Source organism: Streptomyces sp. NPDC096193 (assembly GCF_040302905.1).
Classification (GTDB): domain Bacteria; phylum Actinomycetota; class Actinomycetes; order Streptomycetales; family Streptomycetaceae; genus Streptomyces.
In genome coordinates this window covers 1-56051 of sequence record NZ_JBEOSJ010000036.1, presented here as the reverse complement: position 1 = coordinate 56051, position 56051 = coordinate 1, and the positions used below count along the sequence as shown (strand labels likewise).

Here is a 56051-nt window from a genome sequence, read left to right as displayed (position 1 = left end):
GGCGCCCTGCTCGCCGTCGTCGACGAAGCGCCGGCGGAAGCCACCCAGGAGGTCACCGCGTCATGAACGTCGAAAGCCAGGAGCACAAGGACCAGGTCCGGTGCGGAACCCCTGCCCCGATCGCTGTGCCCTACCGACTTCCGCCGGGGCGGGATTCCGGGCGTCCGCCGTTCCAGAAGTCCCGCAGAGCGGCGACGAGTTCACCGGGCGCCTCCTCGGCGATGTGATGGCCGGACGCGATGGGGGCACCCTCCAGCCCGGCATCCGCCCAGTCGCGCCACACGGAGAGCACATCGCCGTACAGATCGACCATGTCGTCACCCGTGGCCCACAGCACCTGGAGCGGGCAGCTGATGCGCCGGCCCGCGCGCCGGTCCTCCTCGTCGTGACGCCGGTCCACGCCCAGGCCCGCGCGGTAGTCCTCGCACATGGCGTGCACCGTGGCCGGGTCGTGGATCGCACGCCGGTAGTCCTCGTAGGCCTCCGCCCCCATCGTCCGGGGATCGGCCCGGTACCAGGCCTCGGGGTCGGCGTTGATGATCCGTTCGGCCGGCTTGTCGGTCTGCCCGAGGAAGAACCAGTGCCACCAGCTCGCCGCGAACCGGGCGTCGCAGCGGTTCAGCGCCTCCCCGATCGGGACGGCGTCCAGCACCGTGAGCGAGCGGACCGCCTCGGGGTGGTCCAGCGCGAGGCGGGTGGCGACGTAGGCCCCGCGGTCGTGGCCCACGACGGCGAACCGGTCGTGACCGAGCGAGCGCATGAGGTGCAGACAGTCGCCCGCCATGGCCCGCTTGGAGTACGGCAGATGCTCGGCGTCCGTGACGGGCTTCGAGGACCCGCCGTAACCCCGTAGGTCCGGGCAGACGACGGTATGGCCCGCCTCTTTCAGCAGCGGGGCGACCCGGTGCCAGGTGGCGTGCGTCCTCGGATGGCCGTGCAGCAACAGAACGGCCGGGCCGTCGCCGCCGTGGCGCACGCGCAGACGGGCGCCCTCTCCCTCGCGGTCCGCCAGTGTGAACCCTGTGAACACGGTCTGAGCCCCCTCCGTCGCCGCCGGTGTCCCTGACCGTGTGTCCGGGGCGACGGAGGCCATGCCGACGGGCAGCTCGTTCGGCAGGCGGGCCGGCTCAGCGCCGCCCGACCACGCCCCGTACGAAAGCGGCCTGGCCTGCGTGCTGGAGGTCGTCGGCGATGACACTGATCAAGCGCACCCCCAGCGTGACCGGCGGACTCCAGGCCTCGTCCACCACGCGGTCGAGCGCCTCGTCGTCGAGCCCCTTGACGTAACGCAGCGTCTGATCGACGACGGCGTCGTGGTACCCGAGCAGCAGGTCGGGAGAGTCCACGCGGACCGCCGCGACCTGCTTGCTGCTGTGGCCGTACCCCGTCGCGCCCGGGCCGAGGGGGAGCTCGAACCGGTCCGCCCATCCCGCGTGCCACACCTGTTCCAGGTCGGCGGCGTCGGCGACATGGTCGTCCTGAACCCGTGTCAAGTGCCACACCAGCCAGGCGATGGAGTTCGCGTCCTGGTCGATCCGAGCGTTGAGCTGCTCGGCGGAGAGGCCCTCCACCGCTCCGTGCACCGTCTCCTGGACCCGTCCGAAAGCGTCCACCAGCACGTCGACACTGTCCATGTCCTGCTCCCTGGCCGCGTCCGCCCCGGCGGGTCCGCCGAGGACAGCACCAATGTACTTTTCGGGCCCGCTCGGCGCGAAAGGCTTCGGGCGGCGGCGCGAGAGGGGTTCGGGCGGCGGTGCGAAAAGCCCCGCCGGCGCCAGAGGGGCTCGGGCTGCGGCGCGAAAGGCCCGGTGCGAGCGCATCCGGCGGCCTTGCCGGCCCCGGACCGCGGGGCCGGGCCGGGCGTGACATGCGGCGGACGCCGAGCGATGTTGAGATGGATGAGTGGCTCCGCACGAGCGCGACCACCCGCCACGCGCGCGCAGTGCCCCTGACCCGGCAGCGAGGGATCCTGGTGCCTTCCGTCAGTCATGGACCCGAGATCGGACCTCCGCACAGCGAGGACGACCTGGACAAACTTCTGCTCAGGACCGCGCAGGGCGACGAGGACGCCTTCACAGGCGTGTACGACGCGGCCAGCGGCCCTGTCCTGGGACTGGTGCGCCGCATCCTGCGGGACTCGGCGCAGTCCGAGGAAGTGGCCCAGGACGTATTGGTCGAGGTGTGGGTCACGGCGGCACGCTTTCGGCCCGAGGAGGGCAGCGCAAAGACATGGATCATGACCCTCGCCCATCACCGCGCGGTGGACCGGATCCGGTCCGCCGAGGCCAGGAACGAGCGCGAGCAGAAGGCTGCGCTGCTGGAGCGGACCCGGCCGTTCGACGAGGTGACCGAGCGTGTCGAGACACAGCTGGAGTGGCAGCAGGTCCGCCGGTGCGTACACCGGCTCACGGACATGCAGCGGCAGGCGGTGACACTCGCCTACTACCAGGGCCTGACGTACAAGGAAGTGGCGGAAGTGCTGTCCGTCCCGCTGGGCACCGTCAAGACCCGCCTGCGCGACGGTCTGATCCGCCTCAGGGACTGCCTCGGGGTGTCGAGATGACCGGCGCCGATCTGCACATGGCTTCCGGTGCCTATGTCCTGCATGCGCTTTCCCCCGATGAACGCGCGGCTTTCGAGTCCCATGTGGCGGCATGCGAGGCGTGCCGGGAGGAAGTCGCCGAACTGAAGGCGACGGCCGCACGCCTCGGGGCGGCCCTGTCCGTCACCCCGCCGGCCGAGATGCGCGAGCGGGTCATGCGCCGGGTGGCGGGCACGCGGCAGGAGGGCCTGCTCCCGCCGCCGTTGCCTGTCAGACGGACCGTTCAGGTGTCCCGGGTCGTTCTCGCGGCATGTCTGACACTTGCCGCGGCAGGTGGCGGAGTCGCCCTGTGGCAGCACCAGGAGGCCGAGGACGCCCGGGCCTCGGTCCGGCAGATTGAGCAGCGTCAGGCGGGCGTGGCGGAAGTGCTGACCGCCCCCGACGTCCGGCTCCAGACACGGGAATGGGAGGACGGGTCCACGGGAACGGTCGCGTACGCCCCCAGCAAGGACGCCGCGGCTCTGATCGTGGCGGGTCTGGCCGAGTTGCCCGCGACCAAGGTGTACGAAGCGTGGTTCGCCGGCACGGAGGCGATGAGGTCGGCCGGGCTGATCGGTGGCGCCGAGGATCAGCAACTGGTGATGCTCGACGGACCGGTGGCCGGGGCGACGACTGTGGCGATCACCGTCGAACCGGCCGGCGGCTCCCCGCAGCCCACCTCCACTCCCCTCGGAGTCATCAAGGTGCCGACGGCCTGATGCGCGGCCCGGCACCGCATGGGACGACAGCCGTCCCGAGCCGCGTTGGCAGTGTCGTCCCGGGCTCGTGCTTCTGCGGCTGATTCCGCGCCTGTCGCCGCCCGTGGAGGAGCCGGCACCCGAACGGGTGCATCCACGAGCGCCTCCGCAGGGGAACCCCTCTCATGCGGTGCAGGCCGGATGCGGGGTGTCGCGTGGACTTCGGCGCCTCGGTTGCTCTGATGGTCCCGGTGGCCGGCACCGCCGGGCGGCGGGCATCAGGCGGTCAGGCGGTCGCCCGGGCGCTCGGGCGGGGCCGAGCCGCCGGTTGGTCGTGCAGGAGACATGAGCGAAGGAGCCGGCTTGAGGGTGCGGGAGACGGACGCCGACGTCGTGATCATCGGTGGTGGTGCCTCGGGCCTGTCGCTGGCGCATGCCCTCGCGACCTCAGAGGGTGCGGGCAGTTGCTCCTACGGCTCGGGCAAATTGTCCGTCGCGCTCGTGGAGGCGCCGGAGGGCCCGCTCCGCCCCGCCGAGCGCACGTGGTGCTTCTGGGAGGAGGCGGCCGGTGAGTTCGACGACGCGGTGACCGCGTCGTGGGGCCGGTTGCGCGTACACGGACCGGACGGACACGTGTCCGGCGGCGGCCTCGGCCGTCTGCGGTACAAGATGATCCGGTCCGCCGGCTTCGAACAACTCGTCCACGCCCGGCTCGCGGACCTGGAGCACGTCCGCCTCCTGCGGGCCACCGCCCACGAGGTACGTGCCACCGCGGACGCCGCCGAGGTCCGGTGCACCACCGCCGACGGACGGGCCGCGCACGTGCGCGGCCGCATCGTCTACGATTCCCGGCCTCTTCCCTCGCTGCCGCCGGCGCGCACCACCCTGCTCCAGCACTTCCGCGGCTGGTTCGTGCGGACCCGGCGGCCGGCGTTCGATCCCGAGGTCGCGGACCTGATGGACTTCCGCGTGCCCCAGCCACCCCACGGGCTCGCGTTCGGCTATGTGCTGCCACTCGGGCCGCGCGACGCCCTGGTGGAGTACACCCGGTTCTCGCGCGCCCCGCTGTCGCGGGAGTCCTACGACCGGGCTCTGCGGCACTACACCACCGACGTGCTGAGGCTCGGCGCATTGGAGATCAGGGACGCCGAACAGGGGGTGATCCCGATGACCGACGCCCGCTTCCCCCGGCATGCCGGGGCAGGCGTCTTTCGTATCGGAGCCGCCGGAGGCGCCACCCGCCCGGCAACCGGATACACCTTCTCCGCTTCGCGACGGCAGACAGGGGGCATCGCGGCCGCGCTGCGCGCGGGACGGTCGGGCGCCGTGCCCGCACCGTGGTCCCGCAGGGCGATGGCCATGGACGCGGTCATGCTCCGAGCCCTCGACACGGGCCGTGTCGACGGACCGCGGTTCTTCTCCACGCTCTTTCGGCGTACGCCACCGGAGCAACTGCTGCGCTTCCTCGACGGCCGTACCGGGCTCTTCGAGGATCTCCGCATCGGCTTCGCCGTACCCATGTGGCCCATGCTGCGCACCGCGCTGGAGCTGCCGTTCCTCCCCCGCCGGCCCGCAGGTGCCTCCCGGACAGCCATCGCCCAGGCACCCGTCACCGGCGCTTCTCCCCCATGACTCTCCTCCCCATGGCCTTCCTCCCCCGTGAAATGAGCAGCTGATGACCCTTCTGCGGGACCGCGACCTCACCCGGGCCTTCGACCATGCCGCGGCCGGCTACGACCGCCTCGTCTCAATGAACCCGGGCTACCACGCCGACCTGAGGCGCTCCGCGCGCCGCCTCCGCCTGCCCGACGGCGGCGAGGGCCTGCGCGTGCTGGACATCGGCTGCGGCACCGGCGCATCGACCGCGGCGCTCCTGCGGGTGGCACCGGGAGCTGAGATCACGGCCGTCGACGCCTCAGCGGGGATGCTGGAACGAGCGGCCGCGAAATCGTGGGCCGGGCACGTGCGATGGGTGCACACACCGGTGGAAGAGGTCGCGCGGGCGGGAGTCCAGGGACCGTTCGACGCCGTCTTCGCCGCCTATCTCTTCCGCAATGTGGCGCGCCCGGACGCCGTACTGGACCGGGTGCACGCACTGCTGAGGCCGGGCGGACGGCTGGCGGTGCACGAGTACAGCCTCAGCGGCTCGCCGGTGCATCACGCCCTGTGGTCGGCGGTGTGCCGCGGCGTGATCGTTCCCGCGGGCACCCTCATGGGCGACCGCGATCTCTACCGCTATCTGTGGCGGAGCGTGCTCGCCTTCGACCGGGCACCGGACTTCGTCGACCGGCTGGTCCGCGGGGGCTTCCACGAGGCGCGGGCCCTCCCGATGCCGGGCTGGCAGACCGGGATCCTCCAGACGTTCCTCGCCCGGCGGGGCGCACCGGGTGAGCGGCGGTCCACGTCATGAGCGCGGCGGACGTCCGTCCCGCCCGCCGTGGCAGGGACCGCAGGGCGCAGATCGTCATGCCCGCGCAGGGCCGGGAGCGCTGCGCGGGGGACGCGCCGCGCACAGCGGTCGTCGGAGGCGGCATCGCGGGCCTCGCGGCCGCGACAGCTCTCGCCGAGCGCGGAGTGCGGGTGACGCTCTTCGAGCGGGAGCCCGTGCTGGGCGGACGGCTCGCGGGTCGGCCCGTGGAACTGGCCGACGGGTCCACGGCGACCATGAGCCGCGGCTTCCATGCGTTCTTCCGTCAGTACTACAACCTGCGCGGACTGTTGCGCCGTGCGGACCCCGGTCTCTCGGGACTCACACCCCTGCCGGACTACCCGCTACGTCACCGCAGCGGGACCACCGACAGCTTCGCCCGGGTGCCACGCACCCCGCCGTGGAGCGCTCTGGGTTTCGTCGCCCTGAGTCCGACCTTCGGCTGGCGGGATCTGGCCGGCATGGACCCGGTCGCGGCCCTGCCCCTGCTGGATGTGCGGGTTCCGGACGTCTACGAACGCTACGACGAGGTCAGCGCAGCGGATTTCCTCGGCTCCATCCGGTTCCCCGAGGCCGCGCGCCACCTGGCGTTCGAGGTCTTCTCACGGAGCTTCTTCGCCGATCCGCGGGAACTCTCCGCGGCGGAGCTCCTGGTGATGTTCCACATCTACTTCCTCGGATCCGCGGAGGGGCTGCTCTTCGACGTCCCCCGGGAACCGTTTCCGCAGGCGCTGTGGGACCCTCTGGAGCGCTATCTGCGGGGTCTCGGGGTCGAGGTGCGGACGGGCACGGCCGTGCGGTCCCTGCGACCGGACGCCGGCGACGCCTTCGTCCTCGACACCGACGGACCGGTCGAGCGGTACGACGCCGTCGTCCTCGCGCTGGACGTGCGAGGTCTGCGGACGGTCGTCTCCGCCTCGCCACACCTGTGCGACGCCGCCTGGCGGGAGAACGTCGGACGACTGCGCAGCGCCCCGCCGTTCGTCGTCTCGCGCCTCTGGCTCGACCGGCCCGTCGCCGCCGACCGGGCGGGGTTCCTGGGCACCAGCGGCTTCGGCGGGCTCGACAATGTGAGTGTGCTCGACCGCTGGGAGGGCGAAGCGGCCCGCTGGGCCGGACGCACCGGTGGCAGTGTGGTGGAGTTGCACGGATACGCCGTCGACGAGGGGGCGGACCGGCTGCTGATGCAGGAGCGGTTGCTCCGTCAGCTGCACGAGGTCTACCCCGAGACACGCGAGGCCGAGGTGATCGACGCCCGCCACGAGTGGCGGGCGGACTGCCCGATGTTCCCGGTCGGCGGGTATCTCACGCGCCCGGCCGTCCGCACGCCCCATCCCTCCCTGGTGATGGCGGGAGACATCGTGCGTACGGGTCTGCCCGTGGCACTCATGGAACGGGCCGCCACCACGGGCTTCCTCGCGGCCAACGCCCTGCTCAGGCAGTGGGGGGTACGGGGGCACCCCCTGTGGACGGTGCCGCGCGAGGGCCGGTCCCGGACCTTGCGCACGCTGGCGTCGCTGAGCCGTACCTGACCCGTTCCCCGACGCCGGGACCCGCCCGGCGGCCGGGAGCCCGCGGTACGGTCGCTTCCCGGCTCGCCGTATCAGCCGGGGAAGCGACCGGCGCTGCGCAACTGCCGGCGCCGCTCCGCGTAGGCGAGATCGTCACGCCACAACCGACCGGCGGCCCAGCGCATCAGTGGCCGCAGAGCCGGAGCGACAGCCCGTGCGCCGACGAAGCCGGGACGGTCCGAGGTGGCGACGACGGCCTCGACCACGGCCGTCCGGGGCACATCGCGATCGTCGGTCCCCAGCGGGGTGGCATGCGTCTCGACGACGGAGCCGATCCCCTCGCCGCCGGTGATGTGCATGACCACGGTCCGGGGTTCGGGCGCGGTGAACGCGGCCCGCACCGGCACCACCAGGCGTCCGGCCACCTTGAAGGAGACATCGACGACGAAGGCATCGTCCGTGCCCGCCCTCTCGTCCCCCTCCGGCCCCTCCGGGACGCTCACCACCGTCAGATCCACGAACGAGTACGGGTGGAACCACGAGCCGTGCCAGGGGTCGAGCCTGTTGGCGACGATGTCCTCGGGCTCGCAGCGCCCCACCGTGGTGAAGACCGCGTCCACGGCGCCCCGTTCCGGCCGCCGCGGTACAACGGGCCGGTCGAGCGGCGGTTCCCCGCCGAGCGCGTCGAGGCGGACCCAGGCCAGCACACCGTCGTCGTACGCCGGAAACGGCTCCCACCCGGCGAACGGGCCGCCGTCCAGGGACAGACCGTGCCAGTGGCAGACCACCGTGCCGCACACGACCCGGCTGTCGCGCAGCGGAGCACCGAGATGCGGGCAGGCACCCGGTCCCGCCCTGAGTTCGCCGGCCTCGGTGCGCCACGCGACGACCTCCATGCCGCCCACGGTGCGTCCGAACGGCCGGGGGCCGGAGCCGATGTCGCGCGAGGCGCCGATGACGTACCAGTTGCCGGAAGGCCGCGCCGCGGCGCGTTTGAGCGCGCCCCCGATCAGCGCGGGGCGGGCCGCCTGCCAGGTCGGCTGCTGCTTCTCCCACGAGGCGCGGGGCCGCATCCTGAGCGGGAGGGACCGGCGCCGCCGGCCGATGGGGTCGCTCATCGAGGACGCTCCTCTCGTCCGGCGTCCATGCCGGGGCCCGAGACCGTGACAGGGGCGCCGGCCCGGGGCCGGACGCCCTTGGGCGTCCGGGTGACCCGGGAGCGCGCCCGGGCGCCGGCGATCCCGGCCAGTGCGGCCAGTGCCACGGCCGCCCGGCGCCTGCGGGGCACCACGGAGCGCCGGTGCAGCACGCGGTAGTCGTCTTCGGCGATCGCGTCGAGGATTCCGCCGTACAGCGTGAAGGCGGTGCGCATACACGGGCGTACCCGCCGGTCCAGCATGTCCAGTCCGGGTTCCGCTTCCCGGTAGACACCGCGGGTGAGCTGTGCGGCCTCCTCGAACGCCGCCCTGATCCGTGGATCGGTGGCCCCGGAGCCGCGGCTCCACTGGAGGAGTTCACGGTCCACGCCGTGCGCGGCGAGCAGATCCTCGGGGAGATACACCCGGCCGCGGTCGAGGTCCTCTCCCACGTCCCGCAGGAAGTTGGTGAGCTGGAAGGCCACACCGAGGGCGGCCGCGTGCGGCGCGGCCTGCTCGCGCGGTACGACGGTCCCGAGGACGGGCAGCATCTGCAGGCCGATCACGGCCGCCGAACCGTGCATATAGGTGCGGAGGTCGGCGTAGGTGGCATAGCCGGTGACATGGAGGTCGCTGCGCATGGACGCCATGAAGTCGTGGAAGAGCACGGGATCAATGGCGTAGCGTCGAGCGGTGTCCGCCACCGCCCGTACCACCGGCTCGTCACTGCGGCCGTCTCTCAGGCCTTCGTCCAGCTGCCGGTCGAGACGGGTGAGGGCCCGGTCCCGCTCCTCGGGCGTGAGCTCCGGCGCGAGGTCGTCGACGATGTCGTCGGCCCAGCGGGCGAAGCCGTACAGCGCGTGCACGGCACTGCGCCGGTCCACCGGGAGGAGTCGGGTGGCCAGGAAGTAGGTCTTGCCGTGCCGGGCGTTCAGGAGACGGCACCGGGTGTAGGCAAAGCGCAGGCCGGCGTCGGTGATGCCTGCCGCGTCGAGTTCACGTGCGGTCATCGGCTGTGCCTTTCACCGGCTGGGCAGGGACGTCGGACGGGTAGGGGGTGGTGCGGGCCTTTCGGCTCGGCGCGCGGCCCTGTCCGGTGATGCGGGCGGCTGCGAGCTTGCCCGAGATCAGGACGGTGGGGACGCCGACGCCCGGTGTGGTGCCACAGCCGGCGAGTACGGCGTTGTCGATGCCCCGGACGAGGTTCCGGGGCCGGAACGGGCCGGTCTGGGCGAAGGTGTGGGCTGCGGAGAAGGGGGTCCCGGCCGCGTGCCCCTGCTCGGTCCAGTCGACCGGGGTGACCAGGCGTTCGTGTTCGACCGACTCGCCGAAGCCGTGCAGTCCGCGCCGCTCCAGCTCGGCGACCAGGCTGTCGCGGTAGCGGGGTGCGAGGTCGTGCCATTCCCGGACGCCCGGTCCGGTCCGGGTGTTGGGGCAGGGAGCCAGCACGTAGTGCAGGTGCTTTCCCTCGGGGGCGAGCGACGGATCGTGTGCGGTCGGCCGGGTGATCAGCAGGGACGGGTCCGTCATCAGGCGGCCGGTGCGGGTGATCTCGTCGAAGGTGCGCTCCCACGCGCCGCCGAACGACAGGGTGTGGTGACCCAGGTGGGGCCAGGTGCGGTCGGTGCCGGCGTGCAGGATGACGGCGGAGGGCGAGTGACGCAGGGTCACGGCCCGCTGGGGCTCACGGCCGAGCAGCCGGTAGGTGACGGGCAGGTCGGGGGTGAGGACGGCGGCGTCGCAGGCGAGCCGTTCGCCCGTGGAGAGTTCCACCGTGCGGATCCGTCCGCCGGATTTGTGCAGGGCGGTCACCTCGGTGCTGTAGCGGAACTGCGCCCCCGCGTCGCGTGCGCTGTCGGCCATGGCGCGCGGCAGCGCGTGCATACCGCCTCGGGGGAAGTAGACCCCCGCCACGGTGTCCATGTAGGCGATCACGGCGTACGCGGCGAGAGCCCGGGCCGGTGGTACGCCCGCGTACAGGGCCTGGAAGGAGAACACCCGGCGCAGGCGCGGGTCGGAGAGGAAGCGGCCGATCTGGGCGTCCAGCCGTCCGAATCCGCGCAGCGCCCCGAGCCGGGCCAGGTCGGGGTGGAGCAGTTGCAGGGGCGAGTCGAAATTGGTGTCGATGAAGCGGCGCATCTGGGCCCGGTAGAGGGCCTGGAGCCAGTGCCGCAGCCGCCGGTAGCCCGCTGCCTCGACGGGCCCGGCGAAGCGGCGGACCTCCTCCTCCATCGCCTCGGCGCCGGTGTGCACGTCGAGCGCGGAGCCGTCGGCGAACTGCGCCCGGTAGGCGGGGTGCAGCTCGATCAGCTCGACCCGGCGGGCGAGCGAGTCCCCCACGGCGGCGAAGGCCTCGTCGGCGAGGTGCGGCATGGTGAGCACGGTCGGGCCGGTGTCGATCGCGTAGCCGCCCATGTCGGCCCTTCCCGCGCGGCCGCCCGGCTCGGGCGCCCGCTCGACCACGGTCACGCTGCGGCCCGCGCCGAGCAGATGCAGGGCCGCCGCCAGCCCCGCAAGGCCCGCTCCGACGACGACCACATGGTCCGTGGGCCCGGGTACGGTCTTCATGCCGGTTCTCCGGTCCGGTTCGGCTGTACGCCCGCGGCCCTGCCGACGAGGCGGGTGAGTTCGCCGACGATGTACGGCTCGCTGTCCAGGGAGGCGAGGTGGCGGACACTCAGCTCCACGAGGCGATCGATCTTCTCCTCGACGACGGCGGGGGCGCCGGTCGACTCGATGGCCTGCCGCAACCGGTCCACCTCGTCGTCGGTGAGTGAGCGCCCCTCGCCCCCGGGGTTCAGCCCGTCGGTGATGTCCGTGACACCGCCGGTGGCGGCCAGACGCACGGCCACGGCGCGGAGGTAGGTGGCCTTGCCCTCGCGCAGGTCGTCGCCCGAGGGTTTGCCGGTGCTCGCGGGGTCCCCGAAAGCGCCGACGAGGTCGTCCCGGAGTTGGAAGGCGATACCCGCGCAGCGGCCGGCGGACCGCAGCGCGTCGGTGGTGCGTTCGTCGGCCCCTGCCAGGGCGGCGCCGAGCGCCAGCGGACGCTCGACCGTGTAGAGCGCGCTCTTGAGCCCCGCGATGCGTACGGCTTCGACCACCGAGGTGGATCCGGTGGCCTGGGCATGCATGTCGAGGTACTGGCCGGCGACGAGTTCCGTGCGCATCGCCTGCCACTCCCGGTGGACACGCGAACCCTGAGGGGACGTCAGCGCGGTGGAGGTCATCAGATCGTCGGCCCAGGACAGCGCGAGGTCTCCGGCGAGGATCGCGGCGGCCGTCCCGAAGGCGGCGCTCGATCCGCGCATTCCCTGCGTGGTGTGCGCCTGGGCGAAGGCCGCGTGCACGGCGGGTGCTCCGCGGCGCACGGGTGACTCGTCCATGACGTCGTCGTGGACGAGGGCGCACCCCTGGATCAGTTCGATGGCGGCTCCGAGCCGCAGTGCCGCGTCCGCCTCCTCGCCGTCGGTGGTGCCTCCGGCGGCCCGCCAGCCCCACCACAGGAAGCCCGCCCGCAGGCGCTTGCCACCGCGTATGACGAACTGGGCGAGCTGCTCCGCGACATCGGCCGCGAACTGTGCGTCGACGCGGGAGGCATGGTGCACCCGCTCGCGCACGTACCGGCCGAGGACCTGCTCGACGGCGGCGGTGACGTCCCGGTCGACGTCCGGGCCTGCTGTCGGTGGGGTGCCGGTCTGCGGGCGGCCGGTGAGGATGCCCGTGCCGTTCTGCATCACCTGCGTACCGAGCATGCACGCCGCCTTTGTTCAACGGGGAGTTGTCACCGGACATCCACTCTTCGGTCGGGAGACCGGGTTCGGATGCGGTGATCTCTGCCCGTTCGGCGGAGAAATCGTTGGGCGTTCGCCCCTTTGGCCGCGTGGAAACACGTCTGCCGGAGCCCGGTGGGGCTCCGGCAGACGCAGGGCGGAAGGTCAGGTTTCCGCCCGTGCTCCCGCCGCCGTGAGCAGGGCGAGGGGGGTCGCCGCCGCCCAGGCCTGGGGGGAGCACGCATGGGGGTAGGGGACGGGACCCTCGTCCTCCTGCCGGGTGTGGCCGGCGATCACTTCCGGCAGCCGGTCGCCGTGGTGCGCCGCGGCCTCGACGAGCGCGGCGGTCACGGTCGCGGCTTCGGCGTGCAGACCGTGGCGGGCCAGACCGAGGGTGATCACGGCGTTGTCGTGCGGCCAGATGCTGCCGCGGTGGTACGACAGCGGGTGGTGCGGGTCCTGGCCCGCGGCGAGCGTACGGATACCCCAGCCGGTGAAGAAGTCGGGCTCCAGCAGCCGTCGGCCGACGGCCTGTGCGTGGACGTCGTCGAGGATGCCGGACCACAGCAGATGGCCGGCGTCCGAGGCGAGCGCGTCGACCTGGCGTCCCGCGCCGTCGAGGGCGAGGGCGTAGAAGTTCTGCTCCGGCATCCAGAAGTCGGCGTGGAAGCGCTCGCGCAGTATTGTGGCGTGGGCGTCGAGCTCGTCCGCCCATGAGGGGTCGTCCCAGACGGTGCGGGCCAGCTGTGCCGACCGGCGCAGGGCGTCGTAGGCGTAACCCTGCGCCTCGGCGACAGCGATACTGCCGGTCGCCTGGGTGCCGTCGGTGAAGCAGACCGCTCCCTCGGAGTCCTTCCAGTTCTGGTTCAGCAGGCCGTGGGTGTCCGCCTCGTAGGTGAGGTAGCCGCGCTCGTCGAGGCCGCCGTCAACGAACATCCAGCCGACCGCGGCGCGGGCGTGGGACTCCAGCCGCCGGGCGAGGGAGGGGTCTCCGGTCCGCTCGGCGTGGGCGTGGAGCAGGGTGAGGAACAGGGGGGTGCTGTCGACCGATCCGTAATAGCGGCCGTAGGGCACCTGTCGGAAGTGGGCCAGTTCGCCGTGGCGGATCTCGTGCACGATCTTCCCGGGCTGGGCGATGCGTGCCGCGTCGTGCTCGGTCGCCTGGGCGGCCGCGAGGGCTCGCAGGGTGGCCTCCGCGAGCCCCGGCCGGTAGGGCAGCGCGAAGTGGGAGGTCAGCAGTGAGTCACGGCCGAAGAGGGTGAGGAACCACGGCACGCCGGCGCCGGGTATCAGGAGGTCTTCGCCGTCCGGTCCGACGGCCGGTACGCGGAGTCGGGCGAGGTCGCGCAGGCCGCGCTCGCAGGCACGGACGAGGTCGTCGGAGACGTCCCGTACGGGCAGCGGGGGCTCGTCGGTGAAGTCGTCCCTCTCGCGCCGGATCAGAGCGAGGACCGAGCGGACGTCGGGTGGCCCGACGGGACTCGGGTCGGCACCACCGGCATGGGCGATGACCCTGACGGTGATCTCCGCGGTGCCGTGCGGAGAGAGCCGGACGCGCCAGGCAAGGGTCCGGAGCGTGCCCCGCGATGCCGGGGTGACCGCGGGCTGCGGGTCGGCGGTGACCGTGGTGTCCGCCTCCCACTCCTCGCGGTGGTAGGCGAACCGGGTGCCGTCCACCGAGTCCGAGAGGGTGACGTGAGCGCCGGCCTTGTCGTAGATCCGGCGGTCGCTGCGGAGCTCGAACTGATCGGCGAAGTCCGCGTCGGCATCGATGGCGACGATGACCACGATCTCGCGTGCGGTGTTGTTGCTGAGCCGCAGGTTCTCGGTCAACCGGCCGTGGAACAGGGCCTGTCGGCGGTGCAGCGTCCACGGTGACGGTTCGTCGCGGGTCGCGGCCGCGGTGAGCACGGCGGCGGCTCCCTCGTCTCCGTACGCCGGCACGAGGACGGTCGGCTCGGTGCCGTCCACCGTGAGGCGCCAGTGGCTGAGATGGCGGGCGTCGCGGACGAACAGTCCGTCGGGTGAGGCGCCGCGGGTGCCGGAGATGTCCCCGCCGCCGCTGAGTGCGGCGAACGTGCCGGCGTGGACGAGCAGCTGAGGTGCCGTCATCGTGTACGTCCCCCGCGGTTGACGTCGGCCAGCAGGTCGAGGACGACGGCGGCGGTCCAGCTGAAGTCGGTGGTCCCCCGGGCCCGGCCGGTGTACGGGTCGACGTACTCGGCGAAGCCGGACTCCGCGCCGGCCGTGAGGACGGCCTGCCGCAGGGTGTCGGCGCAGTCCGCGGTGCCGTAGTGGCGCAGCCCGCGTTCCAGCACCCAGTTGATGTTGAACCAGGCGGGCCCGCGCCAGTAGCGCGAGGGATCGAAGGCGTGGCCGCGCAGGTCGTAGCTGGGGGTGAGGGCGGTGGTCGAGCCGAGACCGAAGTGCTCACCGGCCGTGGTACGCAGCAGGGTCCGGGCGATGTTGCCGGGGAGGCCGGGAACGGCGAGCGGCAGCAGGCCGGTGACGCTCTTCTCCCCGATGGGCCGCCCGGCCCGTACGTCGTGGCAGAGGAAGAGGCCGGCCTCTTCGTCCCACAGCCGGTCCACCAGGGCGTCGGTGAGCCGGCGGGCCTGTGCCCGGTGGGCTTCGGCGTCGTGGCCCAGGGCCTGGGCGATGTCGGCGAGCGCGTACTCGGACAGGATCAGCAGGGCGTTGAACCCGGGGTCCTCGACGACGAAGGAGTGCTCGGTGCCGGCGTCGCGATAACCGTTGTCGCGGTAGTCGCCGGCCAGACGGACATAGCGTCCGTAGTCCAGATCGGTGGGGCGGTCGGCGGCGTCGCCGTGGGTGAGGTCGGCGCGGCGGAACGAGGCGGCGGGTGCGGGCTCGACGCGGGCGAGGGGCTCGTCCCAGCAGGGGCTGTTGTCCATGCCCGGCTCCCACGGGTGCAGGACGGCCGCCAGTCCCCGGCCGCCGAAGTCCCGGTGGTGGGTGAGGTAGCGGTGCCAGGCGACGAGTCGTGGGTAGAGCCGTTCGAGGAAGCCGCGGCGCCGGGAGGTCTCGGGGTCGCTCTCGTGGACGAGCGCGGCCGCGAGCGCGTGGACGGGCGGCTGGACGATGCCGGAGGTCTCGATGTCCGCCGGTGCGCCCGCGTCCCGGCCCGCGGAGGTCGACTGCCAGAAGTCGGGGCTCGGGAAGTAGGCGTCGAGCGGAACCGCGGGGTTGAAGACGATGTGGGGAATGCGTCCGTCGGCCCACTGGCCGCCGAGCAGGGTCTCCAGTTCGCGCTGTGCGCGGCGCGGTGAGAGGTGGCGCAGCCCGATGGCGATGAAGGCGGAGTCCCAGCTCCACTGGTGCGGGTAGAGGGTGTGGGACGGCACGGTCGACGCGCCGGTCCAGTTGGTCAGCAGCACCCGGGCGGCCTCACGCTCCACGCTGCGGTGGTCGCGGACGGCGCTCGGGGCGTCGGCGAAAGCGATCGTCATGCTCCCGACCTGCGCAGGAAGCCGGGAATGGAACGGACCGCGGCAATCGAGTCGCCGGTGAGGCGGCATTCGACGGCGAGGTACCCGCCGTAGCCGATGGTGTGCAGCGCGGAGAGCCAGGCCGGCCAGTCGAGATGTCCGGCGCCGGGCTGGAACCGGTTGGAGTCGCTGACCTGGGCGTGTCCGATGTACGGCGCGGCGGCGAGGATCGAGGCGGCGGGGTCGGCCTCCTCGATGTTCATGTGGTAGCTGTCGATGCCGATCTTCACCGAGTCCAGGCCGACGGCGCGGATCAGTTCCACGGCCTGTTCGATGCGGTTGACCATGTGGTCCTCGTACCGGTTGAGGGGTTCGAGGTAGAGGGTCACGCCTTCGCGCCGGGCGTGCTCGCCCAGTTCGGTGAGGCCTTCGAGCAGGACGGTGCGTTCCTCGTCCTCGCCGCGGGGCGGTTCGAAGGGGGGCAGCCGGCGGGAGAACATGCCGTACGAGGCGGGCGTCTGGGCACCCGTGCCGCCCAGTTCGCCGATGACGGACAGCTGGGACTTCATCTGGTCGATGGCGTCGCGGCGCAGGTCCGCGTCGAACGCCCCGAAGAAGTGCAGCATGTCGACGCAGACCGTGGGCATGACGACGCCGTCCTTGAGGGCGGCGCGCAGTTCGGGGAGCCGGCCCTCGAAGTGGCGGTCCCCCTTGCCGCGCAGCTCGATCGCGTCGTAGCCCGCGGCCTGGGCGAAGTCCCACTTCTCCTGGAGGGTGTCGCCGGGCAGCAGTTGTTCCTGGCAAGCGGTCTTGAGCATGGGTGGATGGCCTTTCAGAATGCCAGGACGATCTGGAGCGCTTCGGCGGGTCGCTCGTCGAGCAGGTGGTAGGCGTCGGCGGCTTCCTCGACGGGCACGACATGGCTGACGAGGGACCGGGCGTCGACCTGGCCGGAGGCGACCAGGGCGAGGAAGGTCTGCTGCAGGCGCTCGACGCTCCAGCGGGCGGACAACTGCGGTGGTACGCCGCCGATCTGGGAGCAGATCAGCTGGACGCGGTTGTGGTGGAACTCGTCGCCGAGCCTTAGTCCCACGCCGTCTCCCTGGTAGAAGCCGGAGGCGACGACACGGCCGTCGACGGCGACGGACCGCAGGGCTTCGTGGAGAGCCGGGTAGGCGCCGCTGATCTCGATCGCGGTGTCGGCGCCACGGCCGCCGGTGGCTTCGCGGATGCGCTCGGCGACGGCGTCGGTACGGGCGTTGAGCGTGTGGACCGCTCCGTACTCCTTGGCGGTGGCGAGCCGGCTGTCGAGGGCGTCGACCGCGGTGACCCGTGCGCCGTTCAGATGCGCGAGGCGGGTGGCGAGCAGTCCGATGACACCCTGGCCGAAGACGGCCACGTCCTCGCCGAGGTGGATGTCGGCGGAGAGGACCGCGTTGTACGCGATGGCACCGACGCGGGCGAACGCTCCGGCCAGCGGCTCCAGCCCGTCGGGCAGGGTGTGGCCGCGCATGCGCTCGGCGGGGACGATGCCTTCGCTGCGGTGGCCCCAGATGCCCCAGACCAGGTCGCCCACGACGGGCATGCCGGGGGTGCCGACGAGCTCGGGCGAGACCTCGGTGACCTCGCCGACCTCGGAGTAGCCCCAGCCCGCGACGGGGTATTCGATCCCGGCCGCGCCGTCGCGGAAGAGTCGCGCCTCGGGGTCCCAGGTGCGGGTGAGGTAGGGGTTCGTGCCCCGGTAGGCCGTGAGTTCGGTGCCGGCCGAGATGCCGGAGTAGCGGGTGCGGACCCGTAGGTGGCCGGGCGGCAGCGCGGCACTGGCGTGCTCGGCGACTTCGACCTGGCGGGGGCCGGCGAACTGGACAACACGTTCCACGAGGGGCTCCGAGGGGGTTGGACTCTCCACTTAGGTCGAAGATATCCCAGGCTTATGTCTTGTCAAGACGCAAAAGTGGTGCTGAGATGCTTTCGAACTCGACATAAGCACGGTGAGGACATCACATGCTCAAGTGGATCCGTCGGTCAAAGGCGACGGCGACGGGCCTGGCGGCGATCGTGGCCCTAGGCGGCCTCGCCGGCTGCGCCGATCCCGGCGACGCGGCCCGGCCGGACAACAGGATCACCGTGTGGTCCCAGGAGAACCTTCCTCCTCGGATGGCGGCGACCAACAAGATCATCGACCGGTTCGAGAAGCAGACCGGGATCAAGGTCGACCTCGTCGGCGTGGACGAGGGCCAGCTGCCCCAGCTGATCATGTCGGCGGCCGCCGCCGGCAAGCTGCCCGATGTCATCGGCGCGGTCCCCATGGGCCAGGTCTGGCAGATGTACAGCAACAAACTGCTGAACACGCAGGTCAGCCGCGAGATCGTCGACAGCCTCGGCACGAAGACGTTCAACGCGAACGCCCTGCGGCTCACCTCGGAGGGCAACACGCAACTGGCCGTCCCCTCCGACGCCTGGCTGCAGCTCCTCGTCTACCGCAAGGACCTGCTCGCCCAGGCCGGGCTGCCGGTCCCCGACACCTACGCCAAGCTGCTCCAGGCCGCCAAGGGCCTCGACACGAAGGGCCGTGACGGCATCTCGGTCGCCACCGACCCCGGCGACGTCTTCACCCAGCAGAGCTTCGAGAACCTCGCCCTCGCCAACGGCTGCCGTCTCGTCGACGAGCAGGGAGAGGTGCAGCTGGACTCCCCGGCCTGCACGACCTCCTTCGATCTGTACGACAAGCTCGGCCGCACCTACGGAGCCCCCGGCACCCAGTCCGTCGACTCCACCCGGGCCGCCTACTTCTCGGGCACCTCGTCGATGATCGTCTGGTCCTCCTTCCTCCTCGACGAACTGGCCGGGCTGCGCGACGACGCACTGCCCAGCTGCCCCGCGTGCAAGAAGGACAAGGAATTCCTCTCGGACAACAGCGGCGTCGTCACCGCGCTCAAGGGAACCGACGGCGCCGAGCCCGCCCAGTTCGGCGAGGTCACGTCCTGGGCGGTCACCAGGACCGCGGAGACCGCCGCGTCCAAGAAGTTCATCGAGTACATGATGAACAGCGGCTACGAGGACTGGATCGGCATGGCGCCCGAGGGCAAGATCCCCGTCCGCCCGGGCACCGCAGACGACCCGGAACGCTACGAGCGCGCCTGGCGTGCGAGCGAGGTCGGCGTGGACACCCGCAAGCCCATGAACGAGGTGTACTCCGCGGCGCTGCTGGACCAACTGACCCAGGGCGTCGGCAACATGAAGCGCTGGGGCATCACCGAGGGCCAGGGTGCCCTGGTCGGCGCCACCAACGGCGAACTGCCCGTTCCCAAGGCGCTCGGCGCCATGACGAGCGGCCAGCTCTCGCCGAGCGAGGCCGCCCGCGAGGCGGACGAGGAAGTCTCCGCCCTGCAGAAGTCCCTCCAGTAACCGCGGCCCCGCCGCCCCGTCGAGGATTGCCATGACCACTGCACCACCCGGCGCACCGAAGCGCCGCCCTCTCACCTCCGGACAACGCCAGAACCGAGTCGGACTCGCCTTCGTCACCCCGACCTTCCTGGTCGTCCTGGTCGTCGTCATCATCCCGATCCTGTGGACCGTCCTGCTGGCCTTCCAGAACGCCAGGCTGGTCGACATCCAGAGCATGAGCCTGTTCGGGAACTGGTCCCTGGACAACTTCGACAAGGTCTTCGGCTCCGCCGGATTCTGGTCCAGCCTCAGCACCACACTGATCTACACCGTGGGAGCCACCGCCGGATCCGTGCTGCTCGGCCTCGTCGCCGCGCTGGCCCTGCGCAAGCCCTTCCGGGGCCGAGGTGTGCTGCGCGGCTCGATGCTGCTGCCGTACGTCGCACCCGTCGTCGCCGTCGCCTTCGCCTGGGAAGTGGCGCTCAGCCCGCAGTACGGCATCGTCAACGAGTGGGGCTCGAAGCTACTCGGCTGGGACGACCCGATCGCGTTCCTGTCCACCCGCTCGTACGAGATGAACATCCTCGGCGCGCACATCGACATCCCTCTCGCGCTGCTGACGGTCATCACCTTCGAGATATGGCGGTACTTCCCCTTCGCCTTCCTGTTCCTGCTGGCCAGGCTGCAGGCGGTCCCGGTCAGCCTCGAAGAGGCCGCCCGGGTGGACGGCGCCACCCCCACGCAGAGGTTCCGCCACATACTGCTGCCGCAGCTGATGCCCGTCATGGCCCTGCTGTGCGTCCTGCGCTTCATCATGACGTTCAACAAGTTCGACGACGTCTATCTGCTCACCGGCGGCGGCTCGGGCACCGATGTCGTGGCCGTGCGTGTCTACGACTTCCTCACCGCCCGCTACGACGTCGGCGCGGCCGCCGCTCAGGCCCTGGTCCTGGCCGGCGTGCTGGTCGTCCTGCTCGGCATCTACTTCATGTTCTTCGCAAAGAGGGTCCAGGAGGAGGAGTCATGACCCGTACCCAGTTCGAGGAGAGACTGTTCGGAGTGCTGCGGTGGCTGACCATCGCCTTCCTGGCCGTCATCACCATCGTGCCCTTCTACTACATGCTCCTGCTGTCGGTGAAGCCGATCGACGCACTGCTGCTGGACCCCGGCTCCCTGTGGGTGTCGGCGACGGACTTCACGCTCGACACCTACCGCGCGGTGCTGCGGCCGACCTCCGAAGGCGGCCAGGGGTTCCTGCGCCTGCTGGGGAACTCCGCGGCGGTCTCCCTCGGGACCGTGCTGCTCACCCTCGCCGCCGCCGTGCCCGGTGCCTATGCGATCAGCCGGCTGAAGTTCTTCGGCAGCCGGCAGGTGGGCGCGATCTTCCTCGCCGTCTACCTCTTCCCATCGACCCTGCTGGCCGTCCCGCTCTTCGTGATGTTCGCCAAGGTCGGGCTGTCCGGGAGCCTGCTGGGCCTCGCCATCGTCTACATCGCCCAGACGGTGCCCGTGTCGATCTACATGATGAAGAACTACTTCGTGACCATCCCGTACAGCATCGAGGAGGCGGCGGCGCTCGACGGCTGCACCCGCTTCCAGGCACTGCGCAAGGTGATCCTTCCGCTGGCACTGCCGTCCCTGATGGCGACCGGGCTGTATGTCTTCATGATCGCGTGGAACGAGTTCCTCTTCGCGCTCCTCTTCCTGGCGGCGGACCCCGACGCCTGGACGGTTTCCCTCGGCCTGCAGCAGCTCGCCAACGGAATCGAGGTCCCGAAGACCGTCCTCATGGCAGGCTCCGTCGTGTTGACCATTCCCGTGGTGCTGTTGTTCTTCGCCGCGGAGCGTTTGCTGACCGAGGGTCTGACCAGCGGCGCGGACAAGAGCTAGGAGTCGAGAACCATGCCGGCGAACCAGGCGAGTGCAGGCCATCTGCTGCAACTGATCCGCAGCGGACAGGCCACCACACGGGGTGAGCTCCAACTCGCCACGGGGCTCTCCCGCTCCACCGTGGGGCACCGCCTCGACCAGCTCTTCGACGCGGGCTGGTTGTCCCACACCACGGGGACGTCGACCGGTGGGCGCCCCTCGGTGCGTCTGGAGTTCGACTCCACACACGCCGTGGTGCTCGCCGTCGACCTGGAGACCCGGCACGGGCGGGCCGCCGTCATCGACCTCTCGGGCCGCATCCTGGCCGAGCACACCGCGAACCTGCTCATCGCCGACGGTCCCGAGCTGGTCCTGGACACCGTCGCCTCCTGGTTCCCGGACCTGCTCGCCCGCGCTGCCGTCGACGCGGCCGCGGTGTGCGGGATCGGGCTGTCGGTGCCCGGTCCCGTCGACTGGGACACTGGGCGGGTCGTGCAGCCCCCGATCATGCCGGGATGGGACGAGTACCCGATCCGGTCGCGGATGCAGGAGGCGTACGCCCGGCAGGTGCGTTCGGCGGCGGACCCCGTACCGGTCCTCGTCGACAACGACGCCAACCTCATGGCGTACGCCGAACAGCGTTACCACTACCCGGACTGCTCGGCCTTCGTCCTCGTCAAGGTCTCCACCGGTATCGGTGCCGGAGTCGTCGTCGGCGGTGAGCCCTACCGGGGCATCGACGGCGGCGCCGGCGACATCGGCCATATCCGGCTGCACGACCGCTCGGACGCGCTGTGCATGTGCGGGTCCTACGGCTGCCTCGCCGCCGTGGCCAGCGGCCGGGCCATCGCCGGGCAACTGGCCGCGGCGGGTGTCCCCACCTCCTCCGGTTCCGACGTACGCACCCATCTCGCCGCCGGGCAGCCCGATGCCGTACGGCTGGCGCGTCAGGCGGGGCAACGGGTCGGTGAGGTGCTGGTGACGGTCGTGACCCTCCTCAACCCGGGCGTCCTCGTGCTCGCCGGTGACCTCGCGAGCACCCCCTTCCTCACCGGTGTCAGGGAACTCCTCTACCAGCGGGCCATGCCGCGCACCACCGCCCACCTCGACGTGGTCACCTCCCGGCTCGGCGAACACGCGGCCCTCACCGGAGCGGGCGCGATGGTGGTGGAACACCTCTACTCCCCCGAACTGGCCGACGCGCGCCTCCAGGCCACGACCGGCTCATCCTCCTGATCACCTCCCCCGCGCCGTTCGCGCCGTCCTCCCAGGAGCACCCGTGCACCACCCCTCACCTTCGGACGACTCACTCCCGGCTCCCGTGCGGGTCGGACTGGTCGGCGCCGGTCCCTGGGCCAGGGCGATGCACGCCCGGATGCTCGCCGCCGGCCCCGAGACGACATTGACAGCGGTCTGGGCACGGCGCCCCGAGGCGGCCCAGGAGACGGCCGCTCCCTACGGCGCGAAGGTCGCCGGGTCCTTCGACGAACTGCTGGACCAGTGCGAGGCGGTCGCCTTCGCCGTCCCCCCGGCGGTGCAGGCGGAACTCGCCGTGCGGGCCGCGAAAGCGGGGCGGCCGATGTTGCTGGAGAAGCCGCTCGGCCCCGACCTCGCGTCAGCCCGCAGGGTCGCCGACGCCGTCGCCGAGCACAAGGTCGTGACCCAGCTCGTCCTGACCAAGCGCTACCACCCCCGCACCCGGGACTTCCTCGCCCGCGCGGCAGGCCTGGCGGTGAGCGGAGCGCGGTCCTGCTACCTCCACGGGGCGTTCCTCGGCGGGGACTTCGCCACCACCTGGCGTCTCGAACAGGGCGCCCTGCTGGACCTCGGTCCGCATCTGCTCGACCTGCTCGACGTAGCCGTCGGCCCCATCACCTCGATACGCAGCACCGGTGACCCCCGCCGCTGGATCGAGCTGACCTGTGAGCATGCCGACGGAGCGGTCAGCCAGGCGTCGCTGTCCGGGTCGGTGAAACTGGAACGGGCCCGGACGCGGATCGAGTTGTTCGGGCCGGGCGACGAACTCGTCTATGACACAGCGGGCATGGACCACGACGAGTGCTGGCCGGTCCTGCGCCGCGAATTCGCGGCCGCGGTCCGTTCCGGTACCGATCACCCCCTGAACGCGGCGCGCGGCCTGCGGCTCCAGGAACTGCTGGCGATGGCCGAGGGCGCGTCGCCGCGGCAGTGACACCAGGGGGAGAGCAGGGCTCGCTCGCGGCGGCGGGTCCTGCTCCGGCTTTGCGCGCCGGCTGCGACCGCTGACGTGCGGTCACCCAGGTGTGACCGCACAGTCCGCTGCCATGACGGCCGAGAGTGGATTTCGGTGTGCTCCGCGCCACGTACACTCCCCCCATGGGTTGCACAGACGCGATGAGGGAGTGCCTGCGAAGGGCCCCGTCCGCGATGCGCCCCTTCACGCCGCGGATCCATTGCCGCGCGTTGCACGGCCACGGCTAGCTCCATGTCCTGACCGCGCCTTGCCCGGGCACCGACTCCCGTCCGCGGCACGAACCCTGTGCGGCCCGGGACGGGCGCCTGCCCTGGTTCTCCCCGCTCCACCGGTGGCGGGCCCGCGTCCGCGGCCCGCGCCTTTCTCACCACGCACTCCCCCTGCACCACTCCCGCGGCCGTTCGGCGTGCCGTCGCCCCTGTCGGCGAGGGCACGCCACCGGACTGTCCGCACCCAGAGAGGACCCCTGTGAAGTTGAGCGAACTGCTGGCCGGGCACGAGCACGAGGTCCTCGCGGGCGATCCCGATACGGTGATCACCGCGGGAACGTGCTTCGACGCCCATCGGGTGTCGCCCGGGTCGCTGTTCATCGCGGTCCCCGGTCACCGCGAGGGCGGTCCCGAAGCGGTCGGCCCGGCCCTGGCGCGCGGCGCCGTGGCCGTACTCGTCGACGCCTCCTCCCCCGCCCTCCTGCCGGCGGCACGGGCGGGCGCACCCGTGTGTGTGGTGCGGGTCCCGGACGCGCGCACCGCCGCCGCGGTCGTCACCTCAAGGTTCTACGGCGAGCCCGGACGGCAGATGGACATGATCGCCGTGACCGGCACCAACGGGAAAACCTCGGTGTCGTACATGGTGGAGTCCGTGCTGCGGATCTCCGAAGAGGCCCGGGTGGGTGTCATCGGGACGGCCGGCAGCCGGATCGGCGACGAGCTGATCCCCATGCCGAGGTCCGTCCTCACCACCCCCGAGTCCCCCGACTTCCAATACCTGCTGGGCCATATGCGCGACCGCGCGGTGAGCACGGTCGTCCTGGAGGCCACCTCGATGGGCCTGTTGAACCGCCGCGTCGACAACGCCTTCATCGACGTCGGCATCTTCACCAACCTCACCCAGGACCACCTGGACGACCACGGCACGATGGAGAACTACCGGGACGCCAAACTGCGGCTGTTCCAGGGGCTGTGCCGACGTGCCGTGGTGAACGCGGGCGACCCGGTGGGCGCCGGCATCAGCGCGATGATGCCGGGCGCGGTGACCACCTATGCCATCGACAGCGAGGCCGACTACCGGGCGAGCGGTCTCCGTATGGACGCGTTCGGCACACGCTTCACCCTTCATCACGCCGGACAGGACTACCCGGCGGCCGTCCCGGTACCGGGACGGTTCTCGGTGTCGAACGCACTGGCCACCGTCGCGGCCTGCCACCTGCTGGGCCATGACCTGCCGGGACTCATCGCCGCGCTCGGCGCGATGCCTCCCGTCCCCGGCCGCTTCGAGCGATACCAGACCCCGTCCGGCACCGCCGTGATCGTGGACTACGCCCACTCGCCCGACTCGCTGGAGAAAGTCCTCGCCGCCATCCGGGAGTTCGCCGAAGGAGACGTCATCACCGTCTTCGGCTGCGGCGGCGACAGGGACACCACCAAGCGCGCGCAGATGGGCGAGATCGCCGGGAGACTCTCCGATCTGGTCGTCCTCACCTCCGACAACCCGCGCGACGAGGACCCCGAAGCCATCCTGGACCAGATCACTCCCGGCCTGCTGGCCGCTGACAGCCGTTTCGAACGGTGCGCGGACCGCCGCCGGGCCATCGGCATCGCCCTCGCCGCCGCCGGACCGCACGACATCGTTCTCGTCGCGGGCAAGGGCAGCGAGCCCTACCAGATCGTCGGCGAGCAGTTGCTGCCCTTCAGCGACATGGCAACGGTGCGCGAACTCGCCGCCGCACAGAACACCGTCGGCCGGTGATCGTGCGGGAGCGCCACACTCCGTAGGGTGGCGGGATGTCCCTATGGCTGACGCTCACACGGCACGACGCAGCGCAGATCGCAGAGCTCCTGGAGCACCCGGAGGGCCCGTCGGCCGGACGGGAGCGGCTGCGGCTCGCCTGGAACGACGTCGTGTTCGAGGACGACGAGGACGGGACGGCCTACCCAAGGGTGATCGAGGAGACCAGCGAGGTCCGCCGCAACTGGGACGCCCTTCATGTGCTGCTCACCGGCGCCGAGAGCTTCGACGAGGATGGTGAACTGCTCACCACCGCACCGGCGCCCGCCCGTGACGTGGTGATGGGCGGACTCGTCCTCGCCGAGCGGGGCGGCAACCAAGGACGGCTCTACAACCCCTTGTTGCTCATGCCGGACCGGGTGAGTGCCGTCCACTCCTTCCTTCAGGGCCTCGACGTCCCGACACTGATCGCATGTCGTGGCGACCTCCTGGAGAAGGCCACCTTCTATTCGTTCAGTACGGACATCCGGCAGCCGGACGGCACCCTTCGGACGGAGAGCGTCATCGAGGACGGTTCCCTGGCCGCCGGCGTGGACATCGTGCGTGGCTTCTACGCGCGAGCCGCGGCCGCGGGAAACGCCGTCATCAAGGAAGTCTCCTGACCCCCGGGCGGGGGTGTGTCCGTCGGCGGACCTGCCCGGCGGGCGCCCGAGGGGTGTCGCGCAGCCGGTGTCAGGCGTCCGGTGTGCTCGCCGCAACCGCCGGCTCGTCCGCCGCGGCCTTCTTGCCGACCGCCGTGTAGTACACGGAGTTCTGCTGCTTGGAGCGCTCACTCTGGTTCTTGGCGACGGACGCCTCGAGGGCGTTGCGCACCAACTGCACGGTCAGCGGGCGGTCGGGGTGCGCACGTGTCAGCTCCTCGGTGACTTCGGCCGCGGACCAGGGCTCCTGGCGCCGCCCCAGGATGCCGACGGCGAGCTCCCGCAGGGGCGTGGCGGTGGTCTTGGGCGCGGTGCCGGACTTGGCCGCCGTGGTGGTCCTGGGTGCGGTGGAGCTCTTCGCGGTGGTGGTTGCCGCCGGCTTCTTGGCGGCCTTGCTCTGGTCCTTGGCGGTGGTTGCGGCGACCGTGGTTGCGGATCCGCTCGCGCGTCGCGCCTTCGGGACGGTAGCGCCCTTGGCGCCCGTGGCGGTCTTCGCCGGCTTGGCGTCCTTGGCCGCCTTAGTGCTCTTCGCCGGTGTGCCACCGAGAGCGGCCTGCATGCTCACCAGCAGTTCGTGGTCCTTCTGCAACGTCTCCAGCTGTGCCTGCAACGCGGCCACCTCGGACCTGATGCGCTCCTGCTCGGAGGAGTTGTTCTCCAGGTCGGCGGCAACCTGCTGGGCGTAGTGGGACTGGAGGTGGTTGGGGTTGTGCTCCGGCATGACAGCTCACTTTCCTCGCATACCAGTTGTGGTGCCGGATGCTACCTACAAACAACGCTCCACTGAACGTCCGGGGAGGTATCGACGGTGCTCACACTCACAACGAGTCATGCTGTTCGAAGACTTCGGGCAGTTTCGACCGCCTCGGTCACACTGCCGCTCTCACTGCAACGGGGTCAGGGTTTCGGCGGCGCCGCACTTCGCGCAGGCTCTGGTGCCCGGGCGCCGGAGCACCATCAGGGTCTGGTCGAGGTCGAGTACATCGCCGTCGTCCGCGTCCTCGCAGTCATGGACGTGCACCACGTTCCAGCCGGGGCGGCCGCGTTCCCGCGGCAACCGCTCGATGCGCCAGGCCCGCCGCGACTCACCCGCCTCCACCGCGGGGGTTGCCGCGGGGATGAGCACCCCGTCCGGCTCGGGTGCGGGTGCCGCGGCAGCGGGCGGTACCGCAGCGGCAGTTGCGGACGCGGACGCCGGTGCCGCCTGCTGGGTGGGGATGTCCTCGTACGGGACACCCTCCATGGGCCGGACGTATTCGGCGGGCACCCACAGCGCCAACTCGGCCGGCTCCACCCACTCCTCGGCCGTCGTCCGCCACATGGGCACACCGACCTGGTACATCCATCCGCGCGAGGTCTGGAGCCGGGAGTGCACCAGGCCACGGACCTCCTGTCCGTCCGGGAGAACCACCACGATCGGCGGCAGCGGGTCTGCGTTCATCCCCCCACCGTACGTCGTGACCCCTGAGCGGCGCGGGTCACCGGTTCGAGGGACAACTGCCCCCGTATGCCCATGGACGCCGGCGCGGAGGGAACACGGGTAGAGACGGACCGGCGTCCACCCCGAGGAGACCGCACGATGAGTACCGAACTGACGGTCACTCTGATCGTCGCAGCGGCTGTGGTTCTGGCGATGCTGGTGGTGACCGTGGTGCTGGCGGTCAGGGTGGTGAAGGCGCGCGCCGTGCTGCGCGAGGCCGGGGTGCCGCTGAAGAACAAGGCACTCTTCTGGGGCTCGCTCGTCTACGCCGTCAGCCCGGTCGATCTGCTTCCAGACCCCATCTTTCTCGACGACATAGGAGTGCTCCTGCTGGCGCTGCGGGCTCTGCACTCCGCGGCGGCCGCGGCGCGTGGGCCTCTGCAGGGCTCCGTCCGACGCCGGCGGTCGCTCGAGAAGCCCCTGGAGAAACTCTGAGGTTCGCGAAAGCGCCGAGGCGCCGGTCCCCCGTCAGGTGGGACCGGCGCCTCGGCGCTGCTGGGCCGCGCCGTGTCAGGCCTCGGCTCAGTGGGCGGCGGCTCAGTAGGGACCGTTCACGTTGTCGATCGAGCCGTAGCGGTCGGCGGCGTAGTTGCACGCGGCGGTGATGTTGGCGACGGGGTCGTAGCTGTCCATCGCCGTGCCGGGCACGTGGTAGGCCAGGAACGTCGGCTGGATGACCTGGAGCAGACCCTTGGAGGGGGTTCCGGCCGCAGCGTTGGAGTCCCAGTTGTTGATCGCCAGCGGGTTGCCCGAGGACTCACGCATGATGTTGCGGTGGATGCCCTCGTACGAGCCGGGGATGCCGTGCTGGGCCATGACGTCCAGCGACTCCTTGATCCAGCCGTCGAGGTCGTTCGTGTAGCTCTTGGCCGGTGCGGCCTGCTCGGCCGGCGCGGCCTTCGCAACGGTCTCGACGGCCGGCGTGGACGCCCGCTCGGAGCGGTCCGCCCGCTCGGTGGAGGTCCTGGCCGGGGTGGGGGCGTCCGCCGTGGCCTTCTTGCCGACGGAGAGCTTCAGGCCGGGGTGGATGAGTGCCGGGTCCGCGCCGACGGCTCTGCGGTTGTCCTGGTAGAGCTTCTTCCAGCCGCCGCTCACGGCGAGCTGGTCCGCGATCGAGGACAGGGAGTCACCGGCGACGACCGAGTAGGTCGAGGGGGCCTTCTTCGCGGGAGCCGGCGCGGCGGGGGCCACGGCCTGGTGGCCCAGGGACGGGTGCGTCGTCGCCGGGGCGGCGCCGGCGGTGGTCGCCCCGATCACCGGGAGGACCAGAGCGGCCCCACCCGTGCCCGCGGCGACAATGCCCCGGGTCAATGAACTGGTCTTGGGACGGCGGTGCTTACCCTTTGCAGCCATGACGCATTCCTCTCCGTCGCCTGCGAGGTGAGCTGTCGGGTGCGGACTGGAGATGCCCGGCCGCATTGAATGCGACTTGACCCCGAGCCGTTCCGGGTTACGGATCGGCGGCTTACCTGGTTCCCCCGCTCCTGCCATGGGTCAGTGGTCGTGGTTTACGGGTGGCGGCAGGATTCGGCGTTCCACCCGGATTGACCGTGACGTTAAGCGAGGCGAGCCGGACGGAACAAGCCCCGAATTCCCGACGTAAACCCCCCGGGATGATCCAATGGGGGTAAATACCGCCGGGCCGCATCGGGCGAGAGGTTCAACTTTCTTTACACAGAACAGATCTGGGCCGACGGGCATTGATCGCGATTTCCCTGCGGAGTGACCCATTTCACTGCAACCAATTGCGAAGTCGAGCAGTCCGCGGGGCCGCACGAAAGAAAGTAAATCCCCTCCGGTTCCCCTAATTCGGACATTGCGCCGCATGGCGAATAATTACCTATGCCATGACTTTTCGGACATAGCCCTGCCCTTTATGCCCGTTTTTCGCGGCCCTCCGCCGTCCGAGCCCCGCATCCGACGCCGCGCGCTGTCCACCGGCAATCACGGAGCAGCCCTCAGCGGAGGTAGTTGTAGACCGTCGCCCGGGAGACGCCCAGGAGGTCCGTGAGCGCCTGCACCGAGTGCTTCACCTGAAGAAAGCCGCGCTCTTTGAGCGAACGCACCAATGCACGCCGGGATGCGGCATCGAGGCTGCGCGGGGTATGACCCCGCGCGGCAGAGAACTCCTCGACAACCGCGCGCAGTTCGCCGCTGCTGCGGGCCCGGAGAGTTTCCTCCAGCGATACGTCGGGCTCCTCGGTTCGCACCAGTCCGGCGAGGCTCCGGGCCGCCGTGGCGAAGAGGGAGACATCCAGATTGAGGCAGATCGCCGCCACATAGTCGCCCCTGCTGTTCTTGAGACCGATGGAAGTGCTCTTGGCGGGACGGCCGTCGGGAAAGCGATTGGGGTAATTCTGAAGAACGCTCGGGTAGTCGGGATCCGCGATCCGGGCGAGGCCGAGTTCGGTCGCCGGGTCACCCACGGTGCGGCCGGACAGGTTGTTCTCGATCGCCCGGACGGCATGGTCCGGATCGCGGAGGTCGTGCAGGACGACCTCGCAGAGCCCCGGGAACATCCGCCCCAGTGCGACGACGATCTTCTCCCCTTCGCGCAGGAGAAGTTCGTCCTCCGCGCGCTCGTGCCCCCGGGCCGCGGCGCTCACGCGACAGTGCCTTCCGTGAACACGTTCCCCATCGCGGTCGCCGCCTTGAGCCCGGAACCGGTCAGCACCACCACCATCGTCTCTCCTTCGCGGATGACGCCCCGCTCCCGGAAGACATCGATGGCCGCTACGGCGGTCGCACTCGTGGGTTCGACGTACAGCCCGGTGCCGGCGAGTCGGCGGACGGCTCCGACGATGGCGGCCTCGGGAATCGCCGCCATGTCTCCACCGGACCGGCGGACGGCGGCCACCACTTCGGGCAGCCGGACGGGCGTACGGATGGCGGTACCCTCGGCGATCGTCGGGCCGAACGAGGGTGCCGGGGCGCCGTGAAACGCGGCATGGATGGGGGCGCACGCGGCGGGCTGCGCCACCAACAGCCGTGGTCGCCTGCTGATCTGACCCGTCGTCAGCAGTTCGGAGAACCCGAGATCGAGGCCGAGGACGAGGCTGCCCGCTCCTGCCACGGTGACCACCGTGTCCGGGGCGGCGAAGCCGAGGTCCTCCCACAGCTCGTAGGCAAGAGTCTTGGTGCCCTGGAGAAAGAAGGGGTTCCAGTTGTGCCCGGCGTAGCACGTGCGGTCGGAGCGGCGCAGGGCCTCGGCGGCGGTCGCGTCCCGCCCGCCGGGGACGGGCTCGATGGTGGCGCCGAATGCCCGGGTCTGGAGCACCTTCGCCGGTGAGGTTCCCTCCGGCACGAGGATCGAGGCTCCGATACCGGCCGCGGCACAGTAGGCGGCGACCGACGAGCCGCCGTTGCCCGAGCTGTCCTCGATCACCTCGCACACCCCGGCTGCCGCCAGCGCCGAGATCATGACGCTGCTGCCACGGTCCTTGAAGCTTCCGGTGGGGTTGAACCACTCCGCCTTGAAGCCGACGCGCGCGCCGTCCCACTCCTTGTCGAGCAGCGGGGTGCTCCCCTCGCCCAGGGTGACCGGCCGGCCGACGGCCGAGGGCAGCGCAGCGCGGTAGCGCCAGAGGGAACGCGTGCCGCTGTCGATGTCCGCCGGGGTGAGGCCCGGCAGCGGCGAGACGCTCAGCGGCGCGCCGTCGTCACCGCGCCAGCGGCGGGCGTCGAGCTCGTACGTCCTGCCGGAACGCTCGTCGACGAGGTGCGGAACAGGTACCGGCACCTCTTCGCCGCCGGACAGATCCTCGCCGCCATGCAGGTCCTCGGGTCCGCGCCGGTCTTCCACCAGTTTCCTCCCGCCCATCCTGCCCACCATGATGCTGGACACTTTATCCAGCGATGGACGAACAGTAAAACACCAAGGTGACCGGCAGGGCGGTTGTTACCCGTGCGTTCTGCACAGGTCGAAGGTGACAGCCGTGACTGTCGGAGCCTCTCCACGGCGTGACAGCGTCAGTGCCGTCATCGACCGAGGGAGTTCGCGTGAACAAGGGGTACGCCGTCTTCTGCGACGCAGACCGGCACTTCTATGACGCGCCGCACCGGCTGTCGCTCACCGACAACGCCGGACGCACCTCCCTGTACGAGCCCGCACGCCGCCCCGTCCCCGCCGGCTGGCAGCGCAACCAGTCCGGCGATTGGCTCGCACTCCGCCCGGTCGACACCGAACTGCCCTCCCAGGGCTGGAAGGTCCATGTCTCAGCCTGTCTCGACAACGCCGAATCGGTCCTCGCCCGGGTGTGGACCTACTGCGTCGCACGGGACATCGCCTTCAAGTTCATGCCGAGCCGGTATCTGCTGCACAACCGCAACGCCAAGTACGCGGACCGGGCCGGCAGCGGCAAGTTCATCACTGTCTATCCGGCCGACGACGAGCAGTGCGGCGCCATCGCGGAGGAGCTCGCCGCTCTCCTGGCCGGCGAGGCCGGTCCGTACATCCTCAGTGACATCCGCTGGGGTGACGGACCTGTCCACCTGCGCTACGGCAGCTTCACCAGACGGCACTGCTACGACGAGCACGGCGAGCTGCGTCCCGCCGTGGCGAACGCCGACGGCGAACTCGTGCCGGACCTTCGGGGACCGGTGTTCCAGATACCCGCGTGGGTCACACCGCCCGACTTCCTGAAGCCTCACCTCGACGCGCGCTCCGCGGTCACGGTCGACGCCATGCCGTACACCGTCGAGAAGGCGCTGCACTTCTCCAACGGCGGTGGCGTGTACGCCGCCCGTGACAACCGCACCGGCGAGAAGGTGGTCCTGAAGGAAGCGCGGCCGCATGCCGGACTGGCCGCCGACGGCGCCGACGCCGTGGCGCGCCTGCATCGTGAACGGACCGCGCTGGAAGCGCTGTCGGGGCTGGCCTGCACCCCTGAGGTCCGCGACGCCTTCGTGCTCGGCGACCATCACTTCCTGGTCCTGGAGTACATCGAGGGCAAGCCGCTCAATTCGTTCTTCGCCCGCCGTCACCCGCTGATCGACGCCGACCCGGGGCCGGATCGCCTCGCGGAGTACACGGCGTGGGCGCTGCGCATGCACGGGCTGGTGGAGCGGGCCATGGAGGCGGTGCACTCCCGCGGCGTCGTCTTCAACGATCTGCACCTGTTCAACATCATGGTCTCCGAGGACGAGTCGTCCGTCGTCCTCCTCGACTTCGAGGCCGCGCACCAAAAGGGTGAGGGCGGCCGGCAGACGGTGGCACATCCGGCCTTCGTCGCTCCGGCCGGCCGTCGCGGGTTCGACGTGGACCGCTACGCCCTGGCGTGTCTGCGGCTCGCGCTGTTCATCCCGCTGACCAGTCTGTTCGCCGTCGACCGCGCGAAGGCCAGGCACCTGGCCGACATCATCGCCCGTCAGTTCCCGGTGGACCGCGGCCTACTGGACGAGGCCGTGCGGGAGATCCTGCGCGATCCGGGCAGCGCGCCGGACGAGAGCGCCGTCGGCTCACCCGGATCCGGAAGCTATCTGCCCGTGTCCCCCGCCGACTGGCCACACAGCCGCGACTCCCTGGTCCGCTCCGTCCTGGCCTCCGCGTCACCGGAGCGGGAGGACCGTGTCTTCCCCGGTGACATCGCCCAGTTCGCTACCGCGGGCGGCGGTCTGACCTTCGGCTACGGAGCGGCCGGCGTGTTGTACGCGCTGGACGCGAGCGGAGCCGACCGCTGCCCCGCGGCAGAGGAATGGTTACTGCTGCGGAGCAAGGAGCCGCCCTCGGGCACACCCGTCGGCTTCTACGACGGTCTCGCCGGCATCGCCTGGACCCTGCAACGTCTCGGCCACACCGAGCGCGCGCTGTCGCTCGCCGAACTCGCCCTTCGCCAGCCCTGGGAAGAACTCGCGCCGGACCTCCACAGCGGCCTGGCCGGACTGGGGCTCGCCTTCGACGCCCTCTCCGCGGAGACGGGCCACACAGACTTCCGCACGGCGGCGCTGCGCTGCGCGGAACTCGCCACCCGCCCCCTGACCGGCGGTCCCGGGCTGAACGGAGGCGGCCGCACCGCCCGTGACGGATCGCGCGCCGGGCTGCTGCACGGAGCGGCGGGCACCGCCCTGTTGTTCCTGCGGCTGTACGAGCGCTCCGGCGACACCGCCCTCCTCGATCTGGCAGCGGAGGCGCTGCGCCGCGACCTCGCCCGCTGCGTGCACGGCGCGGGCGGCACCCTCCAGGTCGACGAGGGCTGGCGCACCATGCCGTACCTGGGAGCGGGCAGCGTCGGCATCGGCATGGTGCTCGACGACTACCTGGCCCACCGCCCGGACGCCGACTTCGAGCGCGCCCGGGGTGAGATCGTCCGCGCCGCGCAGGCGACCTTCTACGCCCAGCCCGGACTGTTCCGGGGCGCCGCCGGCATGGTGCTCCACCTGAGCCGTACGACCACGGGCGGACCCGGTACGGAACCGGCTGACGTCCGCCGGCAGATCGACGCCCTCGCCTGGCACGCCCTGACGTACGAGGGCCACCTGGCCTTCCCCGGCGAGCAGATGATGCGTCTCTCGATGGACCTGTCGACCGGCACCGCGGGCTGTCTGCTCGCGCTCGCGGCGGCACAGGGTGACCGTCACGCTCATCTGCCGTTCCTCCCGCCGCTCCGGCGGCCCCAGAACCGGCCCGACTCCGGGCCGTCCTTGAGCACCACCGTCCCCGAATGAGAGGAAAAGATCATGAACCTTCTCGACCTGCAGTCGATGGAGACCCCGAAGGAAGAGGCGATCGGCGACGTCGAGACCGGCGGAAGCCGCGCCAGCCTGCTGCTCTGCGGCGACAGCAGCCTGAGCGTCACGACCTGTAACTGAGGTCGCCGGGTCCCGGTCGGTGGCGCCACGCCGCCGACCGGGGCCCGTCCCGTCCCGGGCGGTTCGCCGCCCGGGACGTCCGGCATTTACCGACCCGCACGAGGCCGTGGCCCGCGGCCGGCCACAGAGGAGCATCCCCGCGATGGCCTTCAAGCGCCCGCGCCCCAGCGGCACCGACGGCGGCGGCAGGGCGCCCGCCGGTGGCGCGCACCGCCTGCTGCGCGCCGCGGTCCGCCGCAGTGCCACCCGTACCGCGGCGATTCTGCTCTGCTCCGTCGCATCCGCCGGCGCGGCCGTCGCATCGCCCGCCGTCGTCGGACACACGCTGGACCTCCTCCTCGACGGGCACCGCGATGCCACGTCCTGGGTCGTGTTGAGCGCCGTGCTCCTTGCCGCCGAAGTGCTCCTTGACGCAGCCGTCGCCCTGTTGACCGGTGTCACCAACGCCCGGTCGACCGCCTGGCTGCGGACCGGTGCCCTCGGGCGGCTTCTGGCGACCTCGCCCGACCGGGTGTCCCGGCTGTCACCGGGGGATGTCGCGACACGTCTGTCGGTCAACGCCACCGAGGCCGGGACGGTGCCCGCGGCGGCGGCCGCGCTGACCGCGTCCCTGCTCGGGCCGGCCGGTGCCGTGATCGCCCTGCTCTTCATCGATGTCTGGGTCGCTCTCGCCTTCCTCGCCGGACTGCCCCTGCTGGTACTCGTGTTGCGTGCCTTCGCCCGCAACTCCTCGGACACCGTGGGCCGGTACCAGCAGATCCAGTCGGACATCGCGTCCCGATTGCTGGAGGCGCTCGACGGGGCGCGCACCATCGCCGCCGCGGGCACGGAGGACCGTGAGCGGGCCCGTATTCTCCAACCCCTGGCCGGTCTGGACCGTGAGGGACGCCGCATGTGGCGGATCCACGGCAGGGCGGTCGCGAACAGTCAGGTGCTGTTGCCCTTGCTGACGACCGCGGTTCTGGGTGTCGGCGGAGTGCGGCTCGCCGCCGGAGCCATCAGTGTCGGCGAACTGCTCGCCGCGTCCCGGTACGCCGCCCTCGCCGCGGGCATGGGAGCCCTGGCCGGACTCCTCGGTGCGATCGTCCGGGGCCGCAGCGCCGCCGGCCGCCTCGCCGTGCTCCAGGACCTGCCGGCCGTACGGCACGGGGTGGCGGCCCTGCCGCACGAGGGCAACGGCACGGTCGAGTTGCGCGGGGTCACCGTCGTCCGTGAGGGCCGGGAAGTGCTCACCGATGTGCACCTGGTGGTGCCGGGCGGCACGACCGCGGCCGTGGTGGGCCGTTCCGGCGCCGGCAAGTCGACCCTGGCGGCCGTCGCCGGGCTCCTCACCGAACCGGACGAGGGCTCCGTCCTGCTCGACGGTGTACCGCTGTCTTCTCTGGCACGCGACCGGTTGCGCCACGAGGTCGCGTACGCCTTCGAACGGCCGGTCTTCCTGTCCGGGACGGTGGCCGACGCCATCGCCTCCGGGGCCCGTCGCGCCTCGGCCGACGAGATCCGTACCGCCGCCCGGGCCGCGGGTGCCGACGGCTTCGTCCAACTGCTGCCCGAACGGTACGAGTCGCCCGTCGTCGGCGCACCGCTGTCGGGAGGGGAACTGCAACGCCTCGGTCTGGCCCGTGCCTTCGCGCACGCGGGCCGGCTGCTCATCCTCGACGACGCCACGTCCAGTCTCGACACCGCCACCGAACGGCAGGTGGACCGCGCTCTCGCCCAGGAGGTACGGCCGGGCACCCGGCTGGTGGTGGCGCACCGGATCTCGTCGGCGAGCAGGGCGGATCAGGTGATCTGGCTGGAGGACGGCCGGGTGCGGGCCGTGGGACGGCACCGTGATCTGTGGCAGGAGCCCGCCTACCGTTCGGTGTTCGCCGCGGCGGACGAGCCCTCCGAAGCTGCCGTGGAGGCGGCGGTGGAATCGGCGCCCGCCCCGAAGCGAACGCCAACGGACCCCGTACCCGCGGACGTTGTGCGTGGTCCGGCCGCAGGACGGGCGGCTCGATGACGGCCGCCCGGACCCGGGAGCCGCGCGACAGCATCGCGCCCGGCGCGCTACGACGTCTGCTGCCTCCCGCCCGTCGCTTCCTCGCGGGTCGGAAGAGGGTCGTGGCCGCCCTGGCGGGGTGGTCCCTCGTCGAGTCCGCGCAGACCTTTCTGGGCGGCTACTGCATCGCCCAGGCTCTGGACCGCGGCTTTCTCGCGGGTGACACGACGGCCGGACTGCTGTGGCTGGCGGCCGCCGCGGTGTCCATTCTCGTGGCCGCGCCGGTCGTCCTCGGTGTCTTCGCCCAGCTGACGCATCTCGTCGAACCCCTCCGGGACGCCCTGGTGACGCGCGCCGTCTCCCGATCGCTGCGCCGGGCGGTCGCCGTACCGGGGCGCACAGACGGTACGGCGGTGTCCCGGCTCACGCAGCAGACGGAGATCGCGCGGGACAGCTTCGCCGGACTGGTGCTCACCCTGCGGTCGTTCGCCTTCACCGCCGCGGGCGCGCTGGCCGGCCTGTTCACGCTGGCGCCCGAGTTTCTGCTCGTCGTCCTGCCGCCCTTGATTCTCGGTCTCGGGCTGTTCGCGGCCACGCTGCGGCCCATGGCCGCGGCCCAGAACCGGTTCCTCGACGCCGACGAAGGACTCACACACCACAGCGGAGCCGTCCGGGCCGCGCTGCGCGACATCGTGGCCTGCGGGACCCAGACCGAGACGGAACGGTGGGGCGCACAGCTGATCACGGACGCCGAGGAGGCGTCCCGTTCGCTGGCCCGCTGGGCCGCGGTACGGACGCTCGCGCTGGGCGTCGGGGGCCAGTTGCCCGTCATTCTGCTGCTGGTGGCCACCCCGTGGCTGCTGAGCCGGAACGTGACGGCAGGCGCGCTGATCGGTGCGCTCACCTACCTGGTCCAGGCGTTGCTGCCGGCGCTGCACACGCTCATGACGGCGCTCGGTGCGGCGGGCACCCGGCTCGTGGTGGTTCTCGACCGGTTCGTCCGGGACACGTCCGGCATCCCGCCTTCCGTCCGGCCCGTCGCCCACCCTTCGGTGGAGCCGTCGGCCTCGGCAACGGCCGTCAACGTCAGGTCCGTTCGGCTGGCGTACGGACCGCGGGCCCGGCCCGTCCTCGACGGCCTCGATCTGTCCGTCCGCGGCGGGGAGCACATCGCGGTCGTGGGGCCGAGCGGTATCGGGAAGTCCACGCTGGCAGGCGTGGTGGCGGGCATGCTGACACCGGACCGGGGCACGGTCCACCTGGCGGGCCGGCCGGTCACGGGGCGTCCGGCCGAGGAGCTGGCTCCGCTGCGGGTGCTGACACCGCAGGAGGCGTACGTCTTCACCGGCACCGTGCGCGAGAACCTCACGGCGTTTCGTCCCGGCGCGCCGACCGAGGACATCGAGGGGGCCGCCGACGTGCTGGGTATCGGGCCGCTGATCCGGCGCCTCGGCGGGATCGACGCCGACGTGATGCCTTCCGCCCTGTCACAGGGTGAGCGGCAGTTGCTGTCCCTCGGGCGCGCGTATCTGTCCCCGGCGCCGTTGCTGCTGCTCGACGAGGCCACCTGCCATCTGGACCCGGCCGCGGAGGCCCATGCGGAGCGGGCGCTCGCCCGGCGGCCGGGGACCCTGATCGTCGTGGCCCACCGTCTGTCGTCCGCGCTGCGGGCGGACCGGGTGCTCGTCCTCGACGGCACGCGCGCGGAGTTCGGCAGCCACGCGGAGCTCCTGACCCGCTCGGAGCTCTACCGGGATCTGGTGGGCCACTGGCAGGAGGACCGCTGAGCGGCCTCCTGCCGGGCTCCCCTTGTCCGTGTCAGGAATGTCTATGTCCAGCCGGCGCCCTGAGCGATCCGGATCGCGTCGACGCGGTTGCGGGCCCCCACCTTGCGGATGACGCTGGCCATGTAGTTGCGGATCGTCCCCTGCGACAGATGCAGGTCACCTGCGACTTCGGCGATCGTCGCGCCTTCGGCCGCGAGCGACAGCACACTGAGTTCACGGGGAGTCAGAGGCATCTCGGCGGCCTGGAGAAATCCGAAAGCGAGCGATTCGTCGATGAATCGCTCGCCTTTGGCAACGGTGTGAATGGCTTCGAGTAATCGGCAGGGAGAGCAGTCCTTGTCAACATAGCCCAGCGCGCCGGCGTTGAACGCCTTGCGCAATACCCCCGGCTTCTCCGGTGTGGCCAGCACCAGCAGCGCTGCCTCCGAACAGGCTTCGGAGAGTGCCGCGCGGTTTCCCCGTACCGACGCCTCCAGAGAGTCCGCGTCGGCGACACACACGTCGGGCGACAGCGCCCCCCGTTCCTGCCTCCTCGGAAGGCAGGGTGCGGCCGAGACGTCAAGCGCGTCGTCGGAACGCAGCAGTTCCACGAGCGCAGATCTCATCAACTGCGCGTCGTACGCCACCATGACCCGGATCATGTCCACCCCTTCAACTCACCGACTGCGCGGCCTGCCGGCCGCCTCCCCACCCTCACCCGAGTGCCCACATCGGGGCCGAAGGAACGGGCGCGCGGGGGCACGCCGGGAGCACGACCGGTGCACGAGGGAGCGCATCGGTAACCCCGCAGGTGAAGCGGGGTTACCGATGCGCGGGGCGGTGAATCGGTGCCCGACGGCGCATCGATACGGTGCCCCGGGGGGCCGTCGCTACGGCGTCAGGCCGATCTCCTCACAGTCGGCCTTGTACTTCGCGGTGCAGATCTCCTCGACCGTGTAGACACCGTCCTTGACGACCGTGTCCTTGATGTTCTCCTTGGTCAGCGAGACCACCGGCACCAGTACCGACGGAATGCCCTTGGTGGTCGGGCTGTCGATGTCGGCCTGGGCCATGGCACCGAGTCCGATACCCCTGGCCAGCAGGATGGCCATCTCCGCGGCGGCGCTCGCCTCCGGCGCGTTGGGCTTGTAGACGCTCATGAACTGCTCACCGGCGACGATGCGCTGTACGGCGGCGAGTTCCGCGTCCTGGCCGGTGACCGGCGGGAGCGGGGAGACGCCGGCCTTCTTCAAGGCCGCGATGATGCCGCCCGCCATGCCGTCGTTGGCGGAGTAGACACCGGCGATGTTCTCACCGGCCAGGCTCACGATCGCCTCCTGCATGTTGGCGTTGGCGTTCTCCGGCTTCCACTCCTTGGTGTCGTACTCCCTGCCGATCTTCACCTTGCCGTCGAGCTCGGCGTGCGCGCCCTTCTTGAACATGGCGGCGTTCGGGTCGGTGACCGCTCCGTTCATCATCACGATCTGCGAAGACTTGGCCTTGTCCCCCAGCGCCTCGAGGAGCGCCTTCCCCTGGACATGGCCGACCTCTTCGTTGTCGAAGGAGGTGTAGGCGTCGATCGGCCCCTCGGCGAGACGGTCGAAGGCGACGACCGGGATGTCGGCGTCCTTCGCCTTCTGCACCGCGGTCGCGATGCCCTTGGAGTCGACGGCGTCGATGATGATGACGTCGACCTTGCTCTCGATCATGGTGTCGACCTGCTGCGCCTGGAGAGCCGCGTCCTGTTTGGCGTTGGCGTAGACGACCCGGCCCTTGTCATTGGTCAGCTGGCTGACCTTCTTCTCGATGACGGGCTTGTCGAACTTCTCGTAGCGCGCCGCCTCGTTCTCCGGAAGGAGCAGGCCGACGGTGATGTCGTCGCTGGTTCTCACGCCCGTGCCCTCTTCGCTGCCACAGGCAGCGAGGGACACGGCCATCGCGGAAACAGTGATGGCTATGGCGGTGCGACGCAAATGTGCGTTCATCTGTGGAAATCAACCTCCCTGACAGGCCGCTTCCTTGCGACCGAGGTGGCTGGAAGTCAACTCCGCTCAGACAAATGCGTCAAGAAGTGCAATATTAACGAGATGGCAACGGGTTTTGTCCGTTAGTTAAGTGAACGCAGACATCTCTGCACGAAGGCCCTGGACACTTACTGACATACCGGAAGCATCGGGCACGAGAATTGTGCGCCGAACCCCCGTCCCCGGCACGGGAAATCCGACTCCCCGCGGAAGAAGCGGAATCCTTCGCAGGACGAGCGGCGGCCCGTTCCGAAGACCGACGGCGAGAGCGACAGTCAGGGGGCCTGCCGCTGGAATCCTTCGAGTCCGGCCTGCAACTGCGGGTAGGGCGTCGCCTCGGGCACGGCGCTGCCCTCGCGTACGGCACGTGCCGCTTCGGCCGCGGCATGGATGGCGGCGCGATAGGGCAGCGAGCCCGTACTCACCCGGCGAACGCCCAGGGACGCCAACTCCGCGGGCGACAAGCCCGGGATCGGGAGCACGTTCAGCGGCACCGGGATGCTGCGGGCCAGCTCGCGGAGCACGGCCGGCTCCGACGCGCCGGGCACGAAGATCCCGTCCGCGCCGGCCTCCACATAGAGCGCGGCGCGGTCCAGGGTGGCATCGACGTTCGCCTCCTGCCCGAGCCAGTAGGTGTCGACGCGGGCGTTGACGAAGAGGTCCGGGCGGCGCCGCTTGACCGCCGCGACCTTCGCGGCGTGCACCTGCGGACTGATGAGCCGCGCGGCGGAACTGTCCTCGATGTTGATGCCCGCCGCATCCAGCTCGGCCGCGTAGTCGGCGACAGTGTCCGGTTCGTCCGCGTAGCCGTCCTCGATGTCCACACTGACGAAGCACGGCAACCGCGACAGGGCGCGGGCGAGAAGGAGGTTCGCCTCTCGGGTCGCGCGTCCACCGTCGGGGCGGCCCAGGCTGGAGGCCACACCGAGGCTGGTCGTACCGATGGCTTCGAAACCGGCGTCGAGGAAGGCCAGCGCCGAGGGCACATCCCAGGCATTGGGCAGAACCAGCGGCAGTTCGCGGAGATGGAGCTCATGGAAGGCCATGAGCCCCATCTTTCCGTTTCGGAGAGATGACCGGCGCGAGGACGCGAGGGCCGAGCGCACCCGGCCGGACCGGCGGTCGGCCCCGGTGGTCGGCGCACTCGCACTCGCGCTGGTCCTCGCACTCGCACCCGCCCTCGGCACCAGGGGCGGTGCACGGCGACGACGTACCGCGCCCGGTCGAAGGCGGCGGCCGGCACGGCACCGGGAGGAAGTGCCGCGCCGGCCGCCGGGTCGGCCCGTCAGGCTGTGTGCAGTCGCAGCCCGTACCGGCCGAGGATCTCGTTGATCGGCTGGTGCCAGGTCTGGCCTCCGCCGCTGCAGTTGCCCCAGCCGCCGGAGGTGACGCCCTGCGCCTGGTCGCCGCTGATGAAGGAGCCGCCCGAGTCGCCGGGTTCGGCGCACACGCTCGTCTTCGTCATCTGATGGACAGCGCCCTGGCTGTAGTTCACGGTCTCGTTCTTCGCGAGGACCGCCCCGCAGTGCCAGTGCGTGGTGGAACCGGACCGGCAGATCGAAGCCCCTATGGGAGCCTCGGCGGAGCCGCGGACCAACTGGTCCGGCACGGTGCCCCAGCCGAGGACCACGGGAACGGTCCACCAGCCGCTGCCGACGCTGACCCAGGCGTAGTCGTCACCGGGGAAGGACGATCCCTGGAAGTGTCCGATGTGGGAGCCGTCCCAGCCCCGGACCGCCGCACCCCCTCCGCCGCAGTGCCCGGCGGTCACGAATCCGCCGTGGACGGAGAAGCCGATGGAGCAGCGCACGTTTCCGGTGTAGTACGGGTCACCGCCCACGGTGCCCGCGGCAAAGGTCTTGGGCGCCTCGGCCGTCTTCTCGACCTGGACGGGTCCTGCCTGACGGGCGCGGGCGAGGAAGGCCTTGACATCGTTGTCGCCCTGCTGGTCGGCAACGACGTTCACGACGACCCGGTTGATCCGGGGATCCACGTGCCAACTACTCACGCCGGCCGGGGCCTTGAGGCCGTCGATCTTCTTCTTCGCCGCATCGAGCCGGGCCGCGTCGTACGTCACGAGCCGGACCGACGCTCCGGTGGCCCGGACGGTGCCGGCCTTGGCGGGGTCGGTGACGGCGACAGCGAGCTTGCCGGTGCCGGCGTCGAACCAGGCACCACCGAAGGCCGGTCCCGCCGCGCGGCGAGCGGTGCTCTCGATGGCGGTCGCGGCCCGCTCCGCCGCGAGGCGGGACCGGGCCTGGTCCTTCGTCAGGCCGAGGTCCCGTTCCATGGCCTCCAGCAGGCCGGTGGACACCGGCGGTTCGGCGGTGGGAGCAGGGGCGGCGGATGCCGGGGCGAGTCCGGCGCCGGCCCAGGCGCCCAGAACGAGAAGTGCGGACATGCCGGTGCGCAGAACTGTTGTGCGTCTCAAGGCGTTGCCCTTCGGTTGTTCCAACGAGGTGGGGGTGGAACAGCACTGCTTTGGGAGCGCTCTCAACCGCTCCCCGGCGGAGCGTAGCCGAGCCCAATCACCAGGTCCATGACAAGCACACGACGGATTTGCGCACACCGGCGCAAGGGCTGCCGAGGAACGCCGGCGATCGCGCCCCGAACTCCACCCGTGAACAGCCGAGTTGAACGCCAGTTGGTCTAGACCTGGGCGGCTCCACTGCGTCATAGTGAAGGAGCCCTCGCGACCGACCACCGCCAGGACCGCCGACCCTCGCCACCCCCGGTCGAACCGCCTCCCCACCGCCCGGGGAGGCGGTTCTTCGTCTGCGGCACTCGGCTCGGCGCCTGGGAACCCTCGACGCCATCGCCAAGCAGATGGGCATGAGCGGCCCGGCGCTCTATCGCTACTTCGCGGGCCGCGACGACCTGATCACCGAGCTCGTCCGGGAGGCGTACCGAAGCCTTGACACCCTCCGCGCGGCCTCCGACACCGGCGCGGATCTGGCCGGACTGGCACACACCCTGCGCGACTGAGCACTGGCGGACCCGCAGCGGTACTTCCTCATCTACGGCACCTCGATCCCCGGCTACCACGCACCCGAGGACATCACCGCGATCTCCTCCGAGATCATGACGACCCTCGTCGACGCGTGTGCGGCGCTCGCTCCGGACAGCGCCGTGACACAGTTCGCGGGGCATCTGGAGGACCACCGGGACTGAGCCGCCGGCAACCCCGCCCCATCGGAGGCCCTCTATCGGTTCCTGACGTTCTGGACCCGACTGCACGGCGTCCTGTCACTGGAACTCGCGGGCCAGTTCGCCGGCATGGACTTCGACCCCGCCCTGCTCTTCGCTGCCGAACTGGACGACCTGCTCGCACCCCGGTCCTGAGATCGGGACTCCTGAGCTCAGAGCCGCCCGGCCCTGTCGAGGAAGCGGTGGATCGACGCCTTCATCGCCGCGACGAAGTTCTGACGGGTCTCGTCGGTCGCCAGGTCCAGTGAGAGGTACGGGTTGAGGTCCTCCAGCTCGACGAGCAGGAGTTCGCCGTCGGGGGCGCGGCAGGCATCGACGCGCTGGATGCCCGACGTGAGGGTGTTCCAGTCGATGAAGCGCCGGGCGAAGTCGAGATCCGCCCCGGTCGGCTCGTACGGTTCCAGCACCCACCGCTGCTCTGGGTCGGGGGCGTACAACGCGTACTGGAAGGCCTCGTCGACGAAGTAGAAGGACACCTCGTAGCGGAAGTCGATCCGCGGCTGGACGAGCACATCACCGTAGGTGAGATGCGCCAGGCGCTCGCGGGTGACGAACTCCAGGCCGATCGAGTCCGCCCCGGCCTTGGGCTTGACCGCGTAACGCTGCGCCGCCGGAAGCAGATCGAGGTCCGCGAGCCGGTCGACGGTGGGTATGACGGGGTGGCCGTCAGCGGTCAGATCCAGCAGGTACTGCTTGCCGGCCATGTCTCCCCTGCCGGAGAGCGGGTTGTAGACGGGGATTCGGCACGCCGCGGCCCGGTCGCGGAAGGCGTCGTAGGCGTCCTGGTAGTGCAGCACGGGGCCACTGTTGCGGACCACGACCGCGTCGAAGCCGTTCATCAACGCGGCCGCTTCCCGCGGGTGACACAGGGCGAGGTCGAATTCCTCGCGCAGCCGGGCGGTCAGGAAGATGTCCTCGTCGCAGTAGCGGCGACCCCGTGCCGGATAGGCGAGGTCGGTGACGAAGAGCAGGCGCGGACGGACGGACACGGGCATCTCCCGGGGAGAGTGGTCGACACCGGACTCCGGGCATCCCGCGGAGTTGGTTGAGCCCCAAACTACTCATGCCCCGGAGCGCGCCCGGCGCCGGGGCCCGCCGCGACCCGGTCACTCCCCGGTCCGCCTCCGCAGGTCAGAGGCGGTGCAGACGGATGTCGGACAGCCGCCCCTCGGCCACGTCCACGGTCATGTAGGTGCGGTACGGCTGACGTCGCCGGTCGGTCGGTGAGCCGGGGTTGAGCAGCCGCAGTCCGCCCGGAGCGGTCGTGTCCCAGGGGATGTGGCTGTGCCCGAACACCAGCACGTCGAGGTCGGAAAACCGCTCCGCGCACCGCTGCTCCCGCCCCTTGGCCTGGCCGGTCTCATGGATCACGCCGAAACGAAGACCGCCGAGTTCGGCCCGCGCCACTTCCGGGAGACGCGCCCGCAGCTCGGGGCCGTCATTGTTGCCGTACACCGCGAGGAGCCGGGACGAGCGGGCCTCCAGCAGGTCGAGTGTCGCGCTGTCGACCCAGTCGCCCGCGTGAAGCACCACGTCCGCCTCGTCGATCCGCTCCAGCAGCTCGGCGGGGAGATGCCGGGCGCGCCGGGGGACGTGGGTGTCGGCCGTCAGCAGCAGTCGCATCCTTCTACCTTGCCCGCCTTCCGGCCGTGCCGTTCCTCCTGGCGCGCCGGAAGCCGGGGCGCGAGGTCTCGGGTCAGCCGGCGGCTCGGGCCGGCAGGCCGACCACCGCCCGCCTGTGGGCCGAGGCCGAGCGCCTGACCAGCGTGTCCGTGCCGTGCCTGACACCCGCCGCCGGACGCCTCGCACGCAGCACCAGACGATCGCCCCGGGCGCCGTCGGACGCGGGGGCCGAGCACCGATGCGACATCCCACCGCACACGGACGCCCCGAGTGGGTAGGCGTGACCCATGGACGTTGTGGACTCAGACGAGCTGTTGCGCCGAATCCAGCGAGCGCGTGACTGGGCGGGCCGGGAGGAGGAGTCGTGGAAGTCCCGGACCGGTGAGTTGCGGGGCGACGATCCGGACGGGGCGCGCCGCGCGGAGGTGTACGGATCGGCCTTCGAGACCGTCCGCAAGGTCCTGGACGAGATCGTCTCGCCCGGCCGCTCCGCCTAGCACCTCGCGTTCTCCCCGCTCCCGGCCCTCGGATCACGCCGTAGGGCCTCCTTCCCCTGGCCCAACTCGCCTATGGGCATCGCGGTTCATCCCTTCGGCACCGACGGGAGACCTTCGCCGGACGCCGGACATCTTCACCCCCAGACCCGGAGACGGCGACATCACCCGACCGTGGCGTCGCGACCGGTGGACGAACAGGGGGAATACAGGGTGCATGAAAAGGGAATGAGCCGGGCTCGGTTTCGGCCGGGGCGAGGGCCGCGGGGATCGCCGCGGCCGGACTGCTCCCGATGGCGGGGGCAGCCGCGGCGGCGCCGGGAGGCCGGAGGCGAGCAGAACGGTAGGCGCGGCCTGACCCACCGGGGCGTCGGCTACGAGGTCGGTGAAAGCGAGAGCCCGGGATCGCCTGGAGTACCGCACGGATGCGGCACGACATGTGGGCGATCAAGAACGGCGAAGGAGTCGTTCCATGTGCTCGCCCGGCAGTACTGCCGCATGCGGTGAGCCGGGAGTTCACCGCCCTGGCAAGGGAGCTCAACACTCCGCCCACTCAGCAGGCTCAACACTGCGCCGCCCGGCACACGAAGGCGCCGGGCGGCGGCACGGTCGAGGTCCGTCAGGCGTAGGTCACGGTCACCTGGCGGAAGCCGAGGGAACGCAGCAGGCCCTGAAGCATGGCCGTGGTGTTCTTCTCGGCCCGTTCGGTCAGCTCGCTTTCCTTGGCGGCCTCGCCGATGCGCTGGGCGGCGAGCCGGTGCACGGCCCGCTCGTCGGCCGGGTTGTCGGAGAAGAGGTCTCCGAGCCTGTCGAGGAGTCCGCGCTGCTTGGAGACGGCATACGAACGGTCCGCGTTCAGGGCCGGGGTGCCGAGCCGGGCGTGCGGCAGACGCAGGGTGGCCACGGTACGGTCCTCGTTGACGGTCACGCTCTTGTCGCCGAGCCGGTTGAGATCGACGTACGCGCTCACCGTGCCCGCGCCGACGTACAGGGTGCGGGTGCCCCGGATGGCGTCCGGCAGGAACTTGGCGTCCTTCTCCAGGTCGACGACGATCTGGAAGTTGCCGGCGGCGCCCTCGTAACGGTTCATGTCCTGAATGGATTTGAGTACGGCAGGACCCGAACGGTCCTTGGTCTCCTCACCGAAGACGTCATCGAGGCCGGGCACCAGGCTGAAGCGTCCGGCGAGCACGAACAGGACCAGGACGACCAGCAGGGCGACGGGTACCTTCACCCACCACGGCACCGGGGAGCGCCCCGTGGGGTGCTGCTTCTCAGGAGCTCGAGCAAGTGTCTTCACGGGCTCCGGGTTCCCCCGAAGGGCGGAGGCAGTCGCGGGGCGCGGGCACTTTGCGGCGCCGATGGCGCCGAAGACTGCGCAGCCTGCTCACGGTGCCCTCGCGCCGGCCGCGACCTGCCGCCCGACGCGGTGTCAGCCCTCGGACGGGAACGGCTGTTCCGTCCAGATCGTCTTGCCGGACGGGGTGTAGCGCGTCCCCCACCGGTGGACGAGCTGGGCGACGATGAACAGTCCGCGCCCGCCTTCGTCGTCCTCGGCGCTGTGCCGCAGATGCGGCGAGGTATGACCCGTGTCGGCGACTTCGCACAACAGCGAGCGGTCGAGGATGAGCCGCAGGTGCAGCGGTCCCTCCGCGTGCCTGATGGCGTTGGTGACCAACTCGCTGACGACGAGCTCGGTCGAGAACACCAGCTCGTCCAGGCCCCATGCCTGGAGCTGTTCGGCGGCGAGCCCCCGGGCATGGCCCACCGCGACCGCCTCCGCCGGGAGTTCCCAGTCGACGACCTTCCCGGGGTCGAGTTCCCGGGTGCGGACGAGCAGCAGCGCGGTGTCGTCGGCCGTCGTACCGCCCGGTAGGAGTTCGGACAGGGTGAGGTCGCACAGCTCTTCGAGACTCTCCCGGCGTTCGCCGAGCACCCTCCTCAGAGCGTCCAGTCCCTCGTCGATGTCACGGTCGCGCGTCTCGATCAGACCGTCGGTGAACAGCGCCAGCAGGCTGCCCACCGGGAGTTCCATGTCGACGGACTCGAACGGCAGACCTCCGAGACCCAGCGGCGGCCCGGCGGGCAGCGCGGGAAACGAGACACGTCCGTCGGGCTCCACGATCGCGGGCGGCAGATGTCCCGCCCGGGCCATGGTGCAGAGCCGGGTAACCGGGTCGTAGACCGCGTAGAGGCAGGTCGCTCCCGTGGCGTCGTCGTGCGGAAGATCCTGCCCGCCGGTGCCCGCGGACGGCTCGTCGGCGGCCTGACCCACCAGATCGTCGAGCCGGGTGAGCAGCTCGTCGGGCGTCAGGTCCAGTTGGGCGAGCGCACGCACCGTCGTCCGCAGGCGTCCCATGGTGGCCGCCGCCTGGAGGCCGTGTCCGACCACGTCACCGACCACCAGTCCGACCCGGCTGCCGGACAGGGCGATGACGTCGAACCAGTCGCCGCCCACTCCGGTCACGTCGTCGGTGGGCAGATAGCGGTACGCCAGGTCGACGGCCGACTGCTGCGGAAGATGTTGCGGCAGCAACTGCCGCTGGAGGGCGAGGGAAGCCCGGCGTTCCCGGGTGAAGCGCCGGGCGTTGTCGATGGACACGGCCGTGCGGGCCGCGAGCTCGTCCGCCAGGGCGATTTCGCCGCGGTCGAAGACGGCCGAGGGCGACTGGCGGGCAAAGGTGACCAGGCCGAGCACGCGTCCCCCTGCCCGCAGCGGCACGACCAGGGTGTTGTCCTCGATCACCAGCCCGCCCGAGGAAAGACTACGGTCCTGCGGCGAGCCGGGCGGATACTCGACCGGGGCCGGCGGCTTCGTCCCCGCCGGGTCGTCGGGGCCGAGGGTGGGCTCGGGCCGGGCGGCGACCCGTACGAGAGCGGTGGCCGCCGAACCGCCCGCACCCAGCTCCTCGCCCTCCAGGACGCCGGACGCCAGGTCCACGGTGACGGTGTCGGCGAAATCCGGCACCGCCACCTCCGTGACCTCTTCGGCGGTACGGGCGACGTCGAGCACGGTCCCGATGCTGCGCCCGGCCTCCACGAGCAGGGCCAGCCGCTGCTGCGCCTCGTAGCGGTCGGAGATGTCGAAGGCGTCCTCGCAGACGCCGAAGACATGGCCGTCGGCGTCCTGAAGGCGGTAGTACGAGCAGGACCAGAGATGCTCATGACCGGGGTCACTGGGCGGCTGACCACGGAAGTGGAGGTCGAGGATGGGTTCCCCCGTGTCGAGGACGTGGTGCATGACCTCGTCGAGGGTGTGCGGATCACCCTCGGTGATGAACCGGCCCTCGGAGTACAGCTCATCCGCCCGCAGGCCGCGGAACTCGGCGAACGGCAGCCCTATCTCGCGTTCGTAGGCTGCGTTGCACCAGGTGAGGCGCAGCTCCGTGTCGTAGATGGCGAGACCCACGGGAGATTGGGTGGCGAGGCCCTGGAGCAGCGCCAGCCGGGACTCCCAGAGCCTGAGGCGCTCCAGCTCGGTCGCGACCAGGACCCGGGCCGCCGGGCCGCCCCCGGGCAGCGTGCAGACGGCGGTGGCGACCATCAGACTGCGGCCGTCGTGGTGCCGGGCGATACGGATCTCGGTGCCGCTCGGTGTGCCGGGACCGGGACCCGGACCGGGACCGGGACCGGACTCGGCCGCAGGGACATCGGCGCGGTGCCGCGGCGACAGAAAGGTGTCCAACGGCCGGCCGATGATTTCGTCCTGGGTGTATCCCAGAAGCTCCTCGGCGGCGCGGCTCCATCCGACAATGGTGTCCTGGGCATCGAGAACCGCCGTGGCGGCTCGGGTGACGTCGAGCGGACCACGGAAGTCGGGACCTTTCGTCGCATTCCCATCGCTCATGGCGCCACACCAGCCCGATTCATTGCCTCCAGAATCCGCCCTGACCGAGACCGGCACAAGCGCAATGGTTCGGTTGCCGGGGCCGGTTTCACCCGTCCGGCCGACCGATTGCCCGGGGGCGGCGAGGTGGGGAGGCCTGTGCTGTGAGTACGGGCCCGTGGGCCGAGAATCGGGCGGTGAAGCAGGGTCGCGCGGAGATTTTCGGTGTGCGCGAAAGACGCGGTGCAGTCCTCCGACCTGGGCAGGATCGACCGGCGAGGGATGACAGGCCGTCAGCAACCCGTGCTTCCGGGGGCTTGCGCCCCAGGACATGCCGACCACGGTCCGGGCGCCTTGCCCTATAGCTCGAATGGGACCCCAATCGCATCCCAGCGCCTCATTGTTCACTCGCACGAGTGACAGGATCATCCATGCATCTCGATGAGGGGTTTATCTGCATGTGACAATCATCGCCAAGGGCGGCCGGATCTTTACCGGCGAGCCAATTCACAGAACGTGATGGTTTCGTTCTCAACAAGCTGTCGCGCCCAAACGTCGGACGTCAAATTGCTACTCCCGGGTCAGCTCGACGAAAGGGATGCAGCCGCGAACACCACAATTCCGGCGCGACGTCAAGGTCGGGATTGCCCAGGCGCGCGATGTGGTGCACTCTGTGCCCACGAGCCACGCAGTAAGTGCAGCTCGGACGGCGGAGCAGCCCTTCCCCGACCAGGCCCCACCCAGGCCGGTCCGCTGCTTTCCTCCGCGCCGGGCAATAGTACAGACCAATGGGGGGCGCAAGGGTGAAAGAATTTCCGCGGCCATCCGCCTCCTCCGGGGGCGAATCTCCGATCCCGGACGGGAATCCCTCACTCGCCTCGGAAAAGGTGCCGACGAATGGGATATCCGTCTCGAGCCTTCTGGCCCACCATTGGCGGGCAGTTCTCGACTACGCGTCGATCTGCACCGTTTCTCCCGAGAGCGCGAAGAAACTCGCCGGCGGCGCCTTCCTCCGCACCATCGGCGACCTCTCCCCCGGTGTCCCCGGTACTCCAGGCGCGGACGCCCCGGGTCCCGCCAGTCCGTGGCGCATCAGGCTGCTGACCGCCGTCCTCCAAACGGCCAGGGAATGGGGCGGCGACGAGCGCAGATTCACCCTCCAACCGGGTCTGCGGGAACCGCACGGCGACAGGGCGGGGACACAGTCCCGTCCCGAGCACGCCAACCTCGTGCGACGTGCGTTCACCGCGTTGCCGGAACGAGCGCAGGCACGTCTGTGGCACGCGGAGGTGGAGGCGGAGGACATCGGCACGTCCGCCGTCATCGGCAGCCCGAATCCGGTCGCGGCCCGGGTGGAACTCCAGCGCGACCGCGTGCTCCTGCGCACGGCGTGCCAGCAGGCCCATCTCAATCTGGGCGGTGACTACTGCCGCAGGTACAACCGGCTCCTCGACGTCTACACGAGCCGTCCCGGGGTGCCGATGATGGCCGATCTGCAGGAGCACCTGGACAGCTGCGCCTTCTGCCGCCGCGCCGCGGATCAGCTCGACCACTCCGGTGACCGGCTGCGCCGCCTCCTGGCCGGGGCGGTGCTGGAATTCGGCGCGGACGCCTATCTGGCCGCCCGGCAGGCCGGCCGCGGCACCACCGGCGGGGCAGTCCCCACCGGCGAACCGCTCCCGGAGCACGGCCGGCACCGGACACCCGCCTCGCAACCGAATCCGGTCCTGCGGCTGGCCCGACAGCGTCCGGTCCTCGCACTCGTGGTCGCCGGAAACGTTGTCATCGCGGCTCTCGCGGCCGGCTTCTTCCTCTTCCCGGCCGACTCACCGTCCTCGGCCTCCCCGGCTCCGTCCGCGACGGCCCCGGAGCCCCGTCCCTCGGCCATCCTGTCCGGCCGCTTCCGCAACGCCGCGACCAGTCTGTGCCTCGACGCGCGTTCCCCTGCGACATCAGGAGCCACAGCCGTCACCGCGCCCTGCTCGACGCAGCCGACGCAGCGCTGGCAGTTCGACGCGACCGGTCTGCTGCGCAATGCCGGGACCGACGACCTGTGCCTGGCGTTCCACCGGACCTCCTTCCGGCTCCAGCTCTCGCCGTGCAGCACGCAGACCGGCGACGAGCCGGCCTCGCCCTTCGATCTGTCGCCCGACGGCCTGCTCGTACCCCGCGAGGAACAGGGCCTGGCGGTGGCCCCCGTGGACCGGTCCGCGTACACCGCGGTGGTTCTCAAACCGGCGGCCCGGCCGTCGTCCGACGCGACACAGCAATGGAGAAGCGACGCTCCCACCCCCTGAACGTCGCACATCTGTCCGGTCTGCCTGTCCGTTTCCGACCACAGAGGTCATGTTCTGATGACCGGACATCACAGAGCTGTTCGTTCGGCCCTTCCACCACGGACATCGCGGCATAGAGTGAGGCGCTCACGGCGAGGGCTCGATCTCGGCCGAACGGGTATCTCTACGCCACGAACCTTTGGCGCGGCCACGGCTTCTTGGGAGGCGATGCAGCCTTGACAAGGCAGGGTTTTGCTTTCTGCGGGGCCGAGTTCGCGGCTGTTTATCTCTACTCGGGCGAAGACGAACGGCTCGACCTGGCCGACGTGATCGAAGGCCCCGACAATATCTGCGCACTGCCCGAGGCCTTCTTCCTTTCCGGCCGGTCGCCGGTCGCCGACGCCTTCCGCGAGGACCGCAACCGATGGCTCGGCCCGGCGCAGCTCACGGAGTACGCGCGGACGGGCGACGCGACACCCGGTCCGGACACCGTCCTCGCGGAATGCGTCAAGGCGTGGCCGAGCGGTACGTCGCTCGGCGCCCTGCCCCTCGGCGGGCACACCAGCAAACTCGGCTGCCTCGTCGTCGTGGGTGCTTCCGCGGAGGGATTCGACACGGACTGCCGGCATCTGCTGGAGCTGTACGCCGACCAGGTCGCCGCGGGAATCGAGGCGCTCGACACACAGGTCGTGAAGCGGCAGCCGCAGGTCCGCCCGCGCCGGGGCCCCGGACTGTTCCCACCCCGCAGCGGCGCCTTCACCCTGGTGCTCAAGACAGGCGACATGAAGGCCGACGACCAGGTTCTGAAACTGCTCGGCATCGCGCCCGAGGACTTCGACGGACGCGCGGAGACACTCCTGGCCTGCGCCGTGCCGGACGACGTGCCCGCGCTCATGTCGATCGTGGAGCCGGGGCGGTCGTCGGCCACGGACCACCAACTGGCCTTCCGCATCCGCCGGCCCAACGGCGAGCTCCGCTGGCTCGGCCTGCGGTGCCGGATGCTGCTCTCCCCCGAGGGCAAGCCGGATCGCATGCTGGGCGTCGTCGCGGACGCCTCGTACCTGCGGCCCAACGCCGACGAGGTGTCCCGTGTGCAGCGGCTGTCCGCCAAGCTGGCCGGCGCCACGACCGTCCGCGATGTCAGCGAGGTCGTGGTAGCGGCCCTGCGCGCACCGCTCGACGCCAGCCGGGTCGCCGTGGCGGAGCTGGAAGCCGATCGTCTCGTCGTCACCATCCTCGACCCGCCCGACCCCGACGCCTGGCCCGAGGTGTGGAGATCCGAGTGGCGGTCCGAGTGGCCCGACGCGTCGAGCAGCGCCCTGCCGACGCTGCGGAGCGCGCTGCGCGAGGGCACGGTCTCCGTGTGGCTGCCCGGCGCCGACCTGGAACCGGGACTCGCGGACATCGGACCCGGCGGTCTCGCCGTGCTGCCGCTGCTGGCCGACGGCAGGATGGTCGGGGCCTGCCTGGTGGGCTGGGACCAGGAGCACCGGTTCGGCCCGGAGGAACGGTCCCTGCTGACGGCGACCGCCAGTCTGGTGGGCCAGGCCCTGATGCGCGCCCACGTACTGGACGCGCGGCACGAGTTGGCCAGGACGCTGCAGCGCAGTCTGCTGCCCCGCAAGCTTCCGGTGCTGCCGGGCGGCAAGGCCGTGGCACGCTATCTGCCCGCGACGGTCGGGCTCGAAGTGGGCGGCGACTGGTACGACGTCATTCCGCTCCCGGACAGCCATGTGGCGCTCGTCATCGGAGACGTCCAGGGGCACAGCGCCGAGGCCGCCACGATCATGGGGCAGATGCGTACGGCCATCAGGGCGTACGCGGTGGAGGGGCATCCGCCCGATGTCGTGGTCAGCCACGCGAACCGGCTGCTCATCGGCATGGAGACCGACCTCTTCGCGACCTGTTGCTATGTGGACCTGGACATGGAGGAGGGCATCGCCCTCTTCGTACGGGCGGGCCATGTGCAGCCCCTGCTGCGGCACCCGGACGGTTCCACCGACGAGCTGAACGTCCAGGGGGGCCCACCGCTGGGGGTGATGACGGACGCTCAGTTCCCCATGACCGAGGCCGGGTTGACCCCGGGCACGGTGCTGACACTGCTCACGGACGGTCTGGTCGAGTCGGCGAACCTGCCGCTCGAGGACGGTATGAACCGCCTCCGTTCCCTGCTCAGCGCCGCGGATCCGTCGGACACGGGACGCACGGCCGACGACCTCCTCGGGAACGTCGACCGGCGTGACGACGACGTGGCCGTGCTGCTCCTGCGGTACGACGGCATGCTCGTCCGGCCGAAGCGGGCCCGGTGGACGGTGTGGCGGCTCCCCGACGCGATCGTGCACGCCCGCCGCTTCACCGCCCGGACCCTGCGCGGCTGGGACGCCGTGGACGAGATGGACGTGGCTCTGCTCATCGTCTCGGAGCTGGTCACCAACGCGATCGCGCACACCCAGGGACAGGTGCGGCTCGATCTGACGCTCGCTCAGGACCGACTGCGGATCGCCGTCAACGACTCCTCGCCACGCTCCCCCGCCCGGCCGACGACGCTGGACCTGGACGCGACGGGCGGTCGCGGGCTGCTCATCGTCGAGGCGCTGTCCACGGCGTGGGGTTCCGTGCCGTTCGCCGGCGGCAAGCAGGTGTGGGCGGAGGTCGCGCTGTCACCGGGCGAGCAGATGAGCCCGCCGCCGAAGGCGTAGCGGGCACTCGACGGTGTGAACTCCTGCCGCCGTTCGGGGGAGTTCGAACAGCACACAGTTCGTGATCATGGATCCTCTCTGTGGACCCGAGCCCTTCGGCTGCGGGCATCACTCTTTGTCGAGTAGGAGACATCCATGCCCATGCGCCGTTCTCTGTCGGTCGTCGTCGGTGCCGTTGCCCTCGTCCTCGGAGCCACCACCGCGTCGGCGGCCCCCACGGCCCCTGCCGCGGGAACGGCCCTCATGAACCCCTGCGGGTTCTACGAGACGTCCAGCGACGCCTACTACCAGCACTGCACGAGCGACGGTTCCCGCGTGATCGTCGAGGTGGAGGTCTTCGGGCCCAACTACGAGCGCTGTGTCGCGCCCGGAACCACCTGGCTCGGATCCGCCGGCAAGATCGACGGCGCGTTCTACACCGGACGCACCTGCTGACACCCTTCGGGCACCGGGCCCGCGGCGCGAGCGGCGGGCCCTCGGTAAGGCGAGGCATCAGCGCAGGGGCGCTTTGCCAACAAACTCTTTGCCACCGAACTCTGCGGTGCGAGGACTCTTCGGCACCAGGACTCTTCGGCGCCAGAAGGCGAGCCGGCGATGAGTCCGGTTGCCCGGACCGGTCTCCACCCGTGGGTACCGATCTCGCAGGTACCGATCCGAGACGAGGAGAGGCCCGATGCGGCAACCGACACCTCATCGCGCGCTGCACCGGTTGGACGTGCTCGTGGGCGCGTGGGACATATGGGCTCTCGGCCGCCGGGCCGGGCCGGTGCGGACCGAGTTCTCCTGGCTGGAGGGCGGCGTCGTTCTGGTGCAACGCGCGGACGTGGGACCGGATTCGGCCGTACCCGCCGAGTGGGGTCCGCATCTGCCGTTCCCCACGGTCACGCTGACCGGATACGACGACACGGCCGACGAGTTCACGACGCTGTATGCCGATGGCCGGGGTGTCGCGCGCGTCTACCGGACGACCGTGAACGACGGTGTGTGTAAGCAGTGGCGGGCAGCGCCCGGCTTCCACCAGAGATTCACCGCCACCATCGATGACGGGGGCGGCACCATCAGGGGCGGCTGGGACGGATCGCGTGACGGCGAGACCTGGACGCCGGACTTCGACGTGACGTACACGAGGGTCGGCTGAGATCTTCGATGCCGCCGGCCTGCCCGGTGGTCGGGGAGCGTGCGCTTCCCGCGACGGGGTAGCCGGGGTCTGCGGGCCGGGGCGCCCGTACAGGATTGGTCTCCTCCAGCGCGCGCCCCGGCCGCTTTTCCTCCAGGAACAGGGACAGGAGATGGCAGTGAACAGCATCTGGAGCTATTCGGCAGCCGACGGATATTCAACAGGTCTGTCCCTCACAGGTTTTGTCGTCGAGGCGTCCGACGGAGTGGTCGGACACGTGGACAGGCAACAGGACGACACGGGTGTGCAGCATCTGGTCGTCGACACGGGGGTGTGGGTGTTCGGCAAGAGCGTGCTGATCCCCGCGGGCCTGGTGACACGCATCGACGTCGAGGCCCAGAAGGTTTTCCTGGGGCGCACCAGGGACGAGATCAAGAGCGCGCCCCAGTTCTCCCGGGACAGCGAGACCGGCGACTTGGCGTATCTGTCCCTGGTCGGCCGCTACTACCAGGAACTCGACGCGGCACAGGGCATCTGAGCGGACCCGGACACGTCCCACAGCGCGCGGGGGCGGAGGGCAGGCAGCCCTCCGCCCCCGCGCGCTGTGGTGTGCTCCGGCGCCGAGCGCGGTCGTGAGCTGCGGAGACGGCGGAGCGTGACAATTGGAGATGCGCAGCCGCAGGCGCGCTGTTTCGCTGATCTCATCCGTCTGCACGAGTTGAGGGAGGCTGACCATGAGCGTGGCGAAGGAATCCGGTGGCCGTGCCCGCCAGCTGCGCGAGAAGGCCCTCGAACTGTCGGCCGCCGCTGCCCGCACCACTGATCCCGAACTGCGGCAACGGCTGGAGGAGAAGGCTCGCCGGCTCCAGCAGCAGAGCGAGCAGCCCGGCATGGGCGGCCAGGACGCGTATGCGCCGTGGAACGACGTGTAGCTCCGTCGTTCCACGGCGCACTGTCCGGCGACCGACCTGCGTCCCGGGCCCGCGGCCCGGGACGCGGGGCGGTGCCCCCGGGGGGGGGGCCGCGCCGCGGGCGGGG

General features: G+C 70.8%; 47 protein-coding genes, 1 pseudogene and 1 riboswitch. Of the genes and pseudogenes, 25 read left to right on the top strand and 23 right to left on the bottom strand.

Features of this window, described 5'->3' with window-relative positions; genetic code table 11:
* Window positions 1-130 precede the first annotated feature (130 nt).
* Window positions 131-1030: an alpha/beta fold hydrolase gene (locus ABTX78_RS33165; RefSeq protein WP_352210492.1), complete on the bottom strand. Its 900-nt coding sequence runs from the start codon at window positions 1028-1030 to the stop codon at window positions 131-133.
* A 97-nt stretch (window positions 1031-1127) separates the two neighbouring features.
* Entirely contained in the window at window positions 1128-1634 is a 507-nt protein-coding gene (locus ABTX78_RS33160; RefSeq protein ID WP_352210491.1) for a mycothiol transferase, read from the bottom strand.
* 338 nt (window positions 1635-1972) lie between these two features.
* Between ABTX78_RS33160 and sigK the strand changes: the two genes are divergently transcribed.
* From sigK to ABTX78_RS33135, 5 genes are all read left to right on the top strand, one after another.
* A complete protein-coding gene (gene sigK, locus ABTX78_RS33155) occupies window positions 1973-2563 on the top strand; it encodes an ECF RNA polymerase sigma factor SigK (RefSeq protein WP_352210490.1) in 591 nt (196 codons plus the stop codon).
* Window positions 2560-3300 (top strand): anti-sigma factor, encoded by a 741-nt coding sequence (locus ABTX78_RS33150; protein ID WP_352210489.1) that lies wholly within the window; start codon window positions 2560-2562, stop codon window positions 3298-3300. Before sigK ends, ABTX78_RS33150 begins: the two co-directional genes overlap by 4 nt.
* Window positions 3301-3624: 324 nt before the next feature.
* Window positions 3625-4911 carry a lycopene cyclase family protein gene (locus ABTX78_RS33145; RefSeq protein WP_352210488.1) on the top strand — a complete coding sequence of 429 codons (1287 nt, stop codon included), beginning with the start codon at window positions 3625-3627 and terminating at the stop codon, window positions 4909-4911.
* A 43-nt stretch (window positions 4912-4954) separates the two neighbouring features.
* The gene (locus ABTX78_RS33140; RefSeq protein ID WP_352210487.1) at window positions 4955-5689 is read left to right on the top strand and encodes a methyltransferase; all 735 of its coding nucleotides are present in this window, start codon (window positions 4955-4957) and stop codon (window positions 5687-5689) included.
* The gene (locus ABTX78_RS33135) at window positions 5686-7239 is read left to right on the top strand and encodes an FAD-dependent oxidoreductase (RefSeq protein ID WP_352210486.1); all 1554 of its coding nucleotides are present in this window, start codon (window positions 5686-5688) and stop codon (window positions 7237-7239) included. The genes ABTX78_RS33140 and ABTX78_RS33135 overlap by 4 nt, the downstream gene beginning before the upstream one ends.
* Window positions 7240-7310: 71 nt before the next feature.
* Here ABTX78_RS33135 and ABTX78_RS33130 read toward each other — a convergent pair whose 3' ends face one another.
* The 8 genes from ABTX78_RS33130 to ABTX78_RS33095 all read right to left on the bottom strand — a co-directional run bounded on the left by ABTX78_RS33130 (window position 7311) and on the right by ABTX78_RS33095 (window position 17452).
* Window positions 7311-8336, bottom strand: coding sequence for a Rieske (2Fe-2S) protein (locus tag ABTX78_RS33130; RefSeq protein ID WP_352210485.1), 1026 nt, complete (start codon window positions 8334-8336; stop codon window positions 7311-7313).
* Window positions 8333-9364: a phytoene/squalene synthase family protein gene (locus ABTX78_RS33125; protein ID WP_352210484.1), complete on the bottom strand. Its 1032-nt coding sequence runs from the start codon at window positions 9362-9364 to the stop codon at window positions 8333-8335. Before ABTX78_RS33125 ends, ABTX78_RS33130 begins: the two co-directional genes overlap by 4 nt.
* On the bottom strand, window positions 9351-10922 hold the full coding sequence (gene crtI / locus ABTX78_RS33120; RefSeq protein WP_352210483.1) for a phytoene desaturase family protein: 1572 nt from the start codon (window positions 10920-10922) through the stop codon (window positions 9351-9353). The genes ABTX78_RS33125 and crtI overlap by 14 nt, the downstream gene beginning before the upstream one ends.
* Window positions 10919-12106, bottom strand: a complete 1188-nt coding sequence (locus ABTX78_RS33115; RefSeq protein WP_352210482.1) for a polyprenyl synthetase family protein — start codon at window positions 12104-12106, stop codon at window positions 10919-10921. Before ABTX78_RS33115 ends, crtI begins: the two co-directional genes overlap by 4 nt.
* 183 nt (window positions 12107-12289) lie before the next feature.
* Window positions 12290-14236: a glycogen debranching N-terminal domain-containing protein gene (locus ABTX78_RS33110; protein WP_352210481.1), complete on the bottom strand. Its 1947-nt coding sequence runs from the start codon at window positions 14234-14236 to the stop codon at window positions 12290-12292.
* A complete protein-coding gene (locus tag ABTX78_RS33105; protein WP_352210480.1) occupies window positions 14233-15594 on the bottom strand; it encodes an MGH1-like glycoside hydrolase domain-containing protein in 1362 nt (453 codons plus the stop codon). The genes ABTX78_RS33110 and ABTX78_RS33105 overlap by 4 nt, the downstream gene beginning before the upstream one ends.
* The gene (locus ABTX78_RS33100) at window positions 15591-16391 is read right to left on the bottom strand and encodes a sugar phosphate isomerase/epimerase family protein (RefSeq protein WP_352210479.1); all 801 of its coding nucleotides are present in this window, start codon (window positions 16389-16391) and stop codon (window positions 15591-15593) included. Before ABTX78_RS33100 ends, ABTX78_RS33105 begins: the two co-directional genes overlap by 4 nt.
* A gap of 14 nt (window positions 16392-16405) precedes the next feature.
* Entirely contained in the window at window positions 16406-17452 is a 1047-nt protein-coding gene (locus tag ABTX78_RS33095) for a zinc-dependent alcohol dehydrogenase (RefSeq protein ID WP_352210478.1), read from the bottom strand.
* Between the two features lie 125 nt (window positions 17453-17577).
* Here ABTX78_RS33095 and ABTX78_RS33090 point away from each other — a divergent pair, with 125 nt between their 5' ends.
* The 7 genes from ABTX78_RS33090 to ABTX78_RS33060 all read left to right on the top strand — a co-directional run bounded on the left by ABTX78_RS33090 (window position 17578) and on the right by ABTX78_RS33060 (window position 25671).
* Window positions 17578-18981, top strand: a complete 1404-nt coding sequence (locus tag ABTX78_RS33090) for an ABC transporter substrate-binding protein (RefSeq protein ID WP_352210477.1) — start codon at window positions 17578-17580, stop codon at window positions 18979-18981.
* Window positions 18982-19012: 31 nt separating this feature from the next.
* The gene (locus tag ABTX78_RS33085) at window positions 19013-19987 is read left to right on the top strand and encodes a carbohydrate ABC transporter permease (RefSeq protein ID WP_352210476.1); all 975 of its coding nucleotides are present in this window, start codon (window positions 19013-19015) and stop codon (window positions 19985-19987) included.
* Window positions 19984-20850: a carbohydrate ABC transporter permease gene (locus ABTX78_RS33080; RefSeq protein ID WP_352210475.1), complete on the top strand. Its 867-nt coding sequence runs from the start codon at window positions 19984-19986 to the stop codon at window positions 20848-20850. The genes ABTX78_RS33085 and ABTX78_RS33080 overlap by 4 nt, the downstream gene beginning before the upstream one ends.
* A 12-nt stretch (window positions 20851-20862) precedes the next feature.
* Window positions 20863-22065 carry an ROK family transcriptional regulator gene (locus ABTX78_RS33075; protein WP_352210474.1) on the top strand — a complete coding sequence of 401 codons (1203 nt, stop codon included), beginning with the start codon at window positions 20863-20865 and terminating at the stop codon, window positions 22063-22065.
* A gap of 43 nt (window positions 22066-22108) precedes the next feature.
* A complete protein-coding gene (locus ABTX78_RS33070; protein WP_352210473.1) occupies window positions 22109-23020 on the top strand; it encodes a Gfo/Idh/MocA family protein in 912 nt (303 codons plus the stop codon).
* A gap of 510 nt (window positions 23021-23530) precedes the next feature.
* Complete coding sequence (locus tag ABTX78_RS33065) at window positions 23531-25030, top strand: UDP-N-acetylmuramoyl-L-alanyl-D-glutamate--2,6-diaminopimelate ligase (RefSeq protein ID WP_352210472.1); 1500 nt, start codon at window positions 23531-23533, stop codon at window positions 25028-25030.
* Between the two features lie 35 nt (window positions 25031-25065).
* A complete protein-coding gene (locus ABTX78_RS33060; protein WP_352210471.1) occupies window positions 25066-25671 on the top strand; it encodes a DUF1877 family protein in 606 nt (201 codons plus the stop codon).
* Window positions 25672-25741: 70 nt separating this feature from the next.
* Here the strand turns inward: ABTX78_RS33060 and ABTX78_RS33055 are convergent, their stop codons facing one another.
* Window positions 25742-26431, bottom strand: coding sequence for a hypothetical protein (locus tag ABTX78_RS33055; RefSeq protein ID WP_352210470.1), 690 nt, complete (start codon window positions 26429-26431; stop codon window positions 25742-25744).
* 162 nt (window positions 26432-26593) lie between these two features.
* Entirely contained in the window at window positions 26594-27151 is a 558-nt protein-coding gene (locus tag ABTX78_RS33050) for a DUF6233 domain-containing protein (protein WP_352210469.1), read from the bottom strand.
* A 138-nt stretch (window positions 27152-27289) separates the two neighbouring features.
* Here ABTX78_RS33050 and ABTX78_RS33045 point away from each other — a divergent pair, with 138 nt between their 5' ends.
* The gene (locus ABTX78_RS33045) at window positions 27290-27625 is read left to right on the top strand and encodes a DUF1232 domain-containing protein (protein ID WP_352210468.1); all 336 of its coding nucleotides are present in this window, start codon (window positions 27290-27292) and stop codon (window positions 27623-27625) included.
* A gap of 102 nt (window positions 27626-27727) precedes the next feature.
* Here the strand turns inward: ABTX78_RS33045 and ABTX78_RS33040 are convergent, their stop codons facing one another.
* The 3 genes from ABTX78_RS33040 to ABTX78_RS33030 form a co-directional block, all read right to left on the bottom strand.
* A complete protein-coding gene (locus tag ABTX78_RS33040) occupies window positions 27728-28543 on the bottom strand; it encodes a transglycosylase SLT domain-containing protein (protein WP_352210467.1) in 816 nt (271 codons plus the stop codon).
* A gap of 2 nt (window positions 28544-28545) precedes the next feature.
* Window positions 28546-28700, bottom strand: a riboswitch (cyclic di-AMP (ydaO/yuaA leader).
* A gap of 448 nt (window positions 28701-29148) precedes the next feature.
* Window positions 29149-29796: a helix-turn-helix transcriptional regulator gene (locus ABTX78_RS33035; protein ID WP_352210466.1), complete on the bottom strand. Its 648-nt coding sequence runs from the start codon at window positions 29794-29796 to the stop codon at window positions 29149-29151.
* Window positions 29793-31010, bottom strand: coding sequence for a threonine synthase (locus ABTX78_RS33030; protein ID WP_352210465.1), 1218 nt, complete (start codon window positions 31008-31010; stop codon window positions 29793-29795). The genes ABTX78_RS33035 and ABTX78_RS33030 overlap by 4 nt, the downstream gene beginning before the upstream one ends.
* 179 nt (window positions 31011-31189) lie before the next feature.
* Here ABTX78_RS33030 and lanKC point away from each other — a divergent pair, with 179 nt between their 5' ends.
* The 4 genes from lanKC (at window position 31190) to ABTX78_RS33010 (ending at window position 37768) form a co-directional block, all read left to right on the top strand.
* Window positions 31190-33853, top strand: coding sequence for a class III lanthionine synthetase LanKC (lanKC, locus tag ABTX78_RS33025; RefSeq protein WP_352210464.1), 2664 nt, complete (start codon window positions 31190-31192; stop codon window positions 33851-33853).
* Window positions 33854-33865: 12 nt separating this feature from the next.
* Window positions 33866-33997 carry a mycelium formation morphogenetic lantipeptide SapB gene (gene ramS / locus ABTX78_RS33020; RefSeq protein WP_313948174.1) on the top strand — a complete coding sequence of 44 codons (132 nt, stop codon included), beginning with the start codon at window positions 33866-33868 and terminating at the stop codon, window positions 33995-33997.
* Between the two features lie 142 nt (window positions 33998-34139).
* Entirely contained in the window at window positions 34140-36002 is a 1863-nt protein-coding gene (locus ABTX78_RS33015; RefSeq protein ID WP_352210463.1) for an ABC transporter ATP-binding protein, read from the top strand.
* Window positions 35999-37768 (top strand): ATP-binding cassette domain-containing protein, encoded by a 1770-nt coding sequence (locus ABTX78_RS33010; protein ID WP_502994038.1) that lies wholly within the window; start codon window positions 35999-36001, stop codon window positions 37766-37768. The genes ABTX78_RS33015 and ABTX78_RS33010 overlap by 4 nt, the downstream gene beginning before the upstream one ends.
* A gap of 41 nt (window positions 37769-37809) precedes the next feature.
* Here ABTX78_RS33010 and ABTX78_RS33005 read toward each other — a convergent pair whose 3' ends face one another.
* The 4 genes from ABTX78_RS33005 to ABTX78_RS32990 form a co-directional block, all read right to left on the bottom strand.
* Entirely contained in the window at window positions 37810-38397 is a 588-nt protein-coding gene (locus ABTX78_RS33005) for a LuxR C-terminal-related transcriptional regulator (protein WP_352210462.1), read from the bottom strand.
* Between the two features lie 240 nt (window positions 38398-38637).
* On the bottom strand, window positions 38638-39732 hold the full coding sequence (locus ABTX78_RS33000) for a sugar ABC transporter substrate-binding protein (RefSeq protein WP_352210461.1): 1095 nt from the start codon (window positions 39730-39732) through the stop codon (window positions 38638-38640).
* A 314-nt stretch (window positions 39733-40046) separates the two neighbouring features.
* The gene (locus tag ABTX78_RS32995) at window positions 40047-40817 is read right to left on the bottom strand and encodes an isocitrate lyase/PEP mutase family protein (protein WP_352210460.1); all 771 of its coding nucleotides are present in this window, start codon (window positions 40815-40817) and stop codon (window positions 40047-40049) included.
* Between the two features lie 239 nt (window positions 40818-41056).
* A complete protein-coding gene (locus ABTX78_RS32990) occupies window positions 41057-42202 on the bottom strand; it encodes a S1 family peptidase (RefSeq protein WP_352210459.1) in 1146 nt (381 codons plus the stop codon).
* Window positions 42203-42573: 371 nt separating this feature from the next.
* On the opposite strand from ABTX78_RS32990, the pseudogene ABTX78_RS32985 reads away from it, so the two are divergent.
* A pseudogene (locus ABTX78_RS32985) lies at window positions 42574-43113 on the top strand (TetR/AcrR family transcriptional regulator); the annotation flags it as partial.
* 17 nt (window positions 43114-43130) lie between these two features.
* On the opposite strand, the gene ABTX78_RS32980 reads toward ABTX78_RS32985, so the two are convergent.
* The gene (locus tag ABTX78_RS32980) at window positions 43131-43973 is read right to left on the bottom strand and encodes an ATP-grasp domain-containing protein (protein ID WP_352210458.1); all 843 of its coding nucleotides are present in this window, start codon (window positions 43971-43973) and stop codon (window positions 43131-43133) included.
* A 136-nt stretch (window positions 43974-44109) separates the two neighbouring features.
* On the bottom strand, window positions 44110-44601 hold the full coding sequence (locus ABTX78_RS32975; protein ID WP_352210457.1) for a metallophosphoesterase family protein: 492 nt from the start codon (window positions 44599-44601) through the stop codon (window positions 44110-44112).
* A gap of 287 nt (window positions 44602-44888) precedes the next feature.
* On the opposite strand from ABTX78_RS32975, the gene ABTX78_RS32970 reads away from it, so the two are divergent.
* Window positions 44889-45098 (top strand): hypothetical protein, encoded by a 210-nt coding sequence (locus tag ABTX78_RS32970; protein WP_352210456.1) that lies wholly within the window; start codon window positions 44889-44891, stop codon window positions 45096-45098.
* A gap of 616 nt (window positions 45099-45714) precedes the next feature.
* On the opposite strand, the gene ABTX78_RS32965 is transcribed toward ABTX78_RS32970, so the two are convergent.
* Both ABTX78_RS32965 and ABTX78_RS32960 read right to left on the bottom strand, forming a co-directional pair.
* Window positions 45715-46329, bottom strand: a complete 615-nt coding sequence (locus tag ABTX78_RS32965) for a DUF4230 domain-containing protein (RefSeq protein WP_352210455.1) — start codon at window positions 46327-46329, stop codon at window positions 45715-45717.
* 198 nt (window positions 46330-46527) lie between these two features.
* On the bottom strand, window positions 46528-48942 hold the full coding sequence (locus ABTX78_RS32960; protein WP_352210454.1) for a SpoIIE family protein phosphatase: 2415 nt from the start codon (window positions 48940-48942) through the stop codon (window positions 46528-46530).
* A gap of 866 nt (window positions 48943-49808) precedes the next feature.
* Here ABTX78_RS32960 and ABTX78_RS32955 point away from each other — a divergent pair.
* The 6 genes from ABTX78_RS32955 (at window position 49809) to ABTX78_RS32930 (ending at window position 55945) form a co-directional block, all read left to right on the top strand.
* Window positions 49809-51218: an RICIN domain-containing protein gene (locus tag ABTX78_RS32955; protein WP_352210453.1), complete on the top strand. Its 1410-nt coding sequence runs from the start codon at window positions 49809-49811 to the stop codon at window positions 51216-51218.
* A 215-nt stretch (window positions 51219-51433) separates the two neighbouring features.
* On the top strand, window positions 51434-53896 hold the full coding sequence (locus tag ABTX78_RS32950) for a SpoIIE family protein phosphatase (RefSeq protein ID WP_352210452.1): 2463 nt from the start codon (window positions 51434-51436) through the stop codon (window positions 53894-53896).
* Window positions 53897-54031: 135 nt separating this feature from the next.
* Window positions 54032-54331 (top strand): DUF6355 family natural product biosynthesis protein, encoded by a 300-nt coding sequence (locus tag ABTX78_RS32945; RefSeq protein ID WP_352210451.1) that lies wholly within the window; start codon window positions 54032-54034, stop codon window positions 54329-54331.
* A 238-nt stretch (window positions 54332-54569) separates the two neighbouring features.
* A complete protein-coding gene (locus ABTX78_RS32940; protein WP_352210450.1) occupies window positions 54570-55034 on the top strand; it encodes a hypothetical protein in 465 nt (154 codons plus the stop codon).
* 151 nt (window positions 55035-55185) lie between these two features.
* Entirely contained in the window at window positions 55186-55551 is a 366-nt protein-coding gene (locus tag ABTX78_RS32935; protein WP_352210449.1) for a PRC-barrel domain containing protein, read from the top strand.
* Window positions 55552-55747: 196 nt separating this feature from the next.
* Window positions 55748-55945 carry a DUF6381 family protein gene (locus ABTX78_RS32930; protein WP_352210448.1) on the top strand — a complete coding sequence of 66 codons (198 nt, stop codon included), beginning with the start codon at window positions 55748-55750 and terminating at the stop codon, window positions 55943-55945.
* Window positions 55946-56051 lie beyond the last annotated feature (106 nt).

Coding starts and splice junctions, on each gene's coding strand:
- crtI (WP_352210483.1), bottom strand. CDS start 10,922: ATGAAGACCGTACCCGGGCCCACGGACCATGTGGTCGTCGTCGGAGCG.
- ABTX78_RS33005 (WP_352210462.1), bottom strand. CDS start 38,397: ATGGTGGCGTACGACGCGCAGTTGATGAGATCTGCGCTCGTGGAACTG.
- ABTX78_RS32995 (WP_352210460.1), bottom strand. CDS start 40,817: ATGGCCTTCCATGAGCTCCATCTCCGCGAACTGCCGCTGGTTCTGCCC.
- ABTX78_RS32930 (WP_352210448.1), top strand. CDS start 55,748: ATGAGCGTGGCGAAGGAATCCGGTGGCCGTGCCCGCCAGCTGCGCGAG.
- ABTX78_RS33140 (WP_352210487.1), top strand. CDS start 4,955: ATGACCCTTCTGCGGGACCGCGACCTCACCCGGGCCTTCGACCATGCC.
- ABTX78_RS32945 (WP_352210451.1), top strand. CDS start 54,032: ATGCCCATGCGCCGTTCTCTGTCGGTCGTCGTCGGTGCCGTTGCCCTC.
- ABTX78_RS33150 (WP_352210489.1), top strand. CDS start 2,560: ATGACCGGCGCCGATCTGCACATGGCTTCCGGTGCCTATGTCCTGCAT.
- ABTX78_RS32960 (WP_352210454.1), bottom strand. CDS start 48,942: ATGAGCGATGGGAATGCGACGAAAGGTCCCGACTTCCGTGGTCCGCTC.
- ABTX78_RS33040 (WP_352210467.1), bottom strand. CDS start 28,543: ATGGCTGCAAAGGGTAAGCACCGCCGTCCCAAGACCAGTTCATTGACC.
- ABTX78_RS33130 (WP_352210485.1), bottom strand. CDS start 8,336: ATGAGCGACCCCATCGGCCGGCGGCGCCGGTCCCTCCCGCTCAGGATG.
- ABTX78_RS32940 (WP_352210450.1), top strand. CDS start 54,570: ATGCGGCAACCGACACCTCATCGCGCGCTGCACCGGTTGGACGTGCTC.
- ABTX78_RS33110 (WP_352210481.1), bottom strand. CDS start 14,236: ATGACGGCACCTCAGCTGCTCGTCCACGCCGGCACGTTCGCCGCACTC.
- ABTX78_RS33075 (WP_352210474.1), top strand. CDS start 20,863: ATGCCGGCGAACCAGGCGAGTGCAGGCCATCTGCTGCAACTGATCCGC.
- ABTX78_RS33010 (WP_502994038.1), top strand. CDS start 35,999: ATGACGGCCGCCCGGACCCGGGAGCCGCGCGACAGCATCGCGCCCGGC.
- ABTX78_RS33085 (WP_352210476.1), top strand. CDS start 19,013: ATGACCACTGCACCACCCGGCGCACCGAAGCGCCGCCCTCTCACCTCC.
- ABTX78_RS32935 (WP_352210449.1), top strand. CDS start 55,186: ATGGCAGTGAACAGCATCTGGAGCTATTCGGCAGCCGACGGATATTCA.
- ABTX78_RS33015 (WP_352210463.1), top strand. CDS start 34,140: ATGGCCTTCAAGCGCCCGCGCCCCAGCGGCACCGACGGCGGCGGCAGG.
- ABTX78_RS33030 (WP_352210465.1), bottom strand. CDS start 31,010: ATGGGCGGGAGGAAACTGGTGGAAGACCGGCGCGGACCCGAGGACCTG.
- ABTX78_RS32980 (WP_352210458.1), bottom strand. CDS start 43,973: ATGCCCGTGTCCGTCCGTCCGCGCCTGCTCTTCGTCACCGACCTCGCC.
- ABTX78_RS33125 (WP_352210484.1), bottom strand. CDS start 9,364: ATGACCGCACGTGAACTCGACGCGGCAGGCATCACCGACGCCGGCCTG.
- ABTX78_RS33115 (WP_352210482.1), bottom strand. CDS start 12,106: ATGCTCGGTACGCAGGTGATGCAGAACGGCACGGGCATCCTCACCGGC.
- ABTX78_RS33090 (WP_352210477.1), top strand. CDS start 17,578: ATGCTCAAGTGGATCCGTCGGTCAAAGGCGACGGCGACGGGCCTGGCG.
- ABTX78_RS33135 (WP_352210486.1), top strand. CDS start 5,686: ATGAGCGCGGCGGACGTCCGTCCCGCCCGCCGTGGCAGGGACCGCAGG.
- ABTX78_RS33045 (WP_352210468.1), top strand. CDS start 27,290: ATGAGTACCGAACTGACGGTCACTCTGATCGTCGCAGCGGCTGTGGTT.
- ramS (WP_313948174.1), top strand. CDS start 33,866: ATGAACCTTCTCGACCTGCAGTCGATGGAGACCCCGAAGGAAGAGGCG.
- ABTX78_RS33160 (WP_352210491.1), bottom strand. CDS start 1,634: ATGGACAGTGTCGACGTGCTGGTGGACGCTTTCGGACGGGTCCAGGAG.
- ABTX78_RS33105 (WP_352210480.1), bottom strand. CDS start 15,594: ATGACGATCGCTTTCGCCGACGCCCCGAGCGCCGTCCGCGACCACCGC.
- ABTX78_RS33055 (WP_352210470.1), bottom strand. CDS start 26,431: ATGCCGGAGCACAACCCCAACCACCTCCAGTCCCACTACGCCCAGCAG.
- ABTX78_RS33100 (WP_352210479.1), bottom strand. CDS start 16,391: ATGCTCAAGACCGCTTGCCAGGAACAACTGCTGCCCGGCGACACCCTC.
- ABTX78_RS33000 (WP_352210461.1), bottom strand. CDS start 39,732: ATGAACGCACATTTGCGTCGCACCGCCATAGCCATCACTGTTTCCGCG.
- ABTX78_RS33060 (WP_352210471.1), top strand. CDS start 25,066: ATGTCCCTATGGCTGACGCTCACACGGCACGACGCAGCGCAGATCGCA.
- ABTX78_RS33050 (WP_352210469.1), bottom strand. CDS start 27,151: ATGAACGCAGACCCGCTGCCGCCGATCGTGGTGGTTCTCCCGGACGGA.
- ABTX78_RS32970 (WP_352210456.1), top strand. CDS start 44,889: ATGGACGTTGTGGACTCAGACGAGCTGTTGCGCCGAATCCAGCGAGCG.
- ABTX78_RS33145 (WP_352210488.1), top strand. CDS start 3,625: ATGAGCGAAGGAGCCGGCTTGAGGGTGCGGGAGACGGACGCCGACGTC.
- ABTX78_RS32975 (WP_352210457.1), bottom strand. CDS start 44,601: ATGCGACTGCTGCTGACGGCCGACACCCACGTCCCCCGGCGCGCCCGG.
- ABTX78_RS33080 (WP_352210475.1), top strand. CDS start 19,984: ATGACCCGTACCCAGTTCGAGGAGAGACTGTTCGGAGTGCTGCGGTGG.